Source organism: Vibrio sp. B172a, from assembly GCF_030248355.1.
Lineage (GTDB): Bacteria > Pseudomonadota > Gammaproteobacteria > Enterobacterales > Vibrionaceae > Vibrio > Vibrio owensii.
Genome location: NZ_JAHGAC010000003.1, coordinates 1 through 57,671 on the forward strand (window position 1 = coordinate 1; position 57,671 = coordinate 57,671).

Consider the following 57,671-nt stretch of genomic DNA (forward strand, 5'->3'; position numbering starts at 1 on the left):
ATTCTCGATTCTCGATTCTCTTACAGCTTATCAGTCAGCTCGATTGCTTGACCGATGTAGTTCGCTGGCGTCATCTCTTTCAGACGTGCTTTCTCGTGCTCAGGAAGCTCAAGGCCGTCGATGAAGTTACGCATTGCTTCGCCGTCTACACGCTTACCACGAGTTAGCTCTTTTAGCTTCTCGTATGGCTTCTCGATGCCGTAACGACGCATTACTGTTTGTACTGGCTCTGCTAGTACTTCCCAGTTCTTGTCTAGTTCAGCAAGAAGCGCTTCACGGTTTACTTCTAGCTTGCTGATGCCTTTAAGCGTAGAAGTGTAAGCGATGATTGCGTAGCCAACACCAACACCAAGGTTACGTAGAACTGTTGAGTCAGTTAGGTCACGCTGCCAACGAGAGATAGGCAGTTTCTGTGCTAGGTGGCCGAATACCGCGTTCGCAAGACCTAGGTTACCTTCTGAGTTTTCAAAGTCGATTGGGTTAACTTTGTGAGGCATTGTTGAAGAACCAATCTCACCAGCAATAGTTTTTTGCTTGAAGTGGCCTAGTGCAATGTAACCCCAGACGTCACGGTCGAAGTCAATAAGGATAGTGTTGAAACGAGCGATAGCGTCGAACAGCTCAGCGATGTAATCGTGCGGTTCGATTTGAGTTGTGTAAGGGTTCCAAGTTACGCCTAGAGACTCAGTGATGAACTCTTCAGAGAACTTGTGCCAATCTAGCTCTGGGTAAGCAGAAAGGTGTGCGTTGTAGTTACCTACTGCACCGTTGATTTTCGCTAGGATCTCAACGTTTTCGATTTGCTTGAATTGACGCTCCATACGGTACGCCACGTTTGCCATTTCTTTACCCATAGTAGATGGAGAAGCTGGCTGACCGTGTGTACGAGATAGAAGAGGAATGTCGCGGTATTCCACTGCTAGCGCTTTGATAGCGTCGATTAGGTTACGGATTTCTGGAAGAATCACGTTCTCACGCGCTTCTTTAAGCATTAGAGCGTGTGATGTGTTGTTGATGTCTTCAGAAGTACATGCGAAGTGGAAGAACTCGTTTACTGCGTGCAGTTCAGGAACGTCTGCTACTTTCTCTTTTAGGAAGTACTCAACCGCTTTTACGTCGTGGTTAGTTGTACGCTCGATCTCTTTGATACGGCGTGCATCTTCTTCAGAGAAGTTTGCAGCAAGGTCGTCTAGGAATTGGTTTGCTTCTGCGCTAAACGCTGGCACTTCTGCAATTTCAGCAGTAGCAGCAAGCTTTTGTAGCCAGCGGATTTCAACGATAGTACGGTACTTTAGTAGACCGTATTCACTGAAAATTTCGCGTAACGCAATTGTCTTGCTTCCGTAACGGCCGTCTACTGGTGAAACAGCAGTCAATGCTGACAGTTCCATGATGTTCTCCTGAATTGGGTTTCTAAATTTCGTGAGCTTTATACCAATAACTGTGGCAATTGTCACGAATATTGCGCAAACGTTTGCGCGAGATTTGTTTTGGTCGAAAAAAATGAGCTCGCGATAAACGCGAGCTGCTTACTTGATACCTTATTACATTCGAGCAAGAAGGATTTGTGCTTGCTCTACCATCTTCTTGCGTCCGAAAATCAGGTGGCGACGCTTGCCGCCAACTTGACGCCAGAGTACTGCGCTACGAATACCCGATAACAACAGCGCGCGAACTTTGTGCTGGTTAGAGGTTTGTTGCAGTACCGATGGAGTACCAGTTACTTGAATACGAGGACCAATAGGGCTGACTACATCCAAGTAAATGCTTGCTAGGTTGCTGATCATTTGATCATCTAGCAATTCAAAATGTTCCGTTTGACGCTGAGCCATTTGAATGCGGTCACCAAGTTGTGACATTGCATCGTTACGACCCGATAGCTTGCGCTCTAATGCCATTAGGCTGATGATGTAGCGAGTGACTTCACTTCCCGATGGGGTGCTATCAATCCCTTTCACCAAGCATTCAAGACCCAGCTTAAGGTCGGCTTCGCGGCCGAAAACACCAATGGTGTTCGCTGGGCTAGTATTCAAAATGGCGTTAATTGACGTTTCAAAGGCATCTTGATCACAATGTCCGTTTCTCGCTACCTGTTGAACTAAGGCAACAGCTTGGCAGATACCTGCAAAAGCGATAGTACGGTCATAAAGTGTATTCGCCACGTAACGACTCCTAAGCTTGAGAATATTTAATGCGTTGCTCGATGATGCCGCCACCTAGGCACACGTCATCTTTGTAGAACACTGCTGATTGACCTGGAGTTACAGCAATTTGTGGCTCATCAAAGATCACTTTAATGTTTTCATCATCGATAGGGATGATTGTACAAGGAATATCTTCCTGACGGTAACGAGTTTTCACTGTGCACTTCATAACATCGCGAATTGGCTCACGATCTACCCAGTGAAGTTGTGATGCAAGTAGACCTTCTGATTTCAACATTGGATGGTCTTTACCTTGAACGGCAATCAAAACGTTACGCTCTAGATCTTTCTCACCAACGAACCATGGGTCTTCGTTACCACCGCCGCCTTTACGGCCACCGATGTGTAGACCTTTACGCTGACCAAGCGTGTGGTACATCAGGCCTTGATGTTGACCAATCACTTCGCCTTCAGGTGTTTCGATGTTGCCTGGTTGAGCTGGAAGGTAGCGACCTAGGAATTCTGTAAACTTGCGTTCACCGATGAAACAAATACCCGTAGAGTCTTTCTTCTTCGCTGTGATTAGATCTTGCTCTTCCGCAATGCGGCGTACTTCTGGCTTCTCTAGGTCACCAACAGGGAATAGGCTACGTGCGATTTGCTCGTTGCTTAATGTGTACAGGAAGTAGCTTTGATCTTTGTTGCCATCGAGACCACGTAGCATTTGTGGTTTTTCACCGTTTTCAGGGAAAGAACGACGCACGTAGTGACCCATTGCAATGTAATCCGCATCAAGCACTTCATCAGCGAACTCTAGGAATGCTTTGAACTTGATTTCTTTGTTACAAAGAATGTCTGGGTTTGGTGTACGACCTGCTTTGTATTCTGCAAGGAAGTACTCAAATACGTTATCCCAGTATTCAGCAGCAAAGTTGATGGTGTGTAGGTGAATGCCCAGCTTGTCACATACTGCCTGAGCATCAGCAAGATCTTCTGCTGCTGTACAATACTCTTCGTTGTCATCTTCTTCCCAGTTCTTCATGAACAGGCCTTCTACTTGGTAGCCTTGTTGCTTTAGAAGATACGCAGAAACAGATGAATCAACGCCGCCGGACATACCGACGATGACTTTCTTTTGGCTGTTATCAGACATTACTAAACACCACTAAAATTAACGGGACGCAGATTCTACCAGAATCCACTGACCGGTGACAGATCCGAGATCGAAATCACACTTCGATTTTGGCTTAAATTTATCCAAATGCGAAGGTGAGGGTTAAATTCGATAAGTATAGAAGGGTTATATATGGCATAGTTGGCAAAAATCCAAGAGGAAAAAGCAAATGACTGAAGAAAACCAATTTATGCAAGAAAGTGAGTTGATTGAAATTGTTGAAAATCAGCTAGAAGATGGCAATCCGCTCAAAGTAAAAGAAACCCTGATGCGTTTAATGATGACGGGTACACCGCGTGAAGATGCGGTTGCGATGATGGCATGCGCAATGTCGATTGAGATTTTCGACGTGATGAAAAACGAAGGTGAATTCAATCTTAAACGCTACAGCGAGCACCTTGATCAATTACCAGATTTGGGTTTCATGGAAGGCGAATAGGCCGATTGAAAGAAAAAAGCAGACTGCAAACGTTTGCTATAATTGCCTTTATTGCTGCTTTAATAACGGCGGTATAGAATCCGTTCTCCTTTTCATCCCTTACTCAGACTAACAATATGAAATTTCCTGGACAACGCAAATCCAAGCACTATTTTCCTGTTCATGCTCGTGACCCATTGGTGAGCCAAGCACAAGAAAGCAAAAAGATGACGCGCACTCACATCATCGGCATTGATCAAACGCTGGTTGATATTGAAGCGAAAGTGACAACGGATGTGATTGAAAAGTACGGTTTGAGTAAAGGACACTCGTTGGTTATTGATGACGCTACAGCAGAAGCTTTGTACCAACAGCTAAAAGCAGAATGCCTTATTACCAATGAGTATGCAGGTGGTACGATCGGTAATACGCTGCACAACTACTCAGTGCTGGCCGATGACCGTTCAACTCTTCTGGGCGTAATGAGCCAAGATATCAAAATCGGCAGCTACGGTTACCGCTACCTATGTAACACATCTAGCCGTATGGACCTGAACTACCTACAAGGTGTTGATGGTGCAATCGGTCGTTGTTTTGCTCTGATTACCGAAGATGGTGAACGTACTTTCGCAATCAGCGAAGGTCAAATGAACCAACTTCACCCAGACAATATCCCTGAGAAGATCTTCAAGAGCGCATCTGCTCTAGTTCTTACTGCATACCTTGTTCGTTGTAAAGAAGGCGACCCAATGCCGGAAGCAACGATGCGTGCTATTGAATACGCGAAGAAACATGATGTACCAGTGGTATTAACGCTAGGTACTAAATTCGTTATTCAAGATGATCCAACATTCTGGCAAGAATTCATTCGTGACAATGTTTCTGTTGTTGCGATGAACGAAGACGAAGCAGAAGCATTAACGGGTGAGTCTGATCCTCTAGCTGCTTCAGATAAAACGCTTGAGTGGGCTGATCTGGTTCTTTGTACTGCTGGTCCTGTAGGCCTGTTTATGGCGGGTTACACTGAAGAAAGCGCTAAGCGTGAAACTTCATTGCCACTGCTTCCTGGTTCTATTGCTGAATTTAACCGTTTCGAATTTAGCCGTCCTGCTAAGAAAGACTCATGTGAAAATGCAATTAAAGTATATTCACATATCTCTCCGTACATGGGTGGCCCTGAAAAAATTAAGAACACCAATGGCGCAGGTGATGCGGCATTGTCTGCGGTTCTTCACGATATGGCAGCAAATAAATACCACAAAGAAAATGTGCCTAACTCAAGTAAGCACAGCAATGAGTATTTAACTTATTCTTCGTTCTCTCAAGTTTGTAAATACGCGAACCGAGCAAGTTACGAAGTGTTAGTGCAGCATTCTCCACGTCTTTCACGTGGTCTTCCTGAGCGTGAAGATAGCTTGGAAGAGGCATACTGGGAACGTTAATTCATTCTGTTGAATTACCCAACTTTGCACATAAGTGAAAAAATGGCGCATTTCGAATGCGCCATTTTTGTATCTATTTATAGATAAATAAAAAGGTTCCCATTGGGAACCTTTTTAAAATTCATAAATCTTTTATTAGATTAGGAAATCGTCTAGAGATTTACCTGCATCAAGTTGCTCTTGGATTGCAGAAGGTGTACGACCTTGACCTGTCCAAGTTTTTTCTTCGCCGCTAACGTCAGTGTATTTGTATTTAGCAGGGCGAGGAGCGCGTTTAGATTTTGCTTTAGTTTTTGTTTCACCAGCAAGTGCGCTAATTAGTGCTTCAACGTCGATACCGTCTTGAGCGATTTGCTCAGCGATAGCAGCTAGTTTTGCTTCTTGCTCAGCTTGTGCTGCGCGGTCTGCTTCTTCTGCTTCTTTACGCTCTTCAACAACGATAGTTAGTTTATCTAGAGCTTCTTCTAACTGTTCTAGAGTCAGCTCACGAGAAAATGCACGAAGGCTACGGATATTTAGAAGTGTTTTAGTCAGCTCTGACATAACGATTCCTATTAATAGGTTAAAAGGTTCGACATTGCTTATCGAGACGATAAATTAAATGCGAAACTAGAATTAAAACATAGAGTCCTTATATTTAACTTTATCTTTCTCATATGTGCAAATGCTAATTCATGATTTAGATTAAATTTCTTTAGTTTTTTCGGTAATCAACAATATTAATTAATCAAATTGAAATCTAATTAGCCATTTCTAACACTTTTTACTTTATAGATACTGTCTTTTTCTCGATCACCATCATGTTTATTTATAGCTTGAATTAAATTTCCATTTTTCTGACAGAAAAGGACGAGCTATCGAATGTTCGTATCGTCATATTTCTTTCATTTATTGTTGCACGTAAAACTATGGCGAATTTAATAGTAGTAATAAAGTTTCATAAACATCAAGGTTGAAGCGATTGCAGTTGCACAATGTATGATTGGATCACATTTCATTTATAAATCAAAAGCTCGATTATTTATTCATTTAATTTAGTTTGATGTGTTGCATTGGGAGGCTTCATAGGTACAATGACTGTCACCTGATGCAATATTGCAGACAATTTGTTGCTAATTTGTACAATTAGCAGTTAAAAGTTTGTTATTGCCGTAGAGGTGCAGTCTCGAAGAGTAGCTATTATTGGGGTGATGCCAATGAATAATAGTGGAAGGCGAAGATTGCCGAAGTAAGTGGCCTATCGAAACCACTTGCTGGGGTTGTCTCTGAAAGGAACAACACTGCCATAGTATATTTACATTAAACTATGGAGCGCTACTGTAGGGTTGGGTGAAGTGTTCGCTTCCCTGTCGCTAAGTTCAACATGAGCACGTATCGTATGCTACGTGACTTGTCTGCAGTAGATCTCTAGCCAAACTTTGGTTTTTGAAGATCATGAATTTAATAGATTTTGCACATTCTCCTGTTTCGTTATTACCGCCTATTGTCGCGCTGACGCTGGCGATTCTAACTCGACGTGTTTTAGTTTCTCTTGGTGTAGGTATCGTACTTGGTGCGGTTCTACTTAACGATTGGTCTATCGGTAACACGATAGGTTATGTAAGTTCTCAAGTTTCTTCTGTCTTTATTGAAGACGGTGGTATCAACACTTGGAACATGAGTATTGTTGGCTTCCTTATCCTATTGGGAATGACCACTGCGCTGTTAACACTTTCTGGTGGTACTCGAGCTTTCGCTGAGTGGGCGCAAACACGAGTGAAAAGTAAACGCGGCTCTAAACTTCTTGCAGCCTTCCTTGGCGTGTTCATTTTTGTCGACGATTACTTTAACAGTCTTGCTGTTGGTGCGATCTCTCGCCCAGTGACTGACCGTTTCTATGTGTCTCGCGCTAAACTTGCGTACATCCTTGACTCAACCGCTGCACCAATGTGTGTGATCATGCCTGCTTCTAGTTGGGGTGCTTACATCATTACTATTATCGGCGGCATCTTGGTGTCACACGGTATCACTGAGTACTCTGCTCTTGGTGCTTACGTTCGTCTTATTCCTATGAACTTCTACGCGGTATTTGCTCTACTAATGGTATTTGCAGTGGCGTGGTTTGGTCTAGACATTGGTAAGATGCGTGAGCACGAAATCGCAGCTTCTCAAGGTCGCGGTTTTGACAAAGACAAAGAAAACGATACTCAAGAAGCGCATGAGCTTAACGAAGAGCTAGATATTCGCGAAAGCGAGAAGGGCAAGGTTTCTGACCTAGTACTTCCAATTGTTACGCTTATCATTGCTACGATCGCTTCGATGCTTTACACCGGTGGTCAAGCACTAGCAGCAGATGGTAAAGAATTTGCGCTTCTAGGTGCGTTTGAGAACACAGATGTTGGTACTTCTCTTATTTATGGTAGTTTGCTTGGTCTTGCAGTCGCATTGTTCACTGTAATTAAGCAGGGCATACCAATGGTTGAGATTGCACGCACGCTTTGGATTGGTGCTAAATCAATGTTTGGTGCGATCCTAATCCTAGTGTTTGCTTGGACTATCGGTTCTGTTATCGGTGACATGAAGACAGGTTCTTACCTATCTACAATGGCACAAGGCAACATTAACCCACACTGGCTACCAGTTATCCTATTCTTGCTATCTGGCCTAATGGCATTCTCAACAGGTACTTCATGGGGTACGTTCGGCATCATGCTACCAATCGCGGGTGATATGGCTGGCGCAACAGACGTAGCGCTAATGTTACCGATGCTAAGTGCGGTTCTTGCTGGTGCGGTATTCGGTGACCACTGTTCACCAATCTCAGATACGACGATCTTGTCATCGACTGGTGCACGTTGTAACCATATCGATCACGTATCAACTCAGTTACCTTATGCATTATCAGTCGCGCTTGTTTCATGCGTGGGCTTTATTGCTCTTGGTATGACAGCTTCAATTGCGTTCTCTTTCATCGCAGCGTCGATTACATTCGTTATCGTTTGCGCGATTTTGTCATGGCTTTCAAAGTCAAAAATGGCATCTTGCCAGAGTGCGTAATTCACTGAATTAAAAAGTAAAATTATAGGAGGCTTCGGCCTCCTTTTTTATTTGTATTATACAATTCGTTTTTTTTTAAAATTAAGGGTTGAAAAAAGTAATCAGCTTAGTTAGTGTGGTTACTAACAAAGCAAATGAGAAGAGCCTTGAAATAAGTATGCGTAATTTTGTAATGAACATTCATCACCATCATCACCCAATTTAGTCTTTCGGGAGATGTACGCATACCCGGGAGATAGGAAACTCCCGGAGGTGAAAATCAAAGTGAAAACAGATTTCAAACCCTCGGGAGACCAAAATCTCTCGAGGGTTTTTTAGTTTTACTGGTTTATAAAATATTTAAATTACCGAATCTGGCACAGGGATAAAGCAATGCAAACACAACGCTTAAGAATTGCAATTCAGAAAAAAGGTCGTCTTAGCAAAGAGAGCCAAGCTCTACTTAAAAAATGCGGCGTGAAATTCAACGTGATGGGTGAGCGCTTAGTTGTTCATTCTGAAAATATGCCAATTGATTTACTTTTGGTTCGTGACGACGATATTCCTGGTCTAATTATGGATGGTGTTGTTGACCTTGGCTTTATTGGTGAAAACGAACTTGAAGAAGTTCGCCTTGATCGTAAGGCGCTTGGCGAACCATGTGAATTTGTTCCGCTTCGTCGTCTAGATTTCGGTGGCTGCCGTTTGTCTATCGCAATCAATAAAGACGAGGAGTACAACGGTCCTCAAGATCTAGCGGGCAAACGTATCGCAACCACATACCCGCAACTGCTAAAAGCTTACATGGATGAAGCGGGCGTTCCTTTCTCAACATGTATGCTAACAGGCTCGGTAGAAGTTGCCCCTCGCGCTGGTCTTGCGGATGCGATTGCTGACTTAGTCTCTACTGGTGCTACGTTGGAAGCGAACGGCCTTAAAGAAGCAGAAATCATCTTCAAATCAAAAGCGACACTGATTCAACGCACCGGCGAATTTGAGGCAGATAAAGTCGCGCTAATCGAAAAACTTCTGACTCGTATGCAAGGCGTACAGCAAGCAAAAGAGTCTAAGTACATCATGCTACACGCACCAGCTGAGAAGCTAGACCAAATCAAAGCTCTACTTCCTGGCGCAGAAGACCCAACGGTATTACCTCTGTCTGCTGACAAGCAAAAAGTTGCGGTTCATTTGGTAAGTACTGAAAACCTGTTCTGGGAAACCATGGAACAGCTAAAGGAACTGGGTGCGAGCTCAATTCTGGTACTACCAATTGAAAAAATGATGGAGTAATCGCAATGAGAACAGTTGTATGGCAATCGCTGAGTGAAACTCAACAAGACTCGATTCTAGAACGTCCGGCAATCGCAGAAGGCGCAAACATCACTGCTGCGGTTTCTGAAGTAATCGCAAAAGTTCGTAAAGAGGGTGATGCTGCATTATTGGAGCTGACTGAGAAGTTTGACCGTGTGAAGCCGGAATCCATTCGTGTATCAGCGCAAGAAATCGATGAGGCGTCTGCTCGCCTTTCTGAAAAGATGAAAGGTGCGCTTGAGCAAGCTTATGCAAACATCTCGAAGTTTCATAAAGCACAAAAGCCACAACCAATTAAAGTAGAAACTCAGCCGGGTGTCCTTTGTGAGCAAGTAACACGCCCAATTCAAAAAGTGGGTTTGTACATTCCTGGCGGTAGTGCGCCATTGCCTTCGACTGTTCTAATGCTAGGCGTTCCTGCAAAAATTGCCGGTTGTCGTAAAGTGGTGCTTTGTTCTCCACCGCCAATCGCTGACGAGATTCTGTACGTAGCGAAACTGTGCGGTATTGATGAAGTGTATAACGTTGGCGGTGGCCAAGCGGTCGCTGCAATGGCTTACGGCACAGAGACTGTATCGAAAGTTGATAAGATCTTTGGTCCAGGTAACGCTTATGTGACCGAAGCAAAACGTCAGGTTAGCAATGATTTCCGCGGTGCTGCGATTGATATGCCTGCAGGCCCATCTGAAGTGCTTGTGATTGCCGATGAAACCGCAGATGCAGACTTTATCGCTGCGGATCTTTTGAGCCAAGCAGAGCACGGTCCTGATTCTCAAGTGGTACTTGTGACTCCTTCTCCTGTTATTGCTGATCAAGTGACGGATGCGGTTCAACGTCAGCTTAAGGAGCTATCTCGTGCGGATATCGCCGAGCAAGCATTGGCTTCAAGCTTGATCATTATTGCCGAGTCTCTTACTCAATCGGTTTCCATCTCGAATTACTACGGTCCTGAGCACTTAATTGTTCAGACTAAGAACCCACGCGAGCTTCTACCTCTATTAGATAACGCCGGTTCTATCTTTCTTGGTGATTGGTCGCCTGAATCAGCAGGTGATTACGCATCGGGCACCAACCACGTTCTTCCTACTTACGGTTACACACGCACGTATTCAAGCTTAGGCTTAGCGGACTTTTCGAAACGTATGACGGTTCAAGAACTGTCTGCTGATGGTCTAAAGAACCTTGCACCAACGGTGGTAACCATGGCGGAAGCAGAAGGTCTGGATGCGCACAAACGTGCAGTGACCATTCGCGTAGAAAAACTGGCAGCTAAGTAAGAGGATATTGAGATGGAAAAGCTAGCGCGCAAACAAGTCCAACAACTTACCCCTTATATGTCGGCTCGTCGAATTGGTGGTACCGGTGACGTATGGCTAAACGCCAACGAATCGCCATTCAATAATGAATACAAAACAGACTTCGCTCGTCTTAATCGTTACAGCGAATGTCAGCCTAAAGAACTGATTTCTGCTTACGCAGCCTATGCGGGTGTGAAACCAGAGCAAACACTAACATCTCGCGGAGCGGATGAAGGTATTGAACTATTGATTCGTGCTTTCTGTGAACCGGGTGAAGATGCGATTCTTTACTGCCCACCGACTTACGGTATGTACGCCATCAGTGCAGAAACCATCGGTGTAGAGCGCAAAACCGTGCCGCTAACGTCAGATTGGCAACTAGACCTTGCAGGCATCGAAGCCAATCTGGATAACGTGAAACTGGTTTTTGTATGTTCGCCAAACAACCCAACAGGTAACTTGGTTAAGCGTGAGGACATTGTGTCTCTGCTTGAGATGACAAAAGACCGTGCAATCGTGGTGATGGATGAAGCGTACATCGATTTTTGTCCAGAAGCGTCAACGGTAGACCTACTGGCGCAATACCCGAATCTTGCGATTTTGCGTACTCTGTCGAAAGCTTTCGCGCTTGCTGGTCTGCGTTGTGGATTTACGCTTGCGAACGAAGAGCTGATTAATGTACTTCTTAAAGTTATCGCACCTTACCCAGTCCCGGTTCCAGTGGCAGAAATTGCGACTCAGGCGCTTTCGGAAGCTGGTTTAGCGCGAGCGAAGTTCCAAGTTCTTGATCTGAATGCAAACCGTGCTTACTTGCAAGTTGGCCTTTCAATGATTCTGAGTTTGGAAGTGTTTGAAGGGTGGGGGAACTACCTATTGGTGAAATTCCCAGATGGCGATGATCTTTTCAAAGCGGCTTGGGATACGGGCATTATTTTGCGTAACTCGCCAATTGAGAACTGTGTACGTATCAGTGTTGGTAACCGCGACGAGTGTGAAAAAACGCTTGGATTTATTAGAAACTACTACGCATAAGTAGAGACAAAATTAATCGCTCTCGCTCAATTGCGGGAGCGCCAAAAGAATAGCAATAAGGAAGTTCCCGAGTGAGCAAACAACAAAAAATCCTTTTTATTGATCGTGATGGCACCTTAATTGTTGAGCCGCCGATTGATTTTCAAGTAGACCGTTTAGACAAACTAAAGCTAGAGCCATTTGTTATCCCAAGCCTGTTGTCGTTGCAGGATGCAGGATACCGTCTAGTGATGGTCACGAACCAAGATGGTTTGGGTACTGACAGCTACCCACAAGCTGATTTTGATGCACCACACAACATGATGATGGAGATCTTTGAGTCTCAAGGTGTGAAGTTTGATGACGTGCTGATTTGTCCTCACTTCGATGAAGATAACTGCTCTTGCCGTAAGCCTAAACTGGGCTTGGTAAAAGAGTACCTTCAAGGTGGCCAAGTGGATTTCCAAAACTCCGTTGTGATTGGCGATCGTCAAACCGATCTTCAACTTGCAGAAAACATGGCAATTCGTGGCATTCAATACAACCCAGAAACCATGGGTTGGAAACAGATCCTAAAAGATCTGACGGTGAAGGCACGCGTTGCTGAAGTGGTTCGCACCACAAAAGAAACAGACATCAAAGTATTCGTTAATCTCGATGAGCAAGGCGGTAACGATATTTCTACAGGTCTTGGCTTCTTTGACCACATGCTGGATCAAATCGCGACGCACGGTGGATTCCAAATGGTGTGCAAAGTGGAAGGTGACCTGCACATTGATGATCACCACACGGTAGAAGATACCGCTCTTGCGTTGGGTCAAGCGTTGAAAGAAGCACTGGGTGACAAACGTGGTATTGGTCGCTTTGGTTTCAGCCTGCCAATGGATGAGTGCTTGGCGCAATGCGCACTGGACCTATCTGGTCGTCCTTACCTTAAATTCGACGCGCAATTCAGCCGTGAGCAAGTGGGTGATCTTTCAACAGAGATGGTAGTTCACTTCTTCCGCTCTCTGACTGACACATTAGCATGTACGTTGCACCTTTCTTCTGCGGGCAACAATGATCATCACATCATTGAAAGCTTGTTTAAAGCGTTTGGTCGTACTTTGCGCCAAGCAATCAAAGTAGAAGGCACTGAGCTACCAAGTAGTAAAGGCGTACTTTAAGGCTAACCTTAGCAAGGAGAAAAACAGTGACAGAACAGAAAGTTGTCATTATCGATACTGGCTGTGCCAACGTCTCTTCGGTGAAGTTTGCTATTGAACGCCTAGGCTATGACGTAACAATTTCAAAAGATCCGCAAGTTGTATTGTCGGCAGATAAGCTATTCCTACCGGGCGTGGGAACCGCTAGCGAAGCGATGAAAAACCTAGAAGAGCGCGATCTTATCAGCTTGGTAAAACAAGTAGAAAAGCCGCTGTTAGGTATCTGTTTAGGCATGCAACTGTTGGGCAAAGTGTCTCAAGAGAAAGGGCAGAAAGCCGGCGAGTTGGTTGAGTGTCTTGGGCTTTGTGATGGCGAAGTGAAGCTACTACAAACTGGCGATTTGCCTCTGCCGCACATGGGTTGGAATACAGTGTCTGCAAAAGCAGGTAATCCACTTTTCAAAGGTATTGAAGAAGGTGAGTACTTCTACTTCGTGCACAGCTTTGCAATGCCTGTTGGGGATTACACGATTGCGGAATGCGAGTACGGCAACCCGTTCACAGCAGCAGTACAAAGCGGTAACTACTACGGCGTGCAATTCCACCCTGAGCGTTCTTCAAAAGCGGGCGCGAAGCTTATTCAAAACTTCTTAGAATTATAAAAGGGATTTAGTGTGATTATTCCAGCTCTTGATTTAATTGAAGGACAGGTGGTTCGCCTTTATCAAGGTGATTACGGCCAAGTAACCGAGTACAAAGTCGACCCAGCAGAGCAGTTCAACTTGTACCACCAAGCGGGTGCTAACTGGCTGCACTTGGTGGATTTAACTGGCGCGAAAGACACGACAGCACGCCAGCTTGATTTGATTGCAAAGCTACTAGCAAGCACGCCAGCGAACATCCAAATCGGTGGCGGAGTGCGTACAGAGCAAGACGTGATTGACCTGCTAGAAGCTGGTGCGCAGCGTGTTGTTGTTGGCTCAACAGCAGTAAAACAGCCGGAGCTTGTGAAAGGTTGGATGGAAAAATACGGCGCAGAGAAAATCGTTCTTGCGTTAGACATCAACATCGACCAAGACGGCACACGTAAAGTAGCGATCTCTGGTTGGCAAGAAGACTCAGGCGTGACCATCGAAGCTCTGATCAACGATTACCTAACGGTAGGTCTACAACACGTGCTTTGCACGGATATTTCTCGTGACGGTACGCTAGAAGGCTCAAACGTAGAGCTTTACGTTGACCTATGCAAACAGTACCCACAAGTGCAGTTTCAATCTTCAGGTGGCATTGGCTCATTAGCAGATATCGAAGCGCTAAAAGGCAGTGGTGTGGCTGGCGTGATTGTTGGTCGTGCGCTGTTAGATGGTAAGTTCACAGCAGAGGAGGCGTTTGCATGTTGGCAAAGCGAATAATTCCATGTCTTGATGTACGTGATGGACAAGTGGTGAAGGGCGTCCAGTTCCGTAACCATGAAATCATTGGCGACATCGTTCCTCTGGCACAGCGTTATGCGGAAGAGGGCGCAGACGAGCTTGTGTTCTACGATATTACCGCTTCAAGTGATGGTCGTGTCGTAGATAAAAGTTGGGTCGCTCGCGTTGCAGAAGTGATTGATATTCCTTTCTGTGTGGCTGGTGGTATTAAATCAGCAGAAGATGCAGCGCGCATTCTTGAGTTTGGTGCAGACAAAGTGTCTATCAACTCACCTGCATTGGCGAACCCACAGCTGATTACTGACCTTGCTGATAAGTTTGGTGTGCAATGTATCGTCGTTGGTATCGATTCATACTACGACAAAGAAACAGGTAAGTATCAGGTTTACCAGTTTACTGGCGATGAAGAACGCACCAAAGCAACTCAATGGGAAACGCGTGATTGGGTGCAAGAAGTACAAAAACGCGGCGCTGGTGAAATCGTACTGAACATGATGAACCAAGACGGCGTGCGTAACGGCTATGATATTGAACAACTCAATATGGTGCGTGAAGTGTGTAACGTGCCATTGATTGCATCGGGTGGTGCAGGTGCCATGGAGCACTTCGCAGAAGCCTACCAAAAAGCAAATGTGGATGGCGCGCTTGCCGCATCGGTATTCCACAAGCAAGTCATCAATATTGGTGAACTAAAGCAGTATTTGAAACAACAAGGCATTGAGGTACGACTATGAGTGTGAAAGCCGCCGAAGTAAGTTCGCTAGCTGAGCGAATCAACTGGGAAAAGGTGGATGGTCTGGTACCTGCCATCGTACAAGATTTCCAATCAAGCCAAGTGCTGATGATGGGTTACATGAACCAAGATGCGTTGGCAAAAACGGGCGAAACAGGTCAAGTGACGTTCTTCTCTCGTACCAAGCAACGTCTTTGGACGAAAGGTGAGACCTCCGGCAACGTATTGCAACTAGTGAACATGCAGCTCGATTGCGACAACGATACGCTACTGGTGAAAGTGAATCCCATTGGTCCTACGTGTCACTTGGGTAACACAACTTGCTGGGATGTGGATCCTCAAGAGGAGTCACAAATGGTGTGGCTTCATCAACTTGAGCAGCTATTGGCTGCCCGCAAGAGTGCCGACCCAGATTCCTCTTATACTGCCAGTCTTTATGCCCGTGGCACCAAGCGTATTTCGCAAAAAGTGGGCGAAGAAGGCGTTGAAGTCGCGCTTGCGGCGACGTCGGGTGATAAGGCGGAGCTAGTGTGTGAATCAGCAGACTTGGTTTACCACTTGCTGGTATTGCTTCAAGACCAAGGCTTATCGATGAATGACGTAGTGAATAAACTGAAAGAGCGTCATAAATAAACCTGCTATAGATAAATGAAAGCCCCTATGCTCTCGAGCCTAGGGGCTTTTTTACTCTAGTGTTCTTGATTCGGGGGAAACCCCGGCAACAGTGCTAGTAGCGATTAGACTCTGAATCACACTCGTTCCTCGCTGTTCAGAATGACGGTATATTTTCTAATGGCGCTGCAGTAGAGTTATTTACTTCAAACAGACACATATATTCACGTCATTCCGACGAACCTAGGCGAGATCAGGAATCTAATTAAAGCGAGCTCAATAAGCTAAGCGTGGATGATCTTACCCACAACACTTCTTAAATTTCTTACCGCTTCCACAGATACACGGGTCGTTGCGACCTACTTTTAGGCTACTCACTGGCTGGTTTAAGCGTGAGTCTTGTACTGGTTCTTCTTCTGGCTCTTCTTCAGGAAATGTACCGTCAATGTAGTACCAAAGCCCATCTTCTTTCACGAAACGAGAACGCTCGGTCATGCAGTAGCGTTTGCCGTCTTCATCAAAGTAAGCGTTGAATTCGACAAAACCTTCATTCTCGTTGCTGCTCGCTTCGGCTTTTATTACCTCAAGCTTGCACCAGTCGCTGTCGATGGATTGGGCAATGCCCTCACGTTGCTCTTCTGCATTACAGCTTGGGTGGTATGTGTTCACCACGTAATCCACTAGACCTAACACATGCGCGCTGTAACGAGAGCGCATTAGCTGCTCCGGAGTGGTGACGTCAGCGTGGTTATTGTGGGCAATTTCACAACACTGTTGGTAGGTGCGGTTAGAGCCGCAAGGACAAGAAGAAGCCATAAAATGAAATCTCGATTAATTAAGCGGTAAAAACAAACAACCCCACATAAGTGAGGTCGCAGGTATTCTTTGGGGCATTATAGCGGTTTAGGGCGTTTGAGACAGCAGTTCTTGAGCCCAAGCCGTGGATTGGCTAAACGCTTTGGCTAATTGTGGCTCAGTGAGTTTTAGGGCGGTACAGTATTTCTCTGTCATTTCCCAATCCGCTTTCTCGTACGCGATGATCATTGATAGAAGGTAACCCAAAACGCCTTTGTGTCCGGTTAAGGCATATTTGATTTCTTCATCGACTGGAATATCACTGATCACATCTTCAAGGGGTTGATCGAGGAGAGAACCCAACAGTGAAAACATTCCAGTAAGAAACGCCTGACCAGGATCGTACTTGGTGTGCATTTGACTCAACAGAATCTCACACATCCGTGCACGTTGAATCGCTAATGAGTATAGAGAATCAGGCTTGTCTTCATGCACCGAAGCAATCGCGACAAGTGAAATGAAACGTCTTAAACGGTCTTCACCAAGGTACACTAATGCTTGTCGGAACGATTTGATCTTCGTTGTGAGCGTGTAACCCGAGTTTACATAAGTCAGTAGCTTGTACGATAGAGTGACATCAATAGAGAACAAACGCTCGACCTCATTAAAGTCGATAGGTTTATCTGCGATCTCTTTACATAGCTGAATTACTGTTAGAAACGCGGGATTGAGGCGCTTCTTCTGAATCATTTCAGGCTTACTGAAAAAGTATCCTTGGAAGAAGTCAAAACCAGCGTCCATCGCTTGTTCAAACTCTTCATAGGTTTCGACTTTTTCGGCTAAGAAATCAATGCCAAAATGCCCTAACGACTGAATGTAAATGGCCGCTTTTTCGATCGGTATTAAGCGAATGTCGAATTTGATTATCGCGACATAAGGTAAAAACCGTTTCCAAGCTTTGGTTGGAACAAAGTCATCTAACGCAACGCGATACCCAGATGCATGCAGTTGTTTTATCGCATGAAGCAGTTCATCAGTCGGCTCACAATCTTCTAATACCTCAACAACTAATGATTCGTTAGGGAACAGGGTAGGAACGAGGTTAACCAAGCTTTGGTAAGGAAAATTAACAAAGCCGAGCTTATCGCCCAGAGTACTGTAGTGTGTGGTAAGGAAATGATCAGATAGAAGTCGACTAGTAGCCAGCTCAGGTTCTACTTCTGGGAAGGTATTTTTCGGACCGTCACGGAAGAGAAGCTCATACCCTATGGTACGCTTTTCTCTGTCCAATATCGGCTGGCGAGCTACGTATGAATACTTCAATGCGGTACTTTGTTCTGTTTAACTGAGTAATACGATAATAGCGATTTTTTTCAAAATTTCTATGCTTTGCGCGTCAATCTTCAACACGCTCGACATGCTTTACTTCAATTCTGTGTCAAACGGTCGTGTTTGCAAGTCAAAATGGTCAGAATTTACTTTTAAAACTGAGCCTTGGGTATACCAATCGCCTAAAACAATACGAGTGTTTTTAGCACCATTTAGGTCAAAAATATGTGTATTTGGTCGATGCGTGTGACCATGAATCATCAAGTTGACGCAATTTTGAGACAATACTCGCTCAACTTCGCCTTGGTTGACGTCCATGATGTCGAGAGACTTGTTTTTTTTGTCGTCTCGAATGTCAGATTGAACTTTAGCGACAATTCTTTTCTTAACGAACCATGGAATGCGATTGAACAACCATTGTAGCCATGGCTTGTGAACGGTTTTTCTAAACTCTTGGTATTTCACATCGTCAATGCAAAGCGTATCGCCATGTAGGATTACGGCTTTTTGACCATAAAGATCAATCGTGCAGACATCATTGAGTAATGTCATTCCAGTTTCTTTGCAAAAGCGTTTCCCGAGTAAAAAATCTCGATTGCCTTGGATGAAAAAAGTTGGCACACCAGTATCCGTCAGTGCTTTAAATTCTGCGCGGATTTGGTCTGCAAAAGGGGTGGTGTCATCGTCACCAATCCAGAACTCGAACAAATCACCAAGCACGTACAGTGCGTCGGCATGGATCGCTTCATTACGCATGAACGTCACGAAACATTCCGTAATGTCTGGACGAGAAGGGGTCAGGTGGAGATCAGATATAAATAATGTCGTCATAGAAATAAGGGGAGGCTAAGCCTCCCCACAAACTTATCTCTTAATAGCAATTCTAAAGAATTACTCTTCGATTGTAGTACCAGTGATCATTACGTCTTCTAGAGGTACGTCTTGGTGCATGCCGTAAGAACCAGTGCTAACACCTTTGATCTTGTTCACGATGTCCATGCCTTCGATTACTTCACCGAATACACAGTAACCCCAACCGTCTAGGCTTTCGCTACGGAAATCTAGGAATGTGTTGTTGTTTACGTTGATGAAGAACTGAGAGCTTGCTGAATGCGGCTCCATAGTACGTGCCATAGCAAGTGTACCCACTTTGTTGCTAAGGCCGTTGTTTGCTTCGTTCTTGATAGGTGCACGTGTAGCTTTTTCACGTAGACCAGACTCCATACCACCACCTTGGATCATGAAGCCGTCAATAACACGGTGGAAAAGCGTGTTGTCGTAGAAACCGTCGCGGCAGTATTGAAGGAAGTTTGCGCTAGTTTCTGGCGCTTTCTCTTCGTTTAGTTGAATCTTGATGTCACCAAAATTAGTGTGAAGGGTGATCATGCTATTTTCCTTTACTGTGTTGTATTCAAAGAGGGATTCTAGCCTAAGTTAATACGCATGGAAAACTCAGGACAATGAAAATATACGCTTTGTGCTTGAAGTTTAGCCGATTATCGTTTTATCCGTTAATTGCTATTACCTAATAAGGTCGGAGTTGTTATACTCCTTCTTCTCGTAATTCATTCACAAGCATAGATAGAGATCATGTTAAAGATATATAACACACTCACAAGACAGAAAGAGGAATTCAAACCAATTACAGCCGGTAAAGTTGGCATGTATGTCTGTGGAGTTACCATCTACGATCTCTGTCACATCGGTCACGGTCGTACATTTGTTTCTTTCGATGTAGTGTCTCGCTACCTTCGTTACCTTGGTTATGACCTAACATTTGTACGTAACATCACTGACATCGATGACAAAATCATCAAACGTGCAGCAGAAAATGGTGAGTCTTGTGATTCACTGACTGAACGTCTTATCGGCGAAATGCATGCTGACTTCGATGCTCTGAATATGAAACGTCCTGACGTTGAGCCTCGTGCGACACAGTTCATTGCTGAAATCATCGAATTGGTTGAAAAACTAATCGAGCGTGGTTTTGCTTACGTTGCAGATAATGGCGATGTAATGTTTGAAGTTGGTAAGTTCAACGAATACGGCAAGTTGTCTAAGCAAGACCTTGATCAGCTTCAAGCTGGTGCGCGTGTTGATATCGAAACGGCAAAACGCAGCCCGTTAGACTTCGTACTTTGGAAGATGTCTAAACCGGGTGAACCAACATGGGAATCACCATGGGGTCCAGGTCGTCCAGGTTGGCACATCGAATGTTCTGCAATGAACTCGTCAATCCTAGGCAACCACTTCGACATTCACGGCGGCGGTTCTGATCTTCAGTTCCCACACCACGAGAACGAAATCGCGCAATCATGCTGTGCACACGATACTCAATACGTGAACACATGGATGCACAGCGGCATGGTAATGGTAGACCGTGAGAAGATGTCTAAGTCTTTAGGTAACTTCTTTACTATCCGCGACGTTCTAGGTCACTACGATGCTGAGACCGTTCGTTACTTCCTAATGTCTGGTCATTACCGTAGCCAGCTAAACTACAGCGAAGATAACCTGAACCAAGCACGCGCGTCTCTTGAGCGTCTATACACGTCTCTACGTGGTCTGGATCTAAATGCTGCGCCAGCAGGTGGTGAAGAATACGTAACTCGCTTTACAGCAGCGATGAACGATGACTTCAATACACCAGAAGCTTACTCAGTACTTTTTGACATGGCGCGTGAAGTAAACCGTCTGAAGACAGAAAACCTAGAGAAAGCGAGTGAGCTAGGTGCGCTAATGCGTGAACTGGCTGACGTGATCGGTATTCTTCACCAAGATCCAGAAGCATTCCTAAAAGGTGATGCAGGCGACGACGATGAAGTGGCTGAAATCGAAGCACTAATTAAGCTACGTAACGATTCTCGTGCAGCAAAAGATTGGGCTAACGCAGATATGGCTCGTGACAAGCTGACGGAAATGGGCATTGTTCTGGAAGATGGTCCAGAAGGCACAACGTGGCGTCGTAAGTAATCGAATCTTTTTAAAGGGCTGATGATTCAGCCCTTTTCTTTACAAGCTTTTATAAATTCTAAACTTTAACGAAGGTAGTGCTCTGTGGCTCAGATGTATTTCTATTACTCGGCAATGAATGCGGGTAAATCGACAACTCTTCTTCAATCTTCATTTAACTACCAAGAACGTGGCATGACGCCTGTGATTTTCACAGCAGCGTTAGATGATCGCTACGGTGTGGGTAAAGTGAGCTCTCGTATTGGTTTGCAATCAGACGCGCATTTGTTCCGTCCAGATACCAACCTTTACCAAGAGATTGCAGCACTGCATGAAGTTGAAAAACGTCACTGTATCCTAATTGATGAGTGCCAGTTCTTGTCGAAAGAACAGGTTTACCAACTAACAGAAGTAGTTGATAAGCTGCATATCCCGGTACTTTGCTATGGTCTTCGTACCGATTTTCTAGGCGAACTTTTTGAAGGCAGCAAGTACCTATTATCATGGGCAGACAAATTGGTTGAACTCAAAACGATTTGTCACTGTGGTCGCAAGGCAAACATGGTTATCCGTACTGATGAGCACGGCGTTGCAATCAAAGAAGGTGATCAAGTGGCGATTGGCGGTAACGACCGTTACGTATCGGTTTGTCGTCAGCACTACAAAGAAGCACTTGGTAAGTAAGCCAGTCTAGATAAGAGTTAGATAAGAGAAAGCCTCCCAAGCGGAGGCTTTTTTATTGTCTGTTTGTTGGCGGCTGAACGAAGGATTACGCGAGACCAAACTCGAACTTTTCTCTCAGTGCTTGGTAAGAAGATTCAACGTGAGCAGGGATTTCTTGTTCTGTTTGAAAGCCTTTTTCTGGGTAAGTCTTCACACGAGAAAAATCTTCCATCAATGCTTCCAGTACCATCATCAGGGGCATTTCTTCGTTGATGTATTCAAAGAAAGGATGCGCAGTAGAAGTCACTTGGAGTTGTGAATAAGGCGATTGCCACTGTTTTTCAAAGGTTGCAATGGCGCGTCGTTCCATAAATGGCTTTTGAACCAAGATGAGAGAATCACAGCTAATCCCTTTTTCTTTCAACAACTGTTCGGTGAAGCGAACGTTCTCGCCGCTGTTACTGGATTTTGTCTCTACTAAAATTGCTTCACTTGGCACGCCCGCTAGCTTTGCGATTTCTGCGAATGTTTCTGCTTCGCTTTTGTCAAACAAGCCATCTGTAAAACGCCCTTCGCCACCAGAAAACACAATGAGTGGCGCAAGTTTTTGTTGGTAGAGTTTGGCCGCGTATTCGGCAACACGTAAGTCATTGCTGCACATAACAAATAAGCAGCTGGCAGGTTTTAGCTCCTGCTTGAGTTGCATGTAATCCCACAGGGTTTCAATGTGTTGATAAAGCTTCATAGTGCGTCCAGCGTTGAATTGAATTGGAACTGATAGCCAAGTGCGACAAGTTTGTCTGCTAGGATTCGTTTGTCGGCGGTTTCTGTGACTGGCGGAAGTGCTATATCTAAATCGCTTTGGGTAATCGCCGCTTGGTAAAATTCGGCTTTGCTGACGGTATTTGGCGTTGTAGCGTTTACCACTTCGTTATCAATTTGATTAAGCGCGAAAGCTGTCGCGGCTACCGCATCGTTTTGATGCACCATGTTTGCAGGGGCCTTACGGCTCACTTGTTTTAATCGCATTGCAAAGCGAGAAGGGTGGCGGTCAGAGCCAATCAAACCACTGCAACGAACGATGGCATAGTCGATTCCAGAATCAATCACGTATTGCTCGGCTTGTAGCATGATGCGAGCGTTGTCTGAGAAGTGTTCGTTCGTTTGGGCTAAGGAGAGTGTAGCGTCTTCTTCTTTCATATCGACAGCAAGGTTTGGATATACCGTGGTGGAGCTCACCATGAGCAGTTTGTTTACACTGCTTTGTTTGGCTGCTGAGACTAAGCGTTGCCACTGTTGTGCGTACTCTTGCCCGTTGCCTTTACGAAATCCTGGTGGGAAAGCGCCAACAATGCGTTCAATTTGGTGTTGTTCGATAAGCTCAATAAGCTGTTGCTGTGAGTGTGGTTCGTTGAGATCGAGTAGAGCAGGTTGAACGGAAGTGAGCGGGAACTCATCTAGCCTAGTTTGGCTTCGACGTGTCACCGTAACTTGATGTCCTTGGTCAATCAAAGTTTGTGCAAGTGGGGTGCCTAACCAGCCTGCACCTACGATCAATGTATTTGCCATCTGTGTGTTCCTACTGTTAGCCCTGAGATCACTCAAACAGGGTTTGTAATTCTAATCTGGCTTGTTGGTGTAGGGGATCGGAATGCCATTTCTGATGTTGTATCAAGTCAATGTTGACCTGCCAAGCCAGCTTTGTGAATTCTTCGCCAATTTTGATCAGTGTATTCGGTGCGTAAGACACCAAATGCTCAGGAAGAAAGCACCAACCAAATCCCTTGTTCGCCAGTTCTAATAATATGTAGTAATCATCAGCGTACCAGATATCCGGGCTAAACGCCTGATTAAGACCGCTTACATCTTCACTCTTTGAGCGGATAACGAGTTGACGATGTTGCTTGAGTTCATCGATATTGCGGATCTTTTGTTGTGCGAGTGGGTGTTCGGATGAGACAAATACATCAAAGCCGATATGACCTAGGTTAGATAGGTCGACGTTTTTAGGCATCTGTAAGTCACTTAATATAATGCCTGTGGTAGCACGCTCTGATTTAACCAACTCGATGATATCTGGACTTGAAGCCGTGAGACATTCCACTTGAAGATTAGGAAACTTTTGTTCCAAATGTTTTAAAGCAATGGGGAGGCGGGTTAATGGAATCCCCTCATCAACCGCAAGAACGAGCTTACTCGCTGGTGCAGAAAAGAGTTGAGATGCTTTGTTATTTAGTCGATCTAGTTGGCTTAAGGTGGCGAGGGCGTAGGGCATCAACTGATGGCCTTTCTCGGTCAGTTTAGGATAGCGACCTGTGCGGTCAAACAAATCAACGCCACAATCGAGTTCCATATTCATGATGTGTTGGCTGATCACCGATTGAGCTCGCCCAAGCTTACGTGCTGCTGCCGAGAAAGATCCGGCCTCTGAAGTGGTGACGAACGCTTGAAGTTGTTCAATAGTAAACATATCGCTTTTACCGATGGTATCTAACTTTTACTTATCTAAATGATAGATAAAATGCCAGTCATTGAGTAGAACTATTTAGGTAAAACATCATGACTCGTAACGAACGTATCTTTCACGCTGTACTATTTGAAATGATTGCATTGGCGATCATCATTCCTGCGGCTTCTTTGATAACAGGGAAGGGATCGAGTGACTTGGCAGTGGTAGGTATTGGCTTGAGTCTTTACACCGTAGTTTGGAACTACATTTATAACCTGTACTTTGATAAATGGTTTGGCTCGAACCGAGAGGACCGCAGTTTAGCAATGCGAATTGGCCACACACTTGGCTTTGAGGGCGGATTGATTTTCCTATCGATTCCGGTCATTGCGTGGTTCTTGCAAATTACTTTATTACAAGCGCTTGCATTGGAAGCTGGTTTTCTAATTTTCTTCTTATTTTATGCAACGGGCTTTAACTGGGCTTACGATAAAATTCAGCCTTTTGGAAAAATGAGAAAATTAATCGCTTAATATAGTGAGTCTAGATAAATATAATTATCAAAAAAGCCACCAAGTATGGTGGCTTTTAATTTTAGAACTTGCTTATTTATATGAGCTTATTCTGCAGTTAGTACGCGAAGAATTTTATCGGCGTGTTCTGCAACTTCAATGCCTTCATCAGTTAGGTAACCGCCGTCCGGCTGTGTGCAAAGTTGTTTCTCATACAGACGAGCAACCGCTGCCTGCATTTCTTCTGAAGCTTCTTTGTGGACTTTGATGCCCGTCGCTGCGCTGCTTAAATCGAATTGAAGAAGTAGGTTCAGTTCGGCAATGTGGTCAGCTGAATATTTCATAGATATTTCCTTCGTACTTTTTTATCCAAGCTAGTCTGAAAACTAAGGTTGAGCAATAGAAAACACTTAGAAATGTTAAGTGCCGCGCTATAGGCCTGATATAACGCGGGTTTTTTATTCTAAGGTAAACATTTGACCCAAATATTAATAATGGTTAAGACAAGAACTCATAGTTGAATTTTATCGATTACTCTCTCAGCAACAACAAATTTAGTAAACATGAAAAATAGCCCTTGAAAAAGTCTGGAAATGGAGCGATTATCCGCGCCTCGTTAATTGTTTCTAAATGTTACACTTCCATGAACTTCAATCAGTTTGACTCACTATTACCACCTCAGGCTGCTGAACGTGCCGCCGAAGTAGGTGTTGGCAAAGCAACTAAAGCTCCGATGAAATCTTTCCTGCTGGCTATTTCTGCAGGTCTTCACATTGGTATCGCTTTTATTTTTTATACAACCGTAACCACAGGTGCCGGTGATCTCCCTTGGGGCATTACTCGCCTTATTGGTGGTTTGGCATTCAGCCTTGGCTTGATCTTGGTGGTGGTAACCGGCGGTGAGCTATTTACTAGCTCGGTTCTTACGCTGGTGGCTCGTGCAAGCGGCAAGATTTCATGGAAAGCCTTGATGAAAAACTGGGTGGTCGTGTACTTCGGTAACATGGTCGGCGCAGTTTTACTGGTTGTGTGTATGCTGATCACTAAGCAATACATGTTCGACGGTGGTCAAGTCGGTTTGAACGCGATGGCAATTTCGCAACACAAACTGCATCACGGTTTCTTCCAAGCTATCGCGCTGGGCATCATGTGTAACGTTTTGGTCTGTATCGCAGTTTGGATGACGTTCAGTGGGCGCACACTAACGGATAAAATTGCAGTAATGATCTTGCCTGTTGCTATGTTCGTTTCTGCTGGCTTTGAGCACTGTATTGCGAACATGTTCCAAGTACCAATGGCGATCGGTATTAAGTACTTTGCTCCAGAGTCGTTCTGGCAAATGACAGGTGCAAACATCGCAGACTATGCGGATCTGAACATGATGGGCTTTTTGGTGAACAACCTTATCCCTGTAACGATTGGTAATATCATCGGTGGTGGTGTCTTCGTTGGCATGTGGTACTGGATGATTTACCTACGTGATGAAGACAAGCATCTTAAGTAATTTTTAAAAAAGGCAAGCCCAGTGGCTTGCCTTTTTTTGATCTTTCCAAACTTAGTGTTTAAACCAACTCTTCATTGACGCCATATTCGTTTGGCGTCCAGTGAGACGTCATCTCTGAGGGTTCTTGCACTAGCCAATCCACTGGCGTGTCTAATAATAAGTCTTCGACCTTTTCTCGCGTGATTAACATATCCATGTGAGCTCTCCCGTTGTCGGTTAACCGCACTTTAGCGGAGTAAAGTGACGGTTCAATGACCAATCAATGACCATTAAATTTCTCAGAAGAGGGAGGGCCGAAATGGCGCTTATGTTTCTGGTTGCTTATGGGTTTTAGGGGTTTATCCACATTTTCTGTGGATAACCTGTCGCAAAGATCGTGAGTATCTATTGTGATCCAGAAAAATTCATAAAATGAGATGCTTATATGACTATTTAGTGAGCACGCTAGGCTTTCTCTTTGTTGATAAACTTCACTTTTATGCGTCCTTCTTTAGTTTGTACACAGGTAAGCGTCATCTCTAAGGTAATTGCTACCGACACACTTAGCATGACAAAAATCGCCAACATGATGACCAGTTGATACTTGATTGCCACCATAGGGCTCGCTCCTCCCAGAATTTGACCTGTCATCATCCCAGGGAGGGTCACTAAACCTGTAGTCGCCATCGAAGCTAGGATTGGAGCAAGTGATTTACGAAGCGCTTCTTGAAGGAAAGGGAAGGAAGCGTACTTAGGTGCAGCCCCAAGAGAAATGGCTGCTTCATATTCAGATTTTCGCTGTTCGAAAGCGGTGAATAAGTTCTGTAGTGCGACGATGTTACTACTCAAGCTGTTGCCAAGTAGCATTCCCGCTAGAGGGATCATGTATTGTGCGTTATAGAAAGGCTCAGGCTTTACAAGGCCCAATGCGATGGCGGCAAGAAGTGGAAGTAAACTGCATGACAATCCGGTGATAAGGGGCATCATTAGAGGCTTTTTAGGGAGGTTTGCTTTACCCACAATTGAGCTCGCGCCAACCACCACCATAATCGCTAGCCACGCTAAGTTCACCATCAAGCTATTTAGTTCAAATAGATACTCAAGGTACACACCAACCAAAATTAATTGCACGGTCATACGGGCAACACTGATGGCAGTGTCTTTAGCTATGCCTAATTTGTATCGAGCATTAATGGTAAGGGGAACGATAAGAATCAAACTAAAAAGTGCGAGTTCAAACCAATTTATATCAACAACCTGATTCATAAACCTTCTCCCAAAATTAACCGTCTGATTTTAACGGAGCTCATTTGGTTTATGAATTGCAGAACTCTGTTTTTTTGCAATCTTATGTCCAGAAAAAAGCAGACATTTGGTGAGGTTTTATTAACATTTGGATCACAACTTCTTGTCTTTAGTCGAAAAAATAGCGATTTAGTAGCACGAAAAAATCCATAAAATTGTAAACAAAGTTAATCTTATGTTGTATTCTTAACATGTATGCAAAAGACTTATTTCTTCACATCCATTAATATTTCTTCACAAAGAATATCAATCAAACACATCTCTGGATGAGCTCAAAAAAGTGTTGGATAACAAGGGCTGGAGCGTCAGATTTGATTGAACCTTACTGTTAGTATGGTCTAACATTTTCCAATAGAGATTGTAAAAAACTTAAGCTTGGTAACGCGAGCTTTTCAATAACACTAGATACAAAATAGGCAAATGTATGAGTGATGTTAACAAAATTGAGAGTGGTGAAAAACGCTCACTGGAGTGGAAGTCTTTCCTCTTCATTGCAGTTGTTCTCTTCCCAATTCTGAGTGTGGCTTTCGTAGGTGGCTACGGATTTATCGTTTGGGCACTACAAGTGTTCTTCTTTGGTCCTCCAGGTGCACACGGCATGTAAGCCAGTGAGCTCACAACCACACTTTAGAAAAGATTTTAAGAGAGCAAATAATGAAATCATTAATCATTAAACTGTGGCGTACGATGACGCGCCCGGCAGTTCATATCAGCCTTGGCGTGCTGACTATGGGCGGTTTCATCGCTGGTGTTATTTTCTGGGGTGGCTTTAACACAGCCCTAGAAGCGACCAACACAGAAGAATTCTGTATTAGCTGTCACACAATGCGTGACAACGTATACGTTGAACTACAAGACACTGTTCACTGGAAAAACCACTCTGGTGTTCGTGCTACTTGTCCTGACTGTCACGTTCCACATAACTGGACAGATAAGATCGCTCGTAAAATGCAAGCGTCTAAAGAAGTATTTGCACAAGTATTTGGCAACTACGACGAACCGGGTGTTTTCGAAGAGCGTCGTATCGAACTTGCTAAACATGAATGGGATCGTTTCTCTGCAAACAAATCCCTAGAGTGTAAAAACTGTCACAACTACGATTCAATGGACTTCGAGCAAATGTCTCCAACTGCTCGTATCCAAATGAAGCAAGCAGCTGAGAAAGATCAAAGCTGTGTTGACTGTCACAAAGGTATCGCACACAAACTACCAGCTGGCATGGACAGCATCGGTGGTATCGTTGGTGACCTAGAAGGTATGACTTCAAACACAGATTACGGTGTTGGTCAGCAACTAGTAAGTGTTCGTCACCTACCAATCTACTTCGACGATAAAGGTACTGAAGAAGCAGGTCTTCTAAACCCTGCGTCAACAGTTAAAGTTCTTGAAGATAAAGGCGACTACGTTGAAATCGAAATCGATGGTTGGCGTAAAGCGAAAGGCTTCGGTCGTGTAATCCAAGAAGACTTCGGTAAGAACATTGCAGTAGCATCGCTACTAAAAGAAGCAGCAACAGACGCTAAAGTAGTTACTGCTGGTGAGAAGAAAGTTGATGAGCTAACTGGTCTTCCTTGGGAGAAAGTAGCTGCGAAAGTATGGATCAAGAAAGAATCTATGCTGAACGACATCAACCCTGTATGGGAAAAATCTGCAGAAGCTTACAAAACTAACTGTTCTGTATGTCACACACAACCAGCTGAAGCGCACTTCGATGCGAACACATGGCCAGGTATGTTCGACGGTATGCTAGCGTTCGTTAACCTAGATACAGACAGTGAAGCACTGATCTTGAAGTACCTACAGAAGCACTCTTCAGATTATGCTGAAGGTCACCACTAATAAGCGTCGGATTGGAGTAAATATAAATGGCTATTACACGAAGAAGTTTTCTTAAAGGTGTAGCAACCACAAGTGCAGCGTCAGTTATCGGTCCAAGCTTATTGGCTTCAGCATCTGCGAACGCAGCTGAGACTACAGGTACTTGGAAAGTAACAGGTTCACACTGGGGCGCGTTCCGCGCCCACATCTACGCGGGTAAAGTTCAAGAGATCAAACCGCTAGAACTAGACAAGAACCCAACAGAAATGTTGAACGGCATCAAGGGCATCATCTACAGCCCATCACGTGTTCGTTACCCAATGGTTCGTCTAGATTGGCTGAAGAAGCACAAATACAGCGCGGAAACGCGTGGTAACAACCGTTTCATCCGTGTTACTTGGGATGAAGCATTAGACTTGTTCTACCGTGAGCTAGAGCGTGTTCAGAAAGAATACGGTCCATGGGCTCTACACGCAGGTCAAACTGGTTGGAACCAAACTGGTGCGTTCAACAACTGTACAGCGCACATGCAACGTGCGGTAGGTATGCACGGTAACTTCATCACTAAAGTAGGTGACTACTCGACTGGTGCGGGCCAAACCATCATGCCTTACGTACTAGGTTCAACAGAAGTTTACGCACAAGGTACGTCTTGGTCTGAAATCCTAGAGAACTCAGACAACATCATTCTTTGGGCAAACGACCCAGTGAAAAACCTACAAGTAGGTTGGAACTGTGAGACTCACGAGTCATTTAAGTACCTAGCGCAACTGAAAGAAAAAGTAGCGAAAGGCGAGATCAATGTTCTTTCTGTAGACCCTGTTAAGAACAAGACTCAACGTTACCTAGAGAACGATCACCTATACATTAACCCGCTAACAGACGTAGCATTCATGCTTGCTGTCGCGCACGTACTGTACAACGAAGACCTATACGACAAGAAGTTCATTGAAACTTACTGTCTAGGTTTCGAAGACTTCATCAAGTACGTACAAGGTGAGACGAAAGATAAAGTTGTTAAGACTCCAGAGTGGGCTGCGCCTATCTGTGGCGTGAAAGCGGACAAGATTCGTGAATTCGCGCGCATGCTAGTGAACGGCCGTACACAGATCCTTATGGGTTGGTGTATCCAGCGTCAAGAGCACGGTGAGCAGCCATACTGGGCAGCAGCAGTAGTTGCAGCGATGGTTGGTCAAATCGGCCTACCTGGCGGTGGTATCTCTTACGGTCACCACTACTCAAGTATCGGTGTACCTTCAACTGGTTTCGCGGGCCCTGGTGGTTTCCCTCGTAACCTAGATACAGGTATGAAACCGAAGTGGGACAACAACGACTTTAACGGTTACAGCCGCACTATCCCAGTTGCACGTTGGATCGACTGTCTTCTAGAGCCAGGTAAAGAGATCAACTACAACGGTGGTAAAGTTAAGCTTCCAGACTTCAAGATGATGGTGATCTCGGGTAACAACCCATGGCACCACCACCAAGATCGTAACCGCATGAAGCAAGCGTTCCAGAAGCTTCAAACGGTTGTGACTATTGAATTTGCTTGGACGGCGACTTGTCGTTTCTCAGACATCGTTCTACCTGCATGTACGCAGTGGGAACGTAACGACATTGACGTATACGGTTCATACTCGAACAAAGGTCTTATCGCGATGCATCGCCTAGTGGACCCATTGTTCCAATCTAAGCCAGACTTCCAAATCATGAGTGAACTGACTCAACGCTTTGGTCGTCGCGACGAGTACACTCGTGGCATGAGCGAGATGGAGTGGATCCGCAGTCTTTACAACGATTGTAAGAAAGCGAACGATGGTAAGTTTGAAATGCCAGAATTTGATGAATTCTGGGAACAAAGCGTACTAGACTTCGGTGAAGGTAAGCCTTGGGTTCGTCATGCGGACTTCCGTAAAGATCCAGAAATCAACCCACTGGGTACGCCTTCTGGCTTTATCGAGATCACTTCTCGTAAGATCGGTCGTTACGGTTACGAACACTGTCAAGAACACCCAATGTGGTTCGAGAAATCAGAACGTTCACACGGTGGCCCTGGCTCTGACAAACACCCGTACTGGCTACAATCTTGCCACCCGGACAAGCGTCTGCACTCTCAGATGTGTGAATCTGAAGATTTCCGTGCTACTTACGCTGTTCAAGGTCGCGAGCCTGTATACATCAACCCAGCTGATGCGAAAGCAAAAGGCATTAAAGACGGTGACTTGGTACGCGTATTTAACGACCGTGGTCAACTTCTTGCTGGTGCGGTTCTAACAGACAGCTACCCACGTGGTGTTGTGCGTATCGAAGAAGGTGCGTGGTACGGTCCTCTAAACGAGAAAGTAGGTGCAATCTGTACTTACGGTGACCCTAACACACTAACTCAAGATATCGGTTCTTCTGAGCTAGCACAGGCGACTTCTGCGAACACATGTATCGTAGACTTCGAGAAATTCACTGGTAAAGTTCCACCAGTGACTTCATTCGGTGGTCCAATCGAAGTTGCTTAATAACAGCACTAAGCTTTAAACGAAATACCAGCCTTCGGGCTGGTATTTTTTTAACCAAAATTTCAGTGAGCACTCTCTCAATACCAAATCTAAGTATCTGCACGACCGCAAGATTCGTGATGCTGATAACGAATTGGGTAGGAGAAGCGGAGGATAATGAGCCAAACTAAACAATAATAATCAAGTGAGTAGATTTTCTATGGCTCAAACCATTCAATTGGCCAATCACACCGAACTAACGGTGCATGATAATGATCTTCTGTTTGAAGTGATGGGCAACCAAGTTCATTTTTCGTTTGCAGGGATTCACAACAAAACCTTCACCGATCGTGAAGTCCTGTTCGAAATGCCTTTCCTCTACGAACAAGGCGCAACAGTGTTAGGCGACGGTTTCCAAATGCTAGCGCAGACCAGCGGCACCATTTCTCAACCTGTCGACGTTGGTCGTTGCCCCGACAACAATAACTCTTACCGCATTTACCCTGAGAATTCCCCTAAGCGTTACTACAACTATCTAGCTGTTGAAGACGCTGCAGGTTATACCTTGTTCGGTTTTACCTCTTGTCATCGCTTTGCAGGGTATTTTGAAGTGCAGCAGCATGGTGAGCATTGGGTACTTTCTGCTTCTATCGACGGAGAGCAGACCCAAGTGGCTGATTGGGAGCACAACAAGCTAGAATCTGTTGCGGTACTTCGTGGTAATTCTCTCTCTGAGTTATACAAACAGTACAGTGAGATGCTTGCCGAGCATCACCCAATCCGTAACGGTGTCACACAAGATGCGCCAATTGGCTGGTGTTCTTGGTACGCATACTATGCGGATGTGACAGAAAATAACGTGTTGGAAAACGTCGAATGCATGCAAGACAACCTAGCCGAGCTTGAATGGGTGCTGCTCGATGACGGTTACCAAGCATTTATGGGGGATTGGCTAACGCCTTCAGATAAGTTTTCTGGCGGTGTGAAAGAACTGATTCACAACATTCGCGCTAAAGGCAAAAAACCAGCGATTTGGATGGCGCCATTCATTGCTCAACCAGAATCGGAGATCTTCCAAAAACATCCTGATTGGTTTGTGCGTCACGAAGATGGCAGCTTATTGAAAGCAGAAGATGTTACCTACGGCGGTTGGCGCTGTACACCATGGTATATCCTCGATACTTCAAACCCAGAAGTGCAAGATCACCTGACTCATGTGGTTTCTGTCATGCGCCAAGAGTGGGGCGTTGAGCTATTCAAATTAGACGCAAACTACTGGGGCACGTTAAAAGGTAAGCGAAGCCAATCGGGTGTCACCGGTGTAGAAGCCTACCGCATGGGTATGGAAGCGATCGCTAAAGGAGCAGGGGATGCATGGCTGTTAGGCTGTAACGCGCCAATGTGGCCTTCTTTGGGCTTAGTTGATGCAATGCGTGTCTCTGACGATGTAGAGCGCCATAGTCATCGCTTTGAACAAATTGCGAAAGAAACCTTCTTCCGTAGTTGGCAGCATCGTAAGTTATGGCAAATTGACCCTGATTGCGCGACGTTCACTTCACTACCTAACCAAGCAGCTTCGCGCGAAGATTACCAATTCCATCGTAACGCGCTGCTAGCGTGTGGCGGCCTACTGCTGTCTGGTGATCCTCTACCAGAAATCACCCCATTTGCGAGTAAGACACTAGCGAAATTGATGTTGCGTCAAAGGCGCAATCAGGAATCAGCCAAGTTTACCGCGCTAGGTTTGAACCATGCTTTCCTGCCACTAACATCTAAGAATGATCTGCACTGTTTGTTTAACTACGCGAACGATGATGCGACAGAGTTTACGCTTACCGCAGACCAGCCTACCGATTGGTACGACTACTGGACAGGAGAGAAGCTCAACCAAGAGCCATGTCAGTTGCTGTTGGTTAGCTTGGATAAAGGCCTCAATGCTAAAGCTATCGTGACAGCTTAGCCTTGTGTGCTTCCAAAAACAAAAGAGCCTCAATTGAGGCTCTTTTTGTATCCATTGCATCTGAACCTAAAGCTAGTATTCGAATAGGAAAAAGTAACCGTATCCGACAATCAAAGCTGGTATCGCAGAGTAGATAGTGGCGACAAGCGCAGCTTTAGGAGCCATTGCAATCGCAGGGAATAAGGCATCACCATCATTTGAAATGGCATTAGAAAGTTGTGCCGATAATGGCGCTGCGCCGGATATATAAAGACTCGTTACGAGAATTTGTGGACCACAGCCTGGCAATATACCAATAGCCAAACCAACGAGAGGCATCCAGATCCCCCAGTTTGAGAACGTCGCTCCCAAGTCTAAACCCGAGAAATAGGTTGTAAGTTCAAAGGCTAAGAAAGCCAAAATAACCCATGCGCTAACAAAGTTTGTGTCTTGCGCCGCTTTTTGAATTGGGTGTGAATCGATGATTTTGTCATCTTCAGATACTGTTGATTTGTAATCACCCAGTTCTTTGGTCATCGCCCACAAAAACATACTTACAACCGCAAATGTCGCACCTAACCATTCCATACTGTTTTCTTTGAGGCCAAGCAATTGGTTGGTATCCACTTGGAATGAGCCCAGAACGGCAATGATACTTGCAGGTATGAGCAGCCATTTCCAGAATGCTCCTTGAAGATTGATAGCACGTTGCTCAACTGTTGTGTGCGCATCACTATGGCTATTACAGCATTGAGCTTGTGGAACATCCTCTTTTTGCTTTGGGCGCAAGAAGTCATCAGCGTGGAATGCATTCACTACCCACCCAGATATTGCGCCTACGACAATACCTAAAGCAATAACACCAAACCCTGTTGCAGGCTCCGCTGCGAGTAATAAGAAGGCGGCATCACCCATGGTCGAGGTTAATACTGCAACGATAGCACCAAAGCCAACTCGGCCACTGATGAACTGAGTGGTGACAACGATAGCACCACCACAACCAGGCAAAGCTCCAAGGAGTGCTGCAAAGAAAACTTGATGGCTACGAGAGCTGTGGTAAAGCGCAGTGAGTCGATTTGTCTTCGACATGAAGTTCGAAAGGTAATGGTAGATAGCTAAGGTAGCTGCAACGTAACAAGAAACCGCCCAGAAAGAATCAGATAGGGTAGCGACGGTGACTTCTCTTGTGGTTTCACTAGCTAACAGTGCGAGCAATGCGATAGGCAGCAATAGCCTTTTATAGGCCAGACGAAATTGAGTTGGCTGCAGCAGCTGATGCGCCGAGTGGAAAATTTTTGTTGCGTTCATAGTAAGCTCAAATGCAAATAGGAATGATTCTCATTATATGAAGGTGAGAATTATTCGCAATAGGCGGTAACAACTTTTCTTCGTGTCAATTTCCCTCAAATCAGGTAAAGTATCGGCCTTTGTGAGCAAACCCGCTTCCAAGGTGTAATTCGTTATGCAATTCACCCTTTTAGGAAGCGCATCAAACTGACTTGAATAGGAAGAAACATGATTCTAGTTGTAGGTCATAAGAACCCAGACAGTGACAGCATCTGTAGTGCACTAGTTGCAACTGAACTTCTAAAGGCGCGTGGCGTTGAAGCAATGCCAATCCGCCAAGGCGAAATTAACCGTGAAACTCAGCACATCCTTGAAGTAGCTGGTGCAGAAGTTCCTGAACTTCGTACATCAGTAGCGGGTGAAACTGTTTGGCTAGTAGACTACTCAGATCTAGCGCAAGCACCAGACGATATTGCTGAAGCAGAAGTTGCAGGTATTGTTGACCACCACCGTCTAGGTGACGTGATGACAGTAAACCCAATGGAAGCATGGATCTGGCCTGTTGGTTGTACTAACACAGTACTGTTCAACATGTTCAAGATTGAAGGTCACGAGATCAAGCCTCAAATCGCTAAGCTAATGATGTCAGCGATTCTTTCTGACACAGTAGGTTTCGCTTCTCCAACTTGTACTCAAAAAGACAAAGATGCTGTAGCTGAGCTAGCGGCTATCGCAGATGTACAAGATGTTGACGCATTCACTAAAGATCTTCTAATCGCTAAAACAAACATCGAAGGTCTATCTGCAGCTGAACTTGTTGAAAAAGACCTTAAAGGTTACCCATTCAACGGTCGTGACGTAGTAGTAGGTCAGGTTGAACTTGCGACTCTAGAGCAAGTTGACGGCATGATCGAAGCACTAGAAGCGGATCTAGAAGCGCGTTGTGCAAACGACAACCTAGCATTTGCTGCTGTTATGCTAACAGACATCACTACTGCTCAAACTCGTCTTCTTTACAAAGGTGAGTGGGCTGAGAAGCTTGTTAAGCACGAGAAAGACGGCATGCTAATGATGGAAAACACTCTAAGCCGTAAGAAGCAAGGCTGGCCTTGGCTTCAAACTGAGCTTGTGTAATTTCATTATTACCAACGTATACTTTAAATGCCCGCCAATAGGTGGGCATTTTTCTATGGGAATAGGAGACAAACATGTCTGAAGCATTAACCCAAGAGCAAATGGACACCATCAATCGCTACAACGAAGAGCAGCGTTTGAAATACTGTGTGAAGGAAATCGTAGCAAACCGCAAAGTGTGGATTCTGAAAGACGAACACGGCTGCGTAATGCTAAATACAGAAGATGACGATTGTGTGCCAGTGTGGCCAAACGAAGAGTTCGCGCAGCAGTGGGCGACAGGTGACTGGGAAGAGTGTGAACCAGAAGCTATCTCTTTGAACAAATGGCACAGTCGTTGGACATCTGGCCTAGAGGACGATGAGTTGTCTGTTGTGGTTTTCCCAAACCAGAACGAAGAAGGCGTAGTTCTATTCCCTGACGAGTTTGATTTCGAGCTTCGCAAACAAGAGAGCCGTCGCTAGTCACTAAAAAGCGTGCTCTTAAATTCAGAGAATAAATAAGCCTGCGTTGATGCAGGCTTTATTGTTTTTAGAGGAGGTTTTTTTTGAGGAAGCGAATACTAGAGACTTACTACTCGATCAGTTTTTAGTGGTTTGGCGCTTTGTAGAAGTGACTCTCTACCAGTCGTTGAGTAATCGCATGCTCTGGGTTGGTTAAAACTTGGTTTGTCTCACCAAATTCGACCACTTCGCCTTCATGCATCACCATCACTTTATCGGTAATGTGTTTCACAATGCCGATATGTTGAGACACGTAAACAAACGACAATCCCATCTCTTCTTGTAGCTCCAAGAACAGGTTAATGATCTGAGAGCGCATTGCCATGTCGAGACCGTTTAGTGCCTCATCAGCGACGATGATAGACGGTTGAAGAATCAAAGCACGAGCAAGACACACACGCTGCTTTTGACCCGCTGCCAGCATCTGTGGGTAGAAGTAAGCATGTTCCGGTAACAAACCTACGCGTAGCAACGTATCCTTCACACGCTTCATTCGTGCATCCGGCGGCATGTTGGTGTTTCGTTTTAGCGGGCCTTCCAAAATACGACCGATCTGAATTCGAGGATTCAAAGAGGTGTTTGGATCTTGGAAAATCATCCGAATCAGCTTACAGCGCGTCGAATAATCTTTGTGCTCTAGACGTTCACCATTCACGCGAATCTCGCCAGAGCTTGGCTCAACTACACCAGCAAGCATACGCGCTAGGGTTGATTTACCTGAACCGTTTTGACCGATAAAGCCAATGGTTTGGCCTGGTTCTAGAGTAAAGCTAACCGGTTTTACCGCTTCCTTGACTGTGCGTTTGAACAGACCTGAGCGCGTGACAAACTGTTTCGATAGGTTATCGACTTCAAGCAACGCACTCATGAATGTTTCTCCGTGTTCAATGGGAAGTGACAGCTAAATTTGTGATTCTTAATACGCTTCGTGTGTGGAATCTCCACACATTGTCTTTGTGCATAAGGACAACGCGGCCCTAAGCGACAACCAATTGGTAAGTGCTGCAAAGGAGGGATGGAACCCGGCAGCGATTGCAGTTTTTGCTTATGCGGGATCCAGTCATTAAAGTCTGGCATCGCTTTGAGCAGTGCTGCGGTATACGGGTGTTTTGGTGCCGCAATCAGTTTTTCTGTATCGGCGGATTCTACCGACTGGCCACAGTACATTACTGTAATACGATTCGCCCACTGAGTAATCGTGGTCAAGTCGTGCCCAATCAACACAATCGTGGTGTTGTTAAGCTGATTCATTCGGCTCAACAAACGCAAAATTTGTGACTGAGTAATAGGGTCAAGGTCGTTGGTTGGCTCGTCGGCAATCAAGATTTTCGGCTTGGTTGCAATCGCCATTGCGATCATGACTTTTTGACATTCACCGTCTGTTAGCTCGTACGGGTAGCTGCCCATCAAACGTTTGTGATCTTTGATACCGACTTTATGGAGTAGGGCAATCGCCTGCTTCTTACGCCACTTGAATCGCTCCCACCATTTGCCTTCAAAAGAGCGAGAAGGGATCGATTCGATCAACTGACGTCCTACTTCTTCAGAAGGATCCAAACAGGTTGAAGGCTCTTGGAAGATCATCGCGATGTCACGCGCAATCACTCTTCGGCGCTCTTTCGGCGTCAATTGAAGTAAGTCGATGTTACCAAGGCGCATTCGGTCAGCGGTGACTTTCCAGTTGTCTTTACAAACCCCAACAATCGCTTTGGCGACGAGACTTTTACCTGACCCAGATTCGCCCACTAGGCCGCGTATTTCCCCCTCGTTTAGGGTAATGCTCATGCGGTCTACGGCTTTCACTAAGCCCGATGGCGTTTCAATTTCAATGGTTAAATGTCGAATATCTAACAACGGCATTATTCGATCCCCGCATTGAGCGCTTGGCGTACACCTTCACCCACTAAGTTTAGAACAACAACAGTAAACATAATGGTGAGACCGGGTAGCGTCACCGTCCAAGGTGCGATGTAAATCAGTTCAACAGAGTCACCAAGAATTGCACCCCATTCCGTGCTTGGCGCCTGTGCACCAAGACCAAGGAAACCCAGTGCGGTGATATCAAGAATCGCAACAGAAAGTGCTAAGGTGATTTCTGCCGCGATGACTGTTAACACGTTCGGTAGAATCGAGTTCCAAAGCAAGTAGAAGTCGTTAGCACCGTCCAAACGGGCAGCCATGATGTAATCTTTCTCAACTTCGGTATGCACGGCAATATAAACCGAGCGAATAAAGCGCGGAATCAAAGCCAAACATATCGCCAATAGAATATTGAATTCCCCAAAGCCCAAGAAAGCCACAAAAATGATGGCAAGCAGCAGTGATGGAATTGACATGACGGTGTCGAGAAGGTGGTTCAGTGTGCTAGACAAAAGGCCTTTGGTCATACCCGCTAACACGCCAATAAAGCAACCGATAAGAGCTGCAATTGCTGTGATTGCAACCGCTGCACCAAACGTCAACTGAGAGCCCATGATAAGGCGTGAAAGAATGTCACGACCTAAGTCATCGGTTCCTAAAAAGTAATCAACAGTGCCTGCCGGTGCCCATGATGGCGGAACCAGTAATTCGCCCGATTGCGCTTGCGGATCGTAGGGTGCTAGCAGTGGAGCAAAGATGGTAATCAGTACAATGAAAGCCAAACACCACAAGCCGAACATTGCCAAGCTGTTCGCACGGTAGCTGCGCCAGAAACGTTCGAACTGGGTTGGAATGCGTTCTTCCTGATAAACGTTATTTGTTAGCATACCATTCCTTTCTCACCAGAGGGTTAATCATGGCACCAATCAGATCCGAAAGGATGTTGGCAGTTAAAACAAGGGTTGCTAGAACCATTACACCCGCTTGAATCGAAGCATAATCTTGATTCGAAAGAGCGTCTAACAACCAGCGACCAATGCCAGGCCAGTTGAAGATGGATTCAGTGATGATCGCGAGAGTAATCATGCTCGAAAGTTGAACCCCAACCTTTGGAATGATGGGTGGAATCGCATTACGAAGTACGTGTTGAGTCACGATCTCGCGGTTCGACAAACCTTTGATTCGCGCAGCACGGATGTAGTTTTGGCTCATCACTTCTGCAACCGATGCTCGCATCAAGCCAATGACCTGGGTGGTTGGCGTTAATGCCAATACCAAACATGGCAAAATCATATGCTCAATAACGCTTTGCAGTGCATGCGCTCGGTATTCACCTTTTGCCATGAAAGCATCAATGATGGCGAATCCTGTTACGTGGTCGATTTCATAAAGTAAGTCATAGCGTCCCGCAACTGGGAACACATGATACTGAAGCGAAAACACCATAATCAGCATGAGAGCAACCCAGAAGATAGGCGCAGAGTAACCTGACATCGACACAAACGAGATACTGGTATCAAGCCATTTACCTTGTTTCATGCCTGCAATGGTACCAAGTGGAATACCGATAAGTAGCGACACTACGAATGCAAAGAAACACAGCTCTAACGTCGCAGGGAAAACGACAGCGAGTTCTTCGTAAATAGGATTGCCATTTTTACTGATGCCGAAGTTAAGCTGAGACAACTCGACTAAATAACTTTGCCAACCCGACCAAAATTCAACGTTTGCCCAGTGGGAAGTGGGATCCAAACGCAGGAGTGAAAAGCCCACTAACGTGAGAATCATCAAAGTGATGACAAACAGATTAAGACGTCTTACGGCGTACCAAAACATTAATGAATTCTCTCAACTCTATCAAAAGGTTGTGCATTGAAAGGGCTCGACTTAAAGCCTTTCAGCGATTTATCGTGAACACGGAATTGAACACCATGAGCTAGCGGAATCACCGGGAACTCTTCGTTCAATATGTTTTGCGCTTGGCGGTACAAGTTCAAACGGTAACGTTGTTGCTCTGTTTCTAACGCAAGATCCAACAAGAAGTCGAAGTCGTCGTTACACCACATTGAAACGTTCAAACCAACGCGCTCAGATTCACAAGAGAGCAGTGGACGGAAGAAGTTATCCGGATCGCCTGTATCACCAATCCAGCCCGTTAGCAGTAAATCGACATCATTGATGGTTTCTAACTGAGTGCGCTCAAAACGGTCATCGGTCAGAAGTCGTAAATCAACGCCAATATCCGCAAAGTTAGCTTGAATCAGTTCAGCGGTTTTGCGTGGGCTTGGATTGAATGCGCGTGGCTCTAAAGGTACCCACATAGTTAACTGAAGCCCTTTTTCATAACCCGCTTCTCGCAATAGGGCTAGGGCGTAGTTACGGTCATAACGGATTTTTACGCTGTCTTTTTGGTAAGCCCAAGAATTAGGAGGAAGTAGGGTATAGGCTTGAGTGCCTGTTCCGTAGTAAACCGAATCAAGAATGTTCTGACGATTGATCGCGAGATTCAGTGCTTGTCGAACACGAGGATCGCGAAGAGCAGGGTGACCAGTGTTAATCGCAATAAAAGAAACGTTGTTCGCAGGTGTTGCGGTTAACTCAAGGTTTTCCGTTTCTTGAATGATTGGGATCTGGCTAGAAATCGGTGACGCCAAAACATCACATTCATTTCTCAAAAGCTTAGCCAGCGTACCAGTACCGCGGTGAGAAATGTCGAATACCACTTGTTCCATCTTCGCCGGTGACTTCCAGTATTTTGGATGACGTTCCAAGCGAATCAAATCGTTTACTTGATACTCTTTTAGTTGGTAAGGACCAGTACCAATCGGCAACATATCGATTTGTGCTTTTTCATCCTTCTCTGCCAATTGCTGCCCGTATTCGGCAGATAGCAAAACAGCATGGCTAGTGGCGATATTTGCCAAAAAAGCAAAGTTAGGCTGAGAAAGTACGAACTTAACCGTGTGGTCATCCAGAGCAATCACATCTTTAACGAGGTTTTGGAAATCCAAACCTGCAAACCATGGATAAAAACCACCACCGACGTCGTGAAACGGATGGTCTACATCAATGATTCGCTTAAAGCTGAATACCACATCTTGGGCGTTAAACGGACGAGTTGGTGTGAACCAAGCGGTTTTTTGAAACGCGACGTCTTGTTTTAAGCTAAACGTGTATTCCGTACCTTCGTCGTTGACCGACCAACTTTCCGCAAGGTTTGCGACAGGTTGGTGAGATTTAGGATCGAGGGTGAGCAGCGTGTCGTACAGCTGAGGACTTAATGCTTCGGCTGTGATGCCGCTGTCAATGAGCTGAGGGTTAAACGTGGTTGGCTTACCTTGCCCACAAAACACAAAGCCATTCTCTCGAATATCATTGTGATCGATTTCGTCACCACATGCGGTGAGTAAGCTAATACCAATAAGGCTCAGCGATAGTCTTATAAAAGCTTTCATAATATGAAATGGTCATTGGACTTTGCTTGTTCCTTCTGCTATTTGCATCAGGGATGACAAGCGAAAATGATCCCGCTAATTTATCACCTTTGCCAACTCGCTCCAAACATAAAATCGTTGCGTAGCGAGGTGTTAGATCAAATTACCGTATCATTTCTGGTTGGCGACCTTATTTGCCTCTCAAATTGCTCACTATGTGTGTGATTTGCCACTGGTTAGGAAACGGCTTGTTTTCCTTAGTATAGTGAGACAACGCTAGAGTGAGAGAGCAGGTGCTATTTATCCTTGACCAACTAAGCCATATTTTCTGACCATACCTCTGAGCTGGTGGTAACTTAGCCCCAATAGCTCTGCCGCTTGGCGTTGGTTAAACTTCGCTTCTTCTAAAGCGCGGTTAAGCAGTTCGATATCTTGGTCTTCTTGCCACTGTTTGTAATCCAGAGGGAAGCGAATCTCGGATCTCGGTGCCGTTTCTGCAGGTTCTGATTCTTCTTGATTTGCTGTATGGCCTAACGCGTTATCCCAACCCGCTTCAAATGGGTTAAAGATAAGATGTTCTATCGGATCAGAGTTTAAACCATGACGATAAATCGCACGCTCAATCACGTTCTTTAACTCACGTACGTTGCCCGGCCAAGCGTAATCCAAAAGTGATTGTTGTGCTTCTTCCGTAAAGCCAACAAAGTATTCCAACTGCAATTCACGGCACATCTTGATCGCGTAATGCTCGGCAAGGGAAAGAATGTCTTCCTTTCGCTCTCTCAGTGGTGGAAGCATGATGACGTCAAACGCTAAACGGTCGAGTAAATCTGCGCGGAAATCGCCTTGTTCCGCCAGTTTTGGTAAATCGGCATTGGTTGCACAAACTAAACGCACATCTGCAGTCAGTGCAGTATGTCCGCCAACACGTTCGTACTCACCATATTCAATCACGCGTAGAAGTTTTTCTTGAACAAGAAGAGGAGCTGTCGCCAATTCATCAAGGAATAAGGTACCACCTTCTGCGCGTTCGAAGCGGCCTTTGTGCTTACCTTTAGATCCTGTAAATGAGCCGGATTCGTGGCCAAACAGTTCTGAATCAATCAGACCTTCGCTTAATGTCGCACAGTTTAGAGAAAGCAGTGGCTTATCCCAACGCTTTGATAAATAGTGTAAACGTTGCGCGATGAGTTCTTTACCTGTACCTCGTTCCCCAATGATGAGAACAGGACGTTCAATCGGCGCAAGTTGTGATACTTTATCTAGTACGGCGAGAAAAGCGGGCGATTCACCAATGAGGTTCTGCTTCATAAAATCCTTCTTATTTTCTATCTAGCCACGATTTACAGTATTGGAGTTGGTGAAATTTACCAACAGTTGGTAAAAACCATCATAGCATAACGGAGTGTAACAACAACAAAATGCGTAAGGTGCTGTTTATAAAAGAAAATAAAAGTTGGCACGCTACTTGTTATATCTAAAGGGAGACACAAGGTGAATCACCACCTTGTCGAGTTTAAATAGGAAAAAAGAGGAGTTCCGTTATGGGTATTTTTTCTCGTTTTGCAGACATCGTTAACTCAAACATCAGTGCATTGCTAGACAAGGCGGAAGATCCTGAAAAAATGATCCGTCTTATCATCCAAGAAATGGAAGACACGCTTGTAGAAGTGCGTACTAACTCGGCTAAAGCGATTGCAGACAAAAAAGAGTTGGCTCGCAAAGTTGAAGCTTTAGAAGAGCAAATCACTGAGTGGGGTCAGAAAGCAAGCCTAGCTCTAGTGAAAGAGCGTGAAGATTTGGCACGTGCTGCTCTGATTGAAAAGCAAAAGCTAGAGCAAGTGATTAAAGGTCTTCACACTGAGCAAACGCTAGTCGAAGAAACCATTGAGAAACTGACTGGCGAAATCGGTAAGCTAGAAGCAAAAATCACAGAAACTCGCGCGAAGCAGCAAGCGCTAGCGATTCGTAACCAAACGGCATCTAACCGTCGTGATGTACAAAAGCAACTTCATGCAGGTCGTACAAACGAAGCGATGGCAAAGTTCGAGCAATACTCTCGTAAGATTGACGAGATGGAAGCGGAAGCGGATCTATACGCGAAAACGGGTAATGCAAAGTCGCTAGACCAAGAGTTTGCTGAGCTACAAGCACAAGACGAAATTGAAAAAGAGTTGGCAAAACTGAAAGAACAGATGTCATCGAACGATAAATAAGAAAGGAGCCATTTATGTCGACATTTTTTATTACTGGACCATTGATTGTCTTTTTAATCTTTGTCGCTCCACTATGGCTCTTCTTACACTATCGCAGCAAACGCAAAGCAGATAGTGCACTGTCGAGCCAAGATCTAGAGCGCCTTCAGGTACTGTCTGAAAAAGCGGAAGCGATGCAGTCTCGAGTTGAAACATTAGAGCGTATCCTAGACTCGGAGTCCCCAACATGGAGACGAAAGTATGAATAGACGAGAACTGTATCGTGACCCGGTAAACGGCAAAATCTCCGGTGTGTGTGCCGGAGTCGCAAACTACTTTGGCGCGGAAGTTTGGTTGATTCGTATCGTCGTGATCTCCGCAGCCTTGCTAGGCGGTACTTTTTTAGTCTTGTTGGCTTACATTGCAATGACCTTCATGCTAGAGAAGCAACCAATGACTTATACCGAGAACATTAAGTCACGCGAAGAACATACGTTGAAGAGCAAACCGTGGCAAAAAGGACAGAGTCCAGATCAGCTGTTAAGCGTGCTGGAAAATGACTTTAACCGCCTCGATGGAAAAATTCGCAACATGGAAGCGTATGTCACTTCTGACACTTATCGCGTAAACAGAGAGTTTAATAAGCTCTAGTGATTAGTTACTAATTTATTGATAAAGCAGGCTTCGGCCTGCTTTGTTTTTGTCTCAAATTGCTATTTTTAAAGAAATTTTTTGCTCTGATGCTCTAGAAGAACACCATAAATTCATCTACTTTAAAAGGAATGGATCTTAAATGGATGAATTAACATGAGAAAAGCGCTCATTCCAATCGCTGTCATGACGGTTCTCTCTGGGTGTGGAAAAGAGCTGCCACCAGTCCCTGAACCCGAATCTCGGCCCGCCAAACTCTTCACGGTCTCTGTAGGCAATGCTCAGTTTGAACGACATTTTCCTGCCACCACAGAAGCCGGCGACCGAGCAGTACTCGCATTCCGTGTGCCTGGTTTGCTTCAGTCGATTGAAGTCAATGCTGGGCAGATGGTCAACAAAGGCGATGTGCTTGCTGTACTCAACCCTGACGAGTATTCACTGCTCGAAAAACAAGCCCGTGCGAATTACACCCTAGCGGATGTTCAATACGAACGTTCGAAAAAGCTTCGTAAAGAACAAGTGGTGTCTGAGCAAGATTTTGATGCAGCGAAAGCTAATCATAATTCTGCAAAAGCACAGTGGAATCAGGCTAAAGCAAACCTGAGATACACCAAGCTTGTTGCCCCTTACGATGGCACTATTTCTTACCTGCCAGCGGAAAACCATGAATACGTGGCGGCAAAAGAAGGCGTCATGAACATTCAAACCAACCAAGTGATGAAGGTGTTATTCCAATTACCAGATCACTTGTTGAGTAAGTTTACGCAAGGTGCCAACGCGCATGCATCAATGACGTTTGATGCGTTCCCAGAGCGTTCTTTCGAATTGACCTTCCAAGAAATTGATACCGAAGCCGATCCTAAAACGGGCAGTTACAAAGTCACCATGGTGATGGCTCGCCCAGAAGGGGTCGGTATCTTACCGGGTATGTCCGGTAATGTGCATTTGGTGTCTGAAAATGCAGGTGCCACAAGAATTCCGAATTCAGCACTGTTTACTGAGAACGATAAAACGTGTGTTTGGCGTGTAAATGACCAAGGCATCGTTGAGAAAGTGACGGTAACGCTGAACGAGAAACAGCAGATTGCGTCCGGCCTAGAAGATGGTGATCAAATTATTATCTCTGGCGTCAACGTGATTGAGCCTGGCATCAAAGTGCGTGAGTGGGTTAAGGAGCGAGGACTGTAGTATGAAAGGAATCTTAGCTTTAACCACACTTTGCTCAGCAATGCTATTGGCAGGTTGTGGTGACAAAGGGCCGGAGCGAGAACTTGAAACGCCGCGCGTTCGAGTGGCTTCTCTGGAAGGTAAGAAGGTTGACGATAACCTGTATTTTCCTGCTGTCGCCAATGCGGCTGACCGTTCACACTTAAGCTTCCGTGTTGCGGGCGAGGTCAGTCGAGTCTTGGTCAAAGAAGGTGATAAGGTCACAAAAGGTGATGTTATTGCTACGCTAGACCCTACCGATTACAAGCTTGATGTCGATAACGCATCGGCACGTTTTTCTGTGGTTGACAGCCAATACCGCCGTTCAGCCCCTCTAGTGAAAAAAGGCCTATTGGCAAAATCACAATTTGATGAGATCGCAGCACAGCGTCAAATTGCGCTTGCTGAACTTGAATTAGCCAAGCTTCGTTTGTCGTTTACAGAGCTAAAAGCACCGGTTGATGGTGTTATTTCGCGCGTAAACGTAGACCAGTTTGAGAACATTCAAGTTGGTCAGTACATCGTGAACATTCACAGTGTGGATCGCGTTGAAGTACTGATTCAGCTTCCTGACCGTTTGTACGTTAATCAGCCTCCGACTGAAGAACATCTGACGGGAATCAATGCCGTGGTTCGTGTACCAAGCGGCAATGAGTACAACGCTCAAATCAAAGAGTTCACCACAGAACCAGATCCTAACACTGGCACCTTTACGGTGACGCTATCTCTGCCTATGCCAGAAAACGAATACATTCTTGATGGTATGGCAGTAGACGTGACCTCTAAAGATGAAAAGACCGGCCTAGACCTTAACATCGGTATCAACGTGCCAATCGAAGCCATTTTTAATGCTGATGGTGATGATCTGGATCGTGAAAACAAATTTGTTTGGGTCTTGAATGACGACAATACCGTAACTCGCAAGCAAGTGCGTGCTGGTAAAGCGTCACAAACCTCGGTTCAAATCCTTGATGGCTTAGAGCTTGACGACAAAGTGGTTGTCGCTGGTGTATCCCGATTAAGAGATGGCATGAAAGTGGAAGTGGTTAAGCAGGAGGCAACTCAATGAGTGAACAAAATAACGTTGCGCCTCAAAAAGATGATGATGAAAACGTAACGGGCATCGCGGCGTATTTCATTCGTAACCGTGTAATTAGTTGGATGGTATCGCTGATCTTCTTAATCGGTGGTATCTCTGCGTTTTTTGGCCTAGGTCGTCTTGAAGACCCGGCCTTTACCATCAAAGACGCAATGGTCGTCACCTCTTACCCTGGCGCGACACCGCAACAGGTTGAAGAAGAGGTAACCTATCCAATCGAAAAAGCGATTCAGCAATTAACTTATGTGGATGAGGTTAACTCCATTTCTAGCCGCGGTTTATCGCAAATCACTGTGACCATGAAAAACAACTATGGTCCGGATGACTTACCGCAGATTTGGGATGAGTTACGCCGTAAAGTCAACGACTTAAAAGGCACGTTACCGCCGGGTGTTAATGATCCATCGGTCATTGATGACTTTGGTGATGTATATGGCATCTTGTTGGCCGTAACTGGTGATGGGTACAGCTATAAAGAACTGCTCGACTATGTGGACTATTTGAGACGTGAGCTCGAATTAGTCGACGGAGTGAGTAAGGTTTCTGTATCTGGCCAACAGCAAGAGCAAGTCTTCATTGAGATTTCGATGAAGAAGCTAAGCAGTCTTGGTCTATCTCCGAACACGGTATTTAACCTACTATCGACCCAAAACGTCGTTTCCGACGCAGGTGCGATCCGAATTGGTGATGAGTACATTCGTATTCAACCAACCGGTGAGTTCCAGAGCGTTGACGAACTCGGCGATTTGCTACTGACAGAGTCGGGCGCGCAAGGTCTGATCTTCTTGAAAGACGTAGCGGAAATCAAACGTGGCTATGTCGATGTTCCAACCAACATCATTAACTACAATGGCGAGTTGGCGCTCAACATGGGTATTTCGTTTGCCCAAGGCGTTAACGTAGTTGAAGTGGGCAAAGCGTTTGACCGCCGAGTGGCGGAGCTTAAATACCAACAACCGGTTGGTGTTGAGATCTCAGAAATCTATAACCAGCCAAAAGAAGTAGATAAATCGGTAAGTGGTTTCGTTGTCAGCTTGGCGCAAGCGGTGGGCATCGTAATCGTCGTTCTGCTCTTCTTTATGGGGTTACGCTCGGGTCTTCTCATTGGTCTGATCCTATTGTTGACGGTATTAGGTACCTTCATCTTTATGAAGTACTTTGCCATCGACCTACAGCGGATCTCTTTGGGTGCTCTGGTTATCGCACTGGGTATGCTGGTGGATAACGCCATCGTGGTCGTGGAAGGGATACTCATCGGTACCCAGAAAGGACGAACGAGACTTCAAGCGGCTACAGACATCGTAACGCAAACTAAATGGCCGTTGTTAGGTGCTACCGTGATTGCAGTAACGGCATTCGCTCCAATCGGTCTGTCAGAAGACTCGACGGGTGAGTACTGTGGTACCTTATTTACTGTACTACTTATCTCTCTGATGCTGAGTTGGTTTACTGCGATCTCGCTAACGCCATTCTTTGCTGACATCTTCTTTAAAGGTCAGAAAATCAAGAGTGGTGAAGGGGAAGACAACGACCCTTACAACGGCATCATCTTCGTGATGTACAAAAAGTTCTTAAACTTCTGTATGCGCCGAGCATGGTTTACGGTTGTGGTTTTGGTGGCAGGTCTTGCGGCAAGTGTGTACGGCTTTACGCATGTAAAACAAGCCTTCTTCCCATCATCAACCACTCCTATCTTCCAATTAGACGTTTGGTTGCCTGAAGGTACAGACATTCGCGCGACAAACGACAAACTGAAAGAGCTTGAAGGTTGGCTAGCGAAGCAAGATCACGTTGAGCACATTACCACTACTGCGGGTAAAGGCTTACAACGTTTCATGCTGACTTACTCACCAGAGAAGAGTTACGCAGCCTACGGTGAAATCACGACGCGTGTAGAGAACTACGAAGCGTTGGCACCACTGATGGACCGTTTTAGAGAGCACATCAAAACCAACTACCCAGAAATCAACTACAAGTTGAAGCAAATTGAATTGGGTCCTGGTGGCGGTGCGAAGATTGAAGCGCGTGTTATCGGTTCGGATCCAACTGTGCTTCGTACTATTGCAGCGCAAGTGATGGATGTGATGTATGCAGATCCTGGCGCGACCAACATTCGTCATGACTGGCGTGAACGTACTCAAGTGCTAGAGCCTCAATTTAACGAGAGCCAAGCACGTCGTTACGGTATCACTAAGTCTGATGTGGATGACTTCCTATCTATGTCGTTCTCAGGTATGAATATCGGTTTATACCGCGATGGCACAACGCTTATGCCAATCGTAGCTCGCCTTCCTGAAGATGAGCGTATCGACATTCGTAACATCGAAGGCATGAAGATTTGGAGCCCTGCGCAGAGCGAGTTTATCCCGCTACAGCAAGTGACGATGGGTTACGACATGCGTTGGGAAGACCCAATCATCGTTCGTAAAAACCGTAAGCGCATGCTAACGGTGATGGCTGATCCAGATATCTTGGGTGAAGAGACGGCGGCAACATTGCAAGCTCGTCTACAACCACAGATTGAAGCGATCGAAATGCCACCGGGTTACTCACTAGAGTGGGGTGGTGAATATGAGTCATCAGGCGATGCGAAGGCGTCATTGTTCACAACGATGCCAATGGGTTACCTGTTCATGTTCTTGATCACCATCTTCTTGTTCAACTCGATTAAAGAGCCGCTGATTGTTTGGTTAACGGTGCCTCTGGCATTGATTGGTGTAACAACCGGTCTGCTCGCCTTGAACACGCCGTTTGGCTTTATGGCGTTGCTTGGTTTCTTGAGTTTGTCAGGCATGGTATTGAAAAACGGTATCGTACTGCTTGACCAGATCGAGATTGAGATGAAGTCAGGTAAAGATGCGTACGACGCAGTTGTGGATGCAGCGGTAAGTCGTGTGCGCCCAGTATGTATGGCGGCAATCACTACTATTCTTGGTATGATTCCTCTACTACCGGATATCTTCTTTAAACCAATGGCTGTAACCATCATGTTTGGTTTGGGTTTTGCGACTGTACTGACACTAATTGTTGTGCCAGTGTTGTATCGTCTATTCCACAAGGTGGCGGTGCCAAAGTAACGACTGAGTTTTAAGAACGTTCTAAAGCGCCTCTGGCTGACCGTCAGGGGCGTTTTTATAAGGATTAAATATGGAACAGAATACGTGTGTATGGGCAATGAACCATCCACTTGAACGCGAATATCACGATGCGGAATGGGGCATTCCTGTGCATGATGATACCGTGTTGTTTGAGTTCATCACGTTAGAAGGTGCGCAAGCTGGCTTGAGTTGGATTACGATTCTGAAAAAGCGAGAAGGCTATCGTGAAGCGTTTGAGCACTATGACTTAGATAAGTTAATTCAACGCGATGAAGAGCGCACAGAGTTCATCGTAGAGAACTACGACGTGGTTAAGCATCGCGGTAAAATCAATTCGGTATTTAGCAATGCTAAAGCGGCCAAGCAATTGATAGAAGAATATGGAAGCCTTTCCGCTGCGCTATGGCAATTTGTTGATGGCAAGCCAATTGTGAATCACTGGACAGACATGAGCCAAGTGCCAGTATCGACAGAACAGTCCAAAGCTATGAGCAAATTCCTCAAAAAGAGAGGCTTTAAGTTTGTGGGCGAGACGATTTGCTACGCATTCATGCAAGCAGTAGGCATGGTCGATGACCATATTGTTGGCTGTCCTAAAAAGCTTAACTAATTGTTAGGTATATTATTATGTAAGCAGTCTAAAGGCTGATATGCACTCATGTGTTAGTGTATTCAGTTTGGCCATATGTTTGATTTGGATATGTGGCACTTTTTGACCCATAGTCCCATATGAACAGGCCACTCATTGAGTGGCCTGTTCAGAAACAATAAGAGTCTCTTAGAGATTACTTTCAAGTTTGTCGAAAGCTAAGCGGTTGCTGCGTTATTTTTGTGTACCTGAGCTATTAATAAATAATAGTGAAGCCTTTAGTAGTGCAGTTAGAGCCAATGCAGCCCCAATCATCTTCTAGATCGTCTAGGTTGGGTTGAATAATCACACCAACATCGGTGTTGTGACTCTCTTGGATTTCAAACTTGTAGCTCTTACCAATTTCAGGGCTAGGTACGAATGCTTCAACTGATTCGCCATATTGAAATTCAACTGTCAACTTAGCAATTTCATTGTAGTTGCTTACGTTTTTGTACGCATAGAACAAGCCGTTTTCATCTTTGTCCATCGCATGTTTGTATTCGCCCGTCTCTGTCTCGTAATCCAAGAATACATTTTGAACAGGGGCTTCATCACTAGGGAAAACCACAAAACCAGCATAATCTTGATTTCGAGGTGTAAGCGTTAAATCATATTCTGCATGAGAATGTCTAAATTGAATGCTATCTCGAATCTTAATGTCGCTACTGTAGTTTGAGTGAGCGTTTAGAGGAGTAAAGTAGATTTCAGCATCACCATAAACATTTATATAGAAGGGAGTTGGTGCTTCTATATATTTAGACAGGATTATTGGGTCAAGACACGATTGTTCTTGTGTCGCATCTATCCAACATAACTTATATTCTCCAAGGTCATATTTGTCATGGAATTCGGCAGTTAGTGGCTCTAGAACAAGAGCCGTGTTTAAGCCAATAGCTAGAGTGGATATTGGGTACTCATTGTTTGAGGAGTCTGAGTTCTCACCAGAACCACCACAACCAATCAACGTCGCTGACATAAGAGATGCTAGAAATAACCTTTTCATTTTTATTTGTCTGATATGTTTGAATAGGAGCGAATCCTATCAATGCGCATTATATTAAATCTATTTACAGTTTTTATAATTTCTACTTTTTACTATTTGTGTTGAAAAATACTTAGAGTGAGCAAGTTTAGTCGCCCATATACTCCCTTAAATGGAGCGCATTTTTAGAGGAGTGACGCTTGTTTTTTTATCACTTTCCTATGCTTATGTTGGTCAAGTCATATCTCAGAGGTGTGAGGTTTTAATTGCGAGGCGTTTTGTAGGGTGATTTATCTTTTTTGATATTTTTTTAATGCTCCTCGGTTTCCAAGGAGCTAATTGTTCGCTTCACTATCATGAATCCTTTCTAAAGCTTCGACGCGACGCCATTGGTTTTGCTCGAAGCTTTGTTCTCTTAATCTGGCGATTTCTGTTTTCTTTTCTTCTTCGCCGAGGAAATCATTGTTGATGATCTCCGCCCGTTTCTCTAAATAATCGTTGAGTGATGCATTAAACGAGGCTCGTTGTTCGTCCAAAGCCTGTAGTCGTTCGGCGCCTTCTTCGCTCACCAAATCAACACGAGCCAAATACTTCTCTTGTGCAGACATTTCTGAGGTTTGATTTAGTTCAATCACTAGCGCGTTATTGCGCTCACTTTGTTGAATATACTCAGGTTGAGAGGCGAGGTTTTCTTCGAGCATTTGTTGTTGAGAATCCGCGTCTAATTGGGTTTCTCGAATGGCGAGTTTGTCTATTGCCAACTGACGTAAACGATTTTCTTCACCGAAAAGTTGAGCAATTTGTTCGTCAGTAAAAAATTCACTCTGCATCGACAAGATGGCGTTGTTCAGTTGTTCCAATTCCATCAATGACAGTGAATTTCCTTCGAACGGTTCTAGCTTGGATAACGTTTCTTTGTAGACGAGGTAAGTTTCGAACAGTTCTGTGTTGATACCCAGTGAATTTGATTGTGATTCGCCAGCTTTTACGTTGCCTTTGATTTCTTCAAGGCTTTGCTCCCCAAGACTGCTCAATGAGTACTCAAAGAAGTCTTTCTGTGAGGAAAGATCAACTGTAGTGTCTTGTTGTGAATGCGCCTTTGTTGGCTGCGCTGACTGGGGTTGAAACAAATAAACCGCTCCTACACCAATGAGTGATACAACGGACACAATGACAAGAGCGGCTTTCTTCATGATAAGTTCCTTTTTATAGACCTTGCAGCTTCAGGCGATTTGCATGCTGACGATACAGTGTGACTGGGTCTGTTTCGAATAAGTGATGAATGCCAAGTAATCCGTTGATTTCATCCAGATGATTCATCTTATAGTTGTCACGAATCACCTTACCTAGGTGAGTACTGCATACCCCGACAAGGCCATCGTTCGGACCATCAAATGCTAAGCCTAATACGACCATTGCGCCGTCAGTAGGGTCAAACAGATTGGTAAAGTTCGAAGAGCCCGTCCATGAGTAGTAATACACGCCATTGGATGCCAATAAATCACCATCTCCGCATTCACTGGTTGGGATGCCTTCCGGATAATATTGGTTGAACGTCAAAGAACCTTCGGTGGTTAGAGCTTCTAAAGAGGCCAATGGATCTTGGTCGAGGTCTGTGCCACCTGAAAGTAGGTTAATCAGTGTCACGAGTCCTTCTACCAACTTCACGGCCACGCCTTCACTGATAGAGCCTTCAGGCACCGTTCCGCGTACTATATCTGCAACTTTAGAGCCCTTATTTACTCCTCCGATGCTGGTAACGGATGCCACTAAGTCTGGACGTATGGAGGCAACATAGCGTGTTGTTGGGCCTCCGTGACTGTGTCCAATCAAGTTGACCTTCTGTGCGCCTGTTGCAGCAAGAAGCGTTTCAACCTGTGCCAAAAGCTGCTCACCGCGAGCTTCACTACTGTTGGTCGCAGACACTTGGGCAACATAAACCGTTGCGCCATCTTTGGTCAGAGAGTGTGGGATGCCATAGAAGTAATCGACACCGGCTAAGGTATCAAAGCCAAACAACCCATGAACAAGAACGATGGGATATTTAGTCTCCGTGTAACCACTGGCGTTGGCAGATGCAAAGGGTAAGGTGCTTAAAACGAAAAGCATTGTTGTTATGAATCTGAGTTTCAAAACTATCTCCTTGTGGTATGACCTCTTATGAGTTTTATAAAATAGGAGATAAGTTTTGCGGTTGAGAAGTTCGTTTGTGGCACATTGTTTTAATCTGTGATTACTCAAAAGAAAATCAACAGATATGATTAACATTGAATTGATGAATATTAGGGTGTTAGTTAATTCTAATTAAGACAATGAGTTAGTAACTCTGTAATGAGAGGTAAAAAAATAGCCTCGCAGTACGAGGCTATTTAATAATTTTTCTGAATGCTTATAAAGAGGCTTCTTTTTCAAGTACGAGTGCGTTGTATCGCTCGAAGCCAGCTTCAAGGTCGGCAATGAGATCTTCAACATCTTCGAGACCGATGTGCAGGCGGACAAGTGTGCCTTCGAAGTTTGGATTCGCCACTGTACGCAAGCTGTTAAAGCTCTTTGGCTCATTGGCTAAAATCAAACTCTCAAAACCACCCCATGAGTAACCCATACTGAAGTGCTTCATGCCATCCAATAATGCTGTGGTTGCTTTCGGGTACGAGCTTTTCAATACGAATGAGAACAAGCCATTACCGCCAGTAAAGTCGCGTTTAAAGAACTCATGACCAGGGCAGCTTTCTAGAGCAGGGTGACGAACGTGATCGACTTCAGGGCGGCTTGCCAACCACTGTGCGACTTTCAGGCTGTTCTCTGCATGCTGGCGTAAGCGAACATCCAAAGTACGAATTCCGCGCAGACCAAGGTATGCATCATCAGGAGAAACGCATTGTCCCATAAGGTAGCTTTGTTCGCGCAGCTGGTCCCAGTATTTCTCTGAAGCGACTGCCGTACCCAGCATTACATCTGAATGACCAACAATGTACTTGGTTGCTGCTTGAATAGAGATATCAACACCGTGCTCGAATGGTGAGAAATTCACACCGGCCCCCCAAGTGTTGTCCAACATGACGATGATGTCTTGCTCATGGGCAATGTTCGCCATCGTTGGGACATCCATCACTTCCATGGTGATTGAGCCAGGAGATTCTAGGAACAAGATTTTGGTATTCGGTTGAATAAGCTCACGAATGCCTTCACCAATCATAGGATCAAAGTAAGTTGTCTCGACGCCCATCTTCTTCATGATGGTGTCGCAGAAGTCGCGAGTCGGTTCGTAACAGGTATCCACCATTAAGATGTGATCGCCCGTTTCAACAAAAGACAGGATGGCATTAGAAATCGCAGCCGTACCACATGGGTATAGAGCACAACCCGCACCGCCTTCAATTTCGACCATGGCATCTTGGAAAGCAAAGTGTGTATTCGTGCCGCGGCGTCCGTAGAAGAGTGTTTTATTTGTACGGTTGAGCATTGCTTGGTTCTTTTCAGCAACCGTATCAAAAACGATGGTTGAAGCGCGCTGTACTGGTGGGTTTACGACGCCGTTAGTCCATTTCTTGTCTCGACCTGCGGTAACGAATTTGGTCTTTTTGCCTTCTGACATAAAAATTCCCTGTCTAAATTACGATTTTCAATATTTAAAACATGGACCAAGGGTGGTTTGCAAGGGAAAAATGGAAATGACAGGACTCGTCAGAGCATCATGTGAAAATGAGGAGTAGAGAGGGGGATAAAGAAAACCGACAGCGTGAATCTGTCGGTTTTCTATGGATTTATCGGTTTTCATCTATTTATTACAGTAATGGGTTAAATAAATAGAAAACACGTTCTAGGAATCGAGAAAAGATGCTGCGCTTTTCCCACTCGACTTTATCAACCGTATGAGACTGACTGATGTAAGTATCCTGTAGCCACGACATTTGTCTTGTGAACTCTTCGTCGTCTACCGCAAGCGTTACTTCAAAGTTCAGCCACAAGCTTCGCATGTCCATGTTGACCGTACCAACCAAACAAAACTGTTGGTCAATCACCACCGATTTCGTGTGTAGCAAACCGCCATAAAATTCATAGATTTTGACTCCTGCCGCAAGTAACTCACTATAGAACGCACGCGAAGCCCACTGAACCATCATTGAATCGTTCTTATGCGGAATGATCAGCTCCACTTCTATGCCGCGTTGTGCGGTCATTTTAAGCGTTTCCAATAAGTCTGTGCTCGGCACAAAGTAAGGCGTTGTGATTCTGACAGAGCGGTTCGCTTGATTGATTGCCAGCGTCAGTACTTGGTAAATCAAGTACTCTGGCATCCCCGGACCAGATGGAACTACCTGAATTGGATGTTGAAACTCATCGCTGTTGTCAATGCGGCACTCTGGGTGCTTTGGAAACTGACGCTCGCCAGTCTCGACTTCCCAATCCCAACAATGGATAGCGCTCAATACGTTTACTGTTGGCCCTGTAACACGCACCATGATATCGATCCATTGGCCCACGCCACTATTCTGTTTAAAGAAAGCAGGATCAACCAAGTTCATGGAACCTGTATAGGCTATCTCGTCATCAATCACGATGATCTTCCGATGCTGACGCAAATCCAATCGGCGGAGGAAAATACGCCACATCTTTACTTCTAATGCCTGCACCACATCGATGCCCGCATCTTTCATCATCTTGTACCAAGGGCTACGGAAGAAGCGAGGGCTACCGGCTGAGTCGAGCAGCAGCTTAACATCCACGCCACGCTTTGCAGCTTGAATCAATGCAGAAGCAACAGAGTCGGCCAAACCGCCCGGATGCCAAATGTAGAACACCATTCGAATGCTGTGTTGCGCGTTTTCGATATCTTCAATGATTGAATGGAGAATCTCATCCGGCGATTGTTGAAGTGAAAGCGTGTTACCACTCAGTGCTGGAAGGCCAAGACGGTTGTTACATAACTCATCGATGCGATAGATGTGACGTCCCATGGCTTCTGGAACATGCGCGTTACAATCATTTAACTGAGTGAACCATTGCTGGAATGGCGTGAACATGACTTTGGCACGTTCTGCACGTTTTCGGCCAAGGTTGAGCTCACCAAACAGGAAGTAACAGGCAACACCAAGCACTGGCAGGATGTAGATGATCATGAGCCATGCGAGAGAAACGCTGACAGCGCGACGTTTTAATACGACACGAATAGTAACACCAGCGACTAAGAACCAATAAAGTCCGATGCTGGCTAGGGTGAGAAAGTGATAGAACTTGTCCATATACGCCAAAAGTAATAAGCCCAATATGGATATTAAGCGTAAATGGCGGAACGGGAAACTATTTTCATACCATCACGGATAAGTGATTTTGTGTTGTGAAATGAATTTTATAACGGGGGTTTGTGTTACTGAGGTGTGAAAAGTTGGATGAAACTTTAACTTTTGCGCAAAAAAGCAGCATTTAGCGTGAACAATGATACATTTGTGCGATAAATGTGCTGATCGGGGTTCCAATTTTAAATTGAAACTGCTTTACTTGCCATACATAGAGCGTCATACAAACATCTTATAAAGTGTACATTATTTTTTACACGAACATATTCTAGACGCCTATCTCTATGCAAACACAACAATACATTTTGGAGAAAAAGCGTGGCTACAAATACAGCAGCACCACGTGATACGTGGGGGTCTAAACTAGGCTTCGTAATGGCAGCAGCGGGTTCCGCTGTCGGTTTAGGCAATATATGGAAATTCCCTTACACAGCTGGTGAGAGCGGCGGCGGTGCGTTCGTTGCAATCTACCTTCTATTTGTTATTTTTATCGGCTTTAGCGTAATGCTTACTGAATTCGCTATTGGTCGTAAGACAGGTCTTTCAGCAGTAGGTGCTTTCAAATCTACTGACCGTCGTTGGACATTTACGGGTGTTATCGGCGTACTAAGTGGTCTACTGATCATGGGTTTCTACCCTGTAGTAGGTGGCTGGGCGCTAGCGTACATCTTTAAAGTAGGTGGTGGTCTACTAAGTGCTCCTGAAGCCATCGGTGATAGCTTCGGCGGATTCATTTCTGATCCAGTTCAACCGCTAATGTGGATGGGTGTTTACCTGTTCCTAAACATCGTTATCGTAATGAAAGGTATTTCTGGCGGTATCGA

The 57,671-nt window shown here is 45.1% G+C and carries 55 protein-coding genes, 1 riboswitch and 1 other annotated feature (1 of these 57 running past the window's edge); of the genes, 29 read left to right on the plus strand and 26 right to left on the minus strand.

Annotation, left to right across the window (positions count from 1 at the left end):
- Positions 1–20 precede the first annotated feature (20 nt).
- The 3 genes from purB to mnmA all read right to left on the minus strand — a co-directional run bounded on the left by purB (position 21) and on the right by mnmA (position 3,297).
- A complete protein-coding gene (purB, locus tag KIT90_RS03615; RefSeq protein ID WP_005378198.1) occupies positions 21–1,391 on the minus strand; it encodes an adenylosuccinate lyase in 1,371 nt (456 codons plus the stop codon).
- A gap of 153 nt (positions 1,392–1,544) precedes the next feature.
- A complete protein-coding gene (hflD, locus tag KIT90_RS03620; protein ID WP_005437207.1) occupies positions 1,545–2,162 on the minus strand; it encodes a high frequency lysogenization protein HflD in 618 nt (205 codons plus the stop codon).
- Between the two features lie 10 nt (positions 2,163–2,172).
- Positions 2,173–3,297: a tRNA 2-thiouridine(34) synthase MnmA gene (gene mnmA, locus KIT90_RS03625; RefSeq protein WP_009705752.1), complete on the minus strand. Its 1,125-nt coding sequence runs from the start codon at positions 3,295–3,297 to the stop codon at positions 2,173–2,175.
- A gap of 190 nt (positions 3,298–3,487) precedes the next feature.
- Between mnmA and KIT90_RS03630 the strand changes: the two genes are divergently transcribed.
- Both KIT90_RS03630 and KIT90_RS03635 read left to right on the plus strand, forming a co-directional pair.
- Positions 3,488–3,757 carry a hypothetical protein gene (locus KIT90_RS03630; RefSeq protein ID WP_005437209.1) on the plus strand — a complete coding sequence of 90 codons (270 nt, stop codon included), beginning with the start codon at positions 3,488–3,490 and terminating at the stop codon, positions 3,755–3,757.
- 116 nt (positions 3,758–3,873) lie between these two features.
- Complete coding sequence (locus KIT90_RS03635) at positions 3,874–5,178, plus strand: inosine/guanosine kinase (RefSeq protein WP_009705753.1); 1,305 nt, start codon at positions 3,874–3,876, stop codon at positions 5,176–5,178.
- Positions 5,179–5,313: 135 nt separating this feature from the next.
- Here the strand turns inward: KIT90_RS03635 and KIT90_RS03640 are convergent, their stop codons facing one another.
- The gene (locus KIT90_RS03640; protein WP_005437211.1) at positions 5,314–5,721 is read right to left on the minus strand and encodes an H-NS family nucleoid-associated regulatory protein; all 408 of its coding nucleotides are present in this window, start codon (positions 5,719–5,721) and stop codon (positions 5,314–5,316) included.
- Between the two features lie 601 nt (positions 5,722–6,322).
- Positions 6,323–6,503: riboswitch (Lysine riboswitch) on the plus strand.
- 109 nt (positions 6,504–6,612) lie between these two features.
- Here KIT90_RS03640 and tet(35) point away from each other — a divergent pair.
- The 9 genes from tet(35) to hisIE all read left to right on the plus strand — a co-directional run bounded on the left by tet(35) (position 6,613) and on the right by hisIE (position 15,757).
- On the plus strand, positions 6,613–8,214 hold the full coding sequence (gene tet(35) / locus KIT90_RS03645; protein WP_009705754.1) for a tetracycline efflux Na+/H+ antiporter family transporter Tet(35): 1,602 nt from the start codon (positions 6,613–6,615) through the stop codon (positions 8,212–8,214).
- A 180-nt stretch (positions 8,215–8,394) separates the two neighbouring features.
- Positions 8,395–8,533, plus strand: a sequence feature (His leader region).
- A gap of 53 nt (positions 8,534–8,586) precedes the next feature.
- Positions 8,587–9,483: an ATP phosphoribosyltransferase gene (gene hisG, locus KIT90_RS03650; protein WP_285375358.1), complete on the plus strand. Its 897-nt coding sequence runs from the start codon at positions 8,587–8,589 to the stop codon at positions 9,481–9,483.
- Between the two features lie 5 nt (positions 9,484–9,488).
- A complete protein-coding gene (hisD, locus tag KIT90_RS03655) occupies positions 9,489–10,781 on the plus strand; it encodes a histidinol dehydrogenase (RefSeq protein WP_005437216.1) in 1,293 nt (430 codons plus the stop codon).
- A gap of 12 nt (positions 10,782–10,793) precedes the next feature.
- Positions 10,794–11,834, plus strand: a complete 1,041-nt coding sequence (gene hisC, locus KIT90_RS03660; protein ID WP_258497402.1) for a histidinol-phosphate transaminase — start codon at positions 10,794–10,796, stop codon at positions 11,832–11,834.
- 71 nt (positions 11,835–11,905) lie between these two features.
- On the plus strand, positions 11,906–12,979 hold the full coding sequence (hisB, locus tag KIT90_RS03665) for a bifunctional histidinol-phosphatase/imidazoleglycerol-phosphate dehydratase HisB (RefSeq protein WP_285375363.1): 1,074 nt from the start codon (positions 11,906–11,908) through the stop codon (positions 12,977–12,979).
- Positions 12,980–13,005: 26 nt separating this feature from the next.
- Entirely contained in the window at positions 13,006–13,620 is a 615-nt protein-coding gene (hisH, locus tag KIT90_RS03670) for an imidazole glycerol phosphate synthase subunit HisH (RefSeq protein ID WP_258497401.1), read from the plus strand.
- A 12-nt stretch (positions 13,621–13,632) separates the two neighbouring features.
- Positions 13,633–14,370: a 1-(5-phosphoribosyl)-5-[(5-phosphoribosylamino)methylideneamino]imidazole-4-carboxamide isomerase gene (hisA, locus tag KIT90_RS03675; RefSeq protein ID WP_005390889.1), complete on the plus strand. Its 738-nt coding sequence runs from the start codon at positions 13,633–13,635 to the stop codon at positions 14,368–14,370.
- Positions 14,352–15,125 carry an imidazole glycerol phosphate synthase subunit HisF gene (gene hisF / locus KIT90_RS03680; RefSeq protein WP_004749837.1) on the plus strand — a complete coding sequence of 258 codons (774 nt, stop codon included), beginning with the start codon at positions 14,352–14,354 and terminating at the stop codon, positions 15,123–15,125. The genes hisA and hisF overlap by 19 nt, the downstream gene beginning before the upstream one ends.
- On the plus strand, positions 15,122–15,757 hold the full coding sequence (hisIE, locus tag KIT90_RS03685; RefSeq protein WP_020196969.1) for a bifunctional phosphoribosyl-AMP cyclohydrolase/phosphoribosyl-ATP diphosphatase HisIE: 636 nt from the start codon (positions 15,122–15,124) through the stop codon (positions 15,755–15,757). The genes hisF and hisIE overlap by 4 nt, the downstream gene beginning before the upstream one ends.
- Positions 15,758–16,036: 279 nt before the next feature.
- On the opposite strand, the gene KIT90_RS03690 is transcribed toward hisIE, so the two are convergent.
- The 4 genes from KIT90_RS03690 to KIT90_RS03705 form a co-directional block, all read right to left on the minus strand.
- On the minus strand, positions 16,037–16,552 hold the full coding sequence (locus KIT90_RS03690; protein ID WP_285375367.1) for a YchJ family protein: 516 nt from the start codon (positions 16,550–16,552) through the stop codon (positions 16,037–16,039).
- Between the two features lie 87 nt (positions 16,553–16,639).
- Positions 16,640–17,854: an EAL and HDOD domain-containing protein gene (locus tag KIT90_RS03695; protein WP_045413756.1), complete on the minus strand. Its 1,215-nt coding sequence runs from the start codon at positions 17,852–17,854 to the stop codon at positions 16,640–16,642.
- 99 nt (positions 17,855–17,953) lie between these two features.
- Positions 17,954–18,691 (minus strand): UDP-2,3-diacylglucosamine diphosphatase, encoded by a 738-nt coding sequence (lpxH, locus tag KIT90_RS03700; RefSeq protein ID WP_285375371.1) that lies wholly within the window; start codon positions 18,689–18,691, stop codon positions 17,954–17,956.
- Between the two features lie 60 nt (positions 18,692–18,751).
- Complete coding sequence (locus KIT90_RS03705) at positions 18,752–19,246, minus strand: peptidylprolyl isomerase (protein WP_005437228.1); 495 nt, start codon at positions 19,244–19,246, stop codon at positions 18,752–18,754.
- A 204-nt stretch (positions 19,247–19,450) separates the two neighbouring features.
- On the opposite strand from KIT90_RS03705, the gene cysS reads away from it, so the two are divergent.
- Together cysS and KIT90_RS03715 are read left to right on the plus strand one after the other, a co-directional pair.
- Entirely contained in the window at positions 19,451–20,833 is a 1,383-nt protein-coding gene (gene cysS, locus KIT90_RS03710; RefSeq protein ID WP_005437232.1) for a cysteine--tRNA ligase, read from the plus strand.
- An 84-nt stretch (positions 20,834–20,917) separates the two neighbouring features.
- Complete coding sequence (locus KIT90_RS03715) at positions 20,918–21,496, plus strand: thymidine kinase (RefSeq protein ID WP_005450744.1); 579 nt, start codon at positions 20,918–20,920, stop codon at positions 21,494–21,496.
- 85 nt (positions 21,497–21,581) lie between these two features.
- Here KIT90_RS03715 and KIT90_RS03720 read toward each other — a convergent pair whose 3' ends face one another.
- From KIT90_RS03720 to KIT90_RS03730, 3 genes are read right to left on the minus strand one after another with little or no spacing between them, the layout of a single operon-like run.
- Positions 21,582–22,220 carry a YdcF family protein gene (locus KIT90_RS03720; RefSeq protein ID WP_045413750.1) on the minus strand — a complete coding sequence of 213 codons (639 nt, stop codon included), beginning with the start codon at positions 22,218–22,220 and terminating at the stop codon, positions 21,582–21,584.
- Entirely contained in the window at positions 22,217–23,044 is an 828-nt protein-coding gene (locus KIT90_RS03725) for an NAD(P)H-binding protein (RefSeq protein ID WP_285375379.1), read from the minus strand. The genes KIT90_RS03720 and KIT90_RS03725 overlap by 4 nt, the downstream gene beginning before the upstream one ends.
- Positions 23,045–23,072: 28 nt before the next feature.
- Positions 23,073–23,945, minus strand: a complete 873-nt coding sequence (locus tag KIT90_RS03730) for a LysR family transcriptional regulator (RefSeq protein WP_005437248.1) — start codon at positions 23,943–23,945, stop codon at positions 23,073–23,075.
- 89 nt (positions 23,946–24,034) lie between these two features.
- On the opposite strand from KIT90_RS03730, the gene KIT90_RS03735 reads away from it, so the two are divergent.
- Positions 24,035–24,457: a PACE efflux transporter gene (locus KIT90_RS03735; RefSeq protein ID WP_009705768.1), complete on the plus strand. Its 423-nt coding sequence runs from the start codon at positions 24,035–24,037 to the stop codon at positions 24,455–24,457.
- 86 nt (positions 24,458–24,543) lie between these two features.
- On the opposite strand, the gene KIT90_RS03740 is transcribed toward KIT90_RS03735, so the two are convergent.
- A complete protein-coding gene (locus tag KIT90_RS03740; protein ID WP_005437251.1) occupies positions 24,544–24,780 on the minus strand; it encodes a TIGR02647 family protein in 237 nt (78 codons plus the stop codon).
- A gap of 299 nt (positions 24,781–25,079) precedes the next feature.
- On the opposite strand from KIT90_RS03740, the gene focA reads away from it, so the two are divergent.
- Positions 25,080–25,940 carry a formate transporter FocA gene (gene focA / locus KIT90_RS03745; protein ID WP_009705769.1) on the plus strand — a complete coding sequence of 287 codons (861 nt, stop codon included), beginning with the start codon at positions 25,080–25,082 and terminating at the stop codon, positions 25,938–25,940.
- Between the two features lie 58 nt (positions 25,941–25,998).
- Here the strand turns inward: focA and KIT90_RS03750 are convergent, their stop codons facing one another.
- Positions 25,999–26,136 (minus strand): hypothetical protein, encoded by a 138-nt coding sequence (locus tag KIT90_RS03750; protein WP_086027709.1) that lies wholly within the window; start codon positions 26,134–26,136, stop codon positions 25,999–26,001.
- Between the two features lie 248 nt (positions 26,137–26,384).
- Positions 26,385–27,185 carry an ABC transporter permease gene (locus tag KIT90_RS03755; protein WP_041055232.1) on the minus strand — a complete coding sequence of 267 codons (801 nt, stop codon included), beginning with the start codon at positions 27,183–27,185 and terminating at the stop codon, positions 26,385–26,387.
- Positions 27,186–27,648: 463 nt separating this feature from the next.
- Here KIT90_RS03755 and torE point away from each other — a divergent pair, with 463 nt between their 5' ends.
- The 4 genes from torE to KIT90_RS03775 all read left to right on the plus strand — a co-directional run bounded on the left by torE (position 27,649) and on the right by KIT90_RS03775 (position 33,491).
- Positions 27,649–27,828 carry a trimethylamine N-oxide reductase system protein TorE gene (torE, locus tag KIT90_RS03760; protein WP_005450728.1) on the plus strand — a complete coding sequence of 60 codons (180 nt, stop codon included), beginning with the start codon at positions 27,649–27,651 and terminating at the stop codon, positions 27,826–27,828.
- 50 nt (positions 27,829–27,878) lie between these two features.
- Entirely contained in the window at positions 27,879–29,063 is a 1,185-nt protein-coding gene (gene torC / locus KIT90_RS03765) for a pentaheme c-type cytochrome TorC (protein ID WP_038894748.1), read from the plus strand.
- Positions 29,064–29,089: 26 nt separating this feature from the next.
- Positions 29,090–31,552 (plus strand): trimethylamine-N-oxide reductase TorA, encoded by a 2,463-nt coding sequence (gene torA, locus KIT90_RS03770; protein ID WP_041055255.1) that lies wholly within the window; start codon positions 29,090–29,092, stop codon positions 31,550–31,552.
- Between the two features lie 199 nt (positions 31,553–31,751).
- Positions 31,752–33,491 carry a glycoside hydrolase family 36 protein gene (locus KIT90_RS03775; protein WP_041055258.1) on the plus strand — a complete coding sequence of 580 codons (1,740 nt, stop codon included), beginning with the start codon at positions 31,752–31,754 and terminating at the stop codon, positions 33,489–33,491.
- Positions 33,492–33,563: 72 nt separating this feature from the next.
- On the opposite strand, the gene KIT90_RS03780 is transcribed toward KIT90_RS03775, so the two are convergent.
- The gene (locus KIT90_RS03780) at positions 33,564–34,778 is read right to left on the minus strand and encodes a putative manganese transporter (protein WP_041055260.1); all 1,215 of its coding nucleotides are present in this window, start codon (positions 34,776–34,778) and stop codon (positions 33,564–33,566) included.
- A gap of 207 nt (positions 34,779–34,985) precedes the next feature.
- Here KIT90_RS03780 and KIT90_RS03785 point away from each other — a divergent pair, with 207 nt between their 5' ends.
- Both KIT90_RS03785 and KIT90_RS03790 read left to right on the plus strand, forming a co-directional pair.
- Complete coding sequence (locus KIT90_RS03785) at positions 34,986–35,891, plus strand: manganese-dependent inorganic pyrophosphatase (RefSeq protein ID WP_005437259.1); 906 nt, start codon at positions 34,986–34,988, stop codon at positions 35,889–35,891.
- Between the two features lie 74 nt (positions 35,892–35,965).
- Positions 35,966–36,355, plus strand: a complete 390-nt coding sequence (locus KIT90_RS03790; protein WP_005437260.1) for a DUF2750 domain-containing protein — start codon at positions 35,966–35,968, stop codon at positions 36,353–36,355.
- 124 nt (positions 36,356–36,479) lie between these two features.
- On the opposite strand, the gene KIT90_RS03795 is transcribed toward KIT90_RS03790, so the two are convergent.
- The 6 genes from KIT90_RS03795 to pspF all read right to left on the minus strand — a co-directional run bounded on the left by KIT90_RS03795 (position 36,480) and on the right by pspF (position 42,999).
- Positions 36,480–37,262 carry an ATP-binding cassette domain-containing protein gene (locus KIT90_RS03795; protein ID WP_005437261.1) on the minus strand — a complete coding sequence of 261 codons (783 nt, stop codon included), beginning with the start codon at positions 37,260–37,262 and terminating at the stop codon, positions 36,480–36,482.
- Positions 37,259–38,254, minus strand: coding sequence for an oligopeptide/dipeptide ABC transporter ATP-binding protein (locus tag KIT90_RS03800; protein WP_039842531.1), 996 nt, complete (start codon positions 38,252–38,254; stop codon positions 37,259–37,261). The genes KIT90_RS03795 and KIT90_RS03800 overlap by 4 nt, the downstream gene beginning before the upstream one ends.
- Positions 38,254–39,141, minus strand: coding sequence for an ABC transporter permease subunit (locus KIT90_RS03805; protein WP_285375395.1), 888 nt, complete (start codon positions 39,139–39,141; stop codon positions 38,254–38,256). Before KIT90_RS03805 ends, KIT90_RS03800 begins: the two co-directional genes overlap by 1 nt.
- Positions 39,128–40,090: an ABC transporter permease subunit gene (locus KIT90_RS03810; protein ID WP_005437264.1), complete on the minus strand. Its 963-nt coding sequence runs from the start codon at positions 40,088–40,090 to the stop codon at positions 39,128–39,130. Before KIT90_RS03810 ends, KIT90_RS03805 begins: the two co-directional genes overlap by 14 nt.
- Positions 40,090–41,709 carry an ABC transporter substrate-binding protein SapA gene (gene sapA, locus KIT90_RS03815; protein WP_039842532.1) on the minus strand — a complete coding sequence of 540 codons (1,620 nt, stop codon included), beginning with the start codon at positions 41,707–41,709 and terminating at the stop codon, positions 40,090–40,092. The genes KIT90_RS03810 and sapA overlap by 1 nt, the downstream gene beginning before the upstream one ends.
- Before the next feature lie 279 nt (positions 41,710–41,988).
- Positions 41,989–42,999 carry a phage shock protein operon transcriptional activator gene (gene pspF, locus KIT90_RS03820; RefSeq protein WP_045478666.1) on the minus strand — a complete coding sequence of 337 codons (1,011 nt, stop codon included), beginning with the start codon at positions 42,997–42,999 and terminating at the stop codon, positions 41,989–41,991.
- A 233-nt stretch (positions 43,000–43,232) separates the two neighbouring features.
- Here pspF and pspA point away from each other — a divergent pair, with 233 nt between their 5' ends.
- From pspA to KIT90_RS03855, 7 genes are all read left to right on the plus strand, one after another.
- The gene (gene pspA / locus KIT90_RS03825; RefSeq protein ID WP_005425704.1) at positions 43,233–43,904 is read left to right on the plus strand and encodes a phage shock protein PspA; all 672 of its coding nucleotides are present in this window, start codon (positions 43,233–43,235) and stop codon (positions 43,902–43,904) included.
- Between the two features lie 14 nt (positions 43,905–43,918).
- Positions 43,919–44,152, plus strand: a complete 234-nt coding sequence (gene pspB / locus KIT90_RS03830; protein WP_005437276.1) for an envelope stress response membrane protein PspB — start codon at positions 43,919–43,921, stop codon at positions 44,150–44,152.
- On the plus strand, positions 44,145–44,534 hold the full coding sequence (gene pspC / locus KIT90_RS03835) for an envelope stress response membrane protein PspC (protein WP_005437277.1): 390 nt from the start codon (positions 44,145–44,147) through the stop codon (positions 44,532–44,534). The genes pspB and pspC overlap by 8 nt, the downstream gene beginning before the upstream one ends.
- Before the next feature lie 156 nt (positions 44,535–44,690).
- Positions 44,691–45,722, plus strand: coding sequence for an efflux RND transporter periplasmic adaptor subunit (locus KIT90_RS03840; RefSeq protein ID WP_005437278.1), 1,032 nt, complete (start codon positions 44,691–44,693; stop codon positions 45,720–45,722).
- Position 45,723: 1 nt separating this feature from the next.
- The gene (locus KIT90_RS03845) at positions 45,724–46,809 is read left to right on the plus strand and encodes an efflux RND transporter periplasmic adaptor subunit (RefSeq protein ID WP_009705780.1); all 1,086 of its coding nucleotides are present in this window, start codon (positions 45,724–45,726) and stop codon (positions 46,807–46,809) included.
- Entirely contained in the window at positions 46,806–49,916 is a 3,111-nt protein-coding gene (gene vmeI, locus KIT90_RS03850; RefSeq protein WP_132697592.1) for an efflux RND transporter permease subunit VmeI, read from the plus strand. Before KIT90_RS03845 ends, vmeI begins: the two co-directional genes overlap by 4 nt.
- Before the next feature lie 70 nt (positions 49,917–49,986).
- Positions 49,987–50,547: a DNA-3-methyladenine glycosylase I gene (locus KIT90_RS03855; RefSeq protein WP_285375413.1), complete on the plus strand. Its 561-nt coding sequence runs from the start codon at positions 49,987–49,989 to the stop codon at positions 50,545–50,547.
- Positions 50,548–50,782: 235 nt separating this feature from the next.
- Here KIT90_RS03855 and KIT90_RS03860 read toward each other — a convergent pair whose 3' ends face one another.
- From KIT90_RS03860 to cls, 5 genes are all read right to left on the minus strand, one after another.
- A complete protein-coding gene (locus tag KIT90_RS03860) occupies positions 50,783–51,571 on the minus strand; it encodes a hypothetical protein (RefSeq protein ID WP_285375416.1) in 789 nt (262 codons plus the stop codon).
- Between the two features lie 314 nt (positions 51,572–51,885).
- Positions 51,886–52,743 carry a lipase secretion chaperone gene (locus tag KIT90_RS03865; RefSeq protein ID WP_285375419.1) on the minus strand — a complete coding sequence of 286 codons (858 nt, stop codon included), beginning with the start codon at positions 52,741–52,743 and terminating at the stop codon, positions 51,886–51,888.
- Positions 52,744–52,756: 13 nt separating this feature from the next.
- Positions 52,757–53,659, minus strand: a complete 903-nt coding sequence (locus tag KIT90_RS03870; RefSeq protein ID WP_285375840.1) for a triacylglycerol lipase — start codon at positions 53,657–53,659, stop codon at positions 52,757–52,759.
- 280 nt (positions 53,660–53,939) lie between these two features.
- Positions 53,940–55,145 carry a cystathionine beta-lyase gene (locus KIT90_RS03875; RefSeq protein ID WP_258491866.1) on the minus strand — a complete coding sequence of 402 codons (1,206 nt, stop codon included), beginning with the start codon at positions 55,143–55,145 and terminating at the stop codon, positions 53,940–53,942.
- 190 nt (positions 55,146–55,335) lie between these two features.
- Positions 55,336–56,793, minus strand: coding sequence for a cardiolipin synthase (cls, locus tag KIT90_RS03880; protein ID WP_009705786.1), 1,458 nt, complete (start codon positions 56,791–56,793; stop codon positions 55,336–55,338).
- 372 nt (positions 56,794–57,165) lie between these two features.
- On the opposite strand from cls, the gene KIT90_RS03885 reads away from it, so the two are divergent.
- Positions 57,166–57,671, plus strand: partial view of a sodium-dependent transporter gene (locus tag KIT90_RS03885; RefSeq protein WP_005442319.1) — the start only. It continues 922 nt past the right edge of the window; only the first 506 of its 1,428 coding nucleotides appear in the window; the start codon lies at positions 57,166–57,168; its stop codon lies beyond the right edge, outside the window.

What these genes read in the sequence shown, in the direction of transcription:
- purB (WP_005378198.1), bottom strand. Translation starts at nt 1,391, where the DNA reads ATGGAACTGTCAGCATTGACTGCTGTTTCACCAGTAGACGGCCGTTAC.
- mnmA (WP_009705752.1), bottom strand. Translation starts at nt 3,297, where the DNA reads ATGTCTGATAACAGCCAAAAGAAAGTCATCGTCGGTATGTCCGGCGGC.
- KIT90_RS03630 (WP_005437209.1), top strand. Translation starts at nt 3,488, where the DNA reads ATGACTGAAGAAAACCAATTTATGCAAGAAAGTGAGTTGATTGAAATT.
- KIT90_RS03635 (WP_009705753.1), top strand. Translation starts at nt 3,874, where the DNA reads ATGAAATTTCCTGGACAACGCAAATCCAAGCACTATTTTCCTGTTCAT.
- KIT90_RS03640 (WP_005437211.1), bottom strand. Translation starts at nt 5,721, where the DNA reads ATGTCAGAGCTGACTAAAACACTTCTAAATATCCGTAGCCTTCGTGCA.
- hisG (WP_285375358.1), top strand. Translation starts at nt 8,587, where the DNA reads ATGCAAACACAACGCTTAAGAATTGCAATTCAGAAAAAAGGTCGTCTT.
- hisD (WP_005437216.1), top strand. Translation starts at nt 9,489, where the DNA reads ATGAGAACAGTTGTATGGCAATCGCTGAGTGAAACTCAACAAGACTCG.
- hisC (WP_258497402.1), top strand. Translation starts at nt 10,794, where the DNA reads ATGGAAAAGCTAGCGCGCAAACAAGTCCAACAACTTACCCCTTATATG.
- hisF (WP_004749837.1), top strand. Translation starts at nt 14,352, where the DNA reads ATGTTGGCAAAGCGAATAATTCCATGTCTTGATGTACGTGATGGACAA.
- hisIE (WP_020196969.1), top strand. Translation starts at nt 15,122, where the DNA reads ATGAGTGTGAAAGCCGCCGAAGTAAGTTCGCTAGCTGAGCGAATCAAC.
- KIT90_RS03690 (WP_285375367.1), bottom strand. Translation starts at nt 16,552, where the DNA reads ATGGCTTCTTCTTGTCCTTGCGGCTCTAACCGCACCTACCAACAGTGT.
- lpxH (WP_285375371.1), bottom strand. Translation starts at nt 18,691, where the DNA reads ATGACGACATTATTTATATCTGATCTCCACCTGACCCCTTCTCGTCCA.
- KIT90_RS03705 (WP_005437228.1), bottom strand. Translation starts at nt 19,246, where the DNA reads ATGATCACCCTTCACACTAATTTTGGTGACATCAAGATTCAACTAAAC.
- cysS (WP_005437232.1), top strand. Translation starts at nt 19,451, where the DNA reads ATGTTAAAGATATATAACACACTCACAAGACAGAAAGAGGAATTCAAA.
- KIT90_RS03720 (WP_045413750.1), bottom strand. Translation starts at nt 22,220, where the DNA reads ATGAAGCTTTATCAACACATTGAAACCCTGTGGGATTACATGCAACTC.
- KIT90_RS03725 (WP_285375379.1), bottom strand. Translation starts at nt 23,044, where the DNA reads ATGGCAAATACATTGATCGTAGGTGCAGGCTGGTTAGGCACCCCACTT.
- KIT90_RS03730 (WP_005437248.1), bottom strand. Translation starts at nt 23,945, where the DNA reads ATGTTTACTATTGAACAACTTCAAGCGTTCGTCACCACTTCAGAGGCC.
- KIT90_RS03735 (WP_009705768.1), top strand. Translation starts at nt 24,035, where the DNA reads ATGACTCGTAACGAACGTATCTTTCACGCTGTACTATTTGAAATGATT.
- KIT90_RS03740 (WP_005437251.1), bottom strand. Translation starts at nt 24,780, where the DNA reads ATGAAATATTCAGCTGACCACATTGCCGAACTGAACCTACTTCTTCAA.
- focA (WP_009705769.1), top strand. Translation starts at nt 25,080, where the DNA reads ATGAACTTCAATCAGTTTGACTCACTATTACCACCTCAGGCTGCTGAA.
- KIT90_RS03750 (WP_086027709.1), bottom strand. Translation starts at nt 26,136, where the DNA reads ATGGATATGTTAATCACGCGAGAAAAGGTCGAAGACTTATTATTAGAC.
- KIT90_RS03755 (WP_041055232.1), bottom strand. Translation starts at nt 27,185, where the DNA reads ATGAATCAGGTTGTTGATATAAATTGGTTTGAACTCGCACTTTTTAGT.
- torE (WP_005450728.1), top strand. Translation starts at nt 27,649, where the DNA reads ATGAGTGATGTTAACAAAATTGAGAGTGGTGAAAAACGCTCACTGGAG.
- torC (WP_038894748.1), top strand. Translation starts at nt 27,879, where the DNA reads ATGAAATCATTAATCATTAAACTGTGGCGTACGATGACGCGCCCGGCA.
- torA (WP_041055255.1), top strand. Translation starts at nt 29,090, where the DNA reads ATGGCTATTACACGAAGAAGTTTTCTTAAAGGTGTAGCAACCACAAGT.
- KIT90_RS03775 (WP_041055258.1), top strand. Translation starts at nt 31,752, where the DNA reads ATGGCTCAAACCATTCAATTGGCCAATCACACCGAACTAACGGTGCAT.
- KIT90_RS03780 (WP_041055260.1), bottom strand. Translation starts at nt 34,778, where the DNA reads ATGAACGCAACAAAAATTTTCCACTCGGCGCATCAGCTGCTGCAGCCA.
- KIT90_RS03785 (WP_005437259.1), top strand. Translation starts at nt 34,986, where the DNA reads ATGATTCTAGTTGTAGGTCATAAGAACCCAGACAGTGACAGCATCTGT.
- KIT90_RS03790 (WP_005437260.1), top strand. Translation starts at nt 35,966, where the DNA reads ATGTCTGAAGCATTAACCCAAGAGCAAATGGACACCATCAATCGCTAC.
- KIT90_RS03795 (WP_005437261.1), bottom strand. Translation starts at nt 37,262, where the DNA reads ATGAGTGCGTTGCTTGAAGTCGATAACCTATCGAAACAGTTTGTCACG.
- KIT90_RS03800 (WP_039842531.1), bottom strand. Translation starts at nt 38,254, where the DNA reads ATGCCGTTGTTAGATATTCGACATTTAACCATTGAAATTGAAACGCCA.
- KIT90_RS03805 (WP_285375395.1), bottom strand. Translation starts at nt 39,141, where the DNA reads ATGCTAACAAATAACGTTTATCAGGAAGAACGCATTCCAACCCAGTTC.
- KIT90_RS03810 (WP_005437264.1), bottom strand. Translation starts at nt 40,090, where the DNA reads ATGTTTTGGTACGCCGTAAGACGTCTTAATCTGTTTGTCATCACTTTG.
- sapA (WP_039842532.1), bottom strand. Translation starts at nt 41,709, where the DNA reads ATGAAAGCTTTTATAAGACTATCGCTGAGCCTTATTGGTATTAGCTTA.
- pspF (WP_045478666.1), bottom strand. Translation starts at nt 42,999, where the DNA reads ATGAAGCAGAACCTCATTGGTGAATCGCCCGCTTTTCTCGCCGTACTA.
- pspA (WP_005425704.1), top strand. Translation starts at nt 43,233, where the DNA reads ATGGGTATTTTTTCTCGTTTTGCAGACATCGTTAACTCAAACATCAGT.
- pspB (WP_005437276.1), top strand. Translation starts at nt 43,919, where the DNA reads ATGTCGACATTTTTTATTACTGGACCATTGATTGTCTTTTTAATCTTT.
- pspC (WP_005437277.1), top strand. Translation starts at nt 44,145, where the DNA reads ATGAATAGACGAGAACTGTATCGTGACCCGGTAAACGGCAAAATCTCC.
- KIT90_RS03840 (WP_005437278.1), top strand. Translation starts at nt 44,691, where the DNA reads ATGAGAAAAGCGCTCATTCCAATCGCTGTCATGACGGTTCTCTCTGGG.
- KIT90_RS03845 (WP_009705780.1), top strand. Translation starts at nt 45,724, where the DNA reads ATGAAAGGAATCTTAGCTTTAACCACACTTTGCTCAGCAATGCTATTG.
- vmeI (WP_132697592.1), top strand. Translation starts at nt 46,806, where the DNA reads ATGAGTGAACAAAATAACGTTGCGCCTCAAAAAGATGATGATGAAAAC.
- KIT90_RS03855 (WP_285375413.1), top strand. Translation starts at nt 49,987, where the DNA reads ATGGAACAGAATACGTGTGTATGGGCAATGAACCATCCACTTGAACGC.
- KIT90_RS03860 (WP_285375416.1), bottom strand. Translation starts at nt 51,571, where the DNA reads ATGAAAAGGTTATTTCTAGCATCTCTTATGTCAGCGACGTTGATTGGT.
- KIT90_RS03865 (WP_285375419.1), bottom strand. Translation starts at nt 52,743, where the DNA reads ATGAAGAAAGCCGCTCTTGTCATTGTGTCCGTTGTATCACTCATTGGT.
- KIT90_RS03870 (WP_285375840.1), bottom strand. Translation starts at nt 53,659, where the DNA reads ATGCTTTTCGTTTTAAGCACCTTACCCTTTGCATCTGCCAACGCCAGT.
- KIT90_RS03875 (WP_258491866.1), bottom strand. Translation starts at nt 55,145, where the DNA reads ATGTCAGAAGGCAAAAAGACCAAATTCGTTACCGCAGGTCGAGACAAG.
- cls (WP_009705786.1), bottom strand. Translation starts at nt 56,793, where the DNA reads ATGGACAAGTTCTATCACTTTCTCACCCTAGCCAGCATCGGACTTTAT.